43 protein-coding genes are annotated in these 50,313 nt (G+C 56.8%); 21 read left to right on the top strand and 22 right to left on the bottom strand.

The window, feature by feature from the left end:
* Positions 1–95 precede the first annotated feature (95 nt).
* The 10 genes from HQL76_13165 to HQL76_13210 form a co-directional block, all read right to left on the bottom strand.
* Positions 96–2,147 (bottom strand): PAS domain S-box protein, encoded by a 2,052-nt coding sequence (locus HQL76_13165; protein ID MBF0110113.1) that lies wholly within the window; start codon positions 2,145–2,147, stop codon positions 96–98.
* Between the two features lie 75 nt (positions 2,148–2,222).
* A complete protein-coding gene (locus tag HQL76_13170; protein MBF0110114.1) occupies positions 2,223–2,996 on the bottom strand; it encodes a response regulator in 774 nt (257 codons plus the stop codon).
* Positions 2,993–4,336, bottom strand: a complete 1,344-nt coding sequence (locus HQL76_13175) for a hypothetical protein (protein MBF0110115.1) — start codon at positions 4,334–4,336, stop codon at positions 2,993–2,995. Before HQL76_13175 ends, HQL76_13170 begins: the two co-directional genes overlap by 4 nt.
* A gap of 47 nt (positions 4,337–4,383) precedes the next feature.
* On the bottom strand, positions 4,384–6,150 hold the full coding sequence (locus HQL76_13180) for a type II/IV secretion system protein (protein MBF0110116.1): 1,767 nt from the start codon (positions 6,148–6,150) through the stop codon (positions 4,384–4,386).
* Positions 6,151–6,188: 38 nt separating this feature from the next.
* A complete protein-coding gene (locus HQL76_13185) occupies positions 6,189–8,132 on the bottom strand; it encodes a tetratricopeptide repeat protein (protein ID MBF0110117.1) in 1,944 nt (647 codons plus the stop codon).
* A gap of 36 nt (positions 8,133–8,168) precedes the next feature.
* Positions 8,169–9,968, bottom strand: a complete 1,800-nt coding sequence (locus HQL76_13190; GenBank protein ID MBF0110118.1) for a hypothetical protein — start codon at positions 9,966–9,968, stop codon at positions 8,169–8,171.
* A 522-nt stretch (positions 9,969–10,490) separates the two neighbouring features.
* Positions 10,491–10,691, bottom strand: coding sequence for a 30S ribosomal protein S21 (locus HQL76_13195; protein MBF0110119.1), 201 nt, complete (start codon positions 10,689–10,691; stop codon positions 10,491–10,493).
* Positions 10,692–10,872: 181 nt separating this feature from the next.
* Complete coding sequence (locus HQL76_13200; protein ID MBF0110120.1) at positions 10,873–11,388, bottom strand: SoxR reducing system RseC family protein; 516 nt, start codon at positions 11,386–11,388, stop codon at positions 10,873–10,875.
* Between the two features lie 25 nt (positions 11,389–11,413).
* Positions 11,414–11,725: a zf-HC2 domain-containing protein gene (locus tag HQL76_13205; protein ID MBF0110121.1), complete on the bottom strand. Its 312-nt coding sequence runs from the start codon at positions 11,723–11,725 to the stop codon at positions 11,414–11,416.
* Positions 11,726–11,825: 100 nt separating this feature from the next.
* Entirely contained in the window at positions 11,826–12,395 is a 570-nt protein-coding gene (locus HQL76_13210) for a sigma-70 family RNA polymerase sigma factor (GenBank protein MBF0110122.1), read from the bottom strand.
* Positions 12,396–12,542: 147 nt separating this feature from the next.
* On the opposite strand from HQL76_13210, the gene nadB reads away from it, so the two are divergent.
* The 4 genes from nadB to HQL76_13230 all read left to right on the top strand — a co-directional run bounded on the left by nadB (position 12,543) and on the right by HQL76_13230 (position 16,930).
* Positions 12,543–14,183 carry an L-aspartate oxidase gene (gene nadB / locus HQL76_13215; GenBank protein MBF0110123.1) on the top strand — a complete coding sequence of 547 codons (1,641 nt, stop codon included), beginning with the start codon at positions 12,543–12,545 and terminating at the stop codon, positions 14,181–14,183.
* Between the two features lie 35 nt (positions 14,184–14,218).
* Positions 14,219–14,524 (top strand): acylphosphatase, encoded by a 306-nt coding sequence (locus tag HQL76_13220; protein MBF0110124.1) that lies wholly within the window; start codon positions 14,219–14,221, stop codon positions 14,522–14,524.
* 44 nt (positions 14,525–14,568) lie between these two features.
* The gene (locus HQL76_13225; GenBank protein ID MBF0110125.1) at positions 14,569–15,696 is read left to right on the top strand and encodes a hypothetical protein; all 1,128 of its coding nucleotides are present in this window, start codon (positions 14,569–14,571) and stop codon (positions 15,694–15,696) included.
* 94 nt (positions 15,697–15,790) lie between these two features.
* Positions 15,791–16,930 (top strand): FAD-dependent oxidoreductase, encoded by a 1,140-nt coding sequence (locus HQL76_13230; GenBank protein MBF0110126.1) that lies wholly within the window; start codon positions 15,791–15,793, stop codon positions 16,928–16,930.
* Positions 16,931–17,066: 136 nt separating this feature from the next.
* On the opposite strand, the gene HQL76_13235 is transcribed toward HQL76_13230, so the two are convergent.
* Positions 17,067–17,246: a hypothetical protein gene (locus HQL76_13235; protein MBF0110127.1), complete on the bottom strand. Its 180-nt coding sequence runs from the start codon at positions 17,244–17,246 to the stop codon at positions 17,067–17,069.
* 595 nt (positions 17,247–17,841) lie between these two features.
* Here HQL76_13235 and HQL76_13240 point away from each other — a divergent pair.
* Positions 17,842–19,713, top strand: a complete 1,872-nt coding sequence (locus tag HQL76_13240) for a diguanylate cyclase (GenBank protein MBF0110128.1) — start codon at positions 17,842–17,844, stop codon at positions 19,711–19,713.
* Positions 19,714–19,795: 82 nt separating this feature from the next.
* Here HQL76_13240 and HQL76_13245 read toward each other — a convergent pair whose 3' ends face one another.
* Positions 19,796–21,289 carry a sigma 54-interacting transcriptional regulator gene (locus tag HQL76_13245; GenBank protein MBF0110129.1) on the bottom strand — a complete coding sequence of 498 codons (1,494 nt, stop codon included), beginning with the start codon at positions 21,287–21,289 and terminating at the stop codon, positions 19,796–19,798.
* Positions 21,290–21,634: 345 nt separating this feature from the next.
* Here HQL76_13245 and HQL76_13250 point away from each other — a divergent pair, with 345 nt between their 5' ends.
* A complete protein-coding gene (locus HQL76_13250) occupies positions 21,635–22,660 on the top strand; it encodes a hypothetical protein (GenBank protein ID MBF0110130.1) in 1,026 nt (341 codons plus the stop codon).
* Here HQL76_13250 and HQL76_13255 read toward each other — a convergent pair.
* From HQL76_13255 to HQL76_13280, 6 genes are all read right to left on the bottom strand, one after another.
* Positions 22,629–22,979 (bottom strand): CcdB family protein, encoded by a 351-nt coding sequence (locus tag HQL76_13255; GenBank protein MBF0110131.1) that lies wholly within the window; start codon positions 22,977–22,979, stop codon positions 22,629–22,631. The two genes, HQL76_13250 and HQL76_13255, sit on opposite strands and share 32 nt — an antisense overlap.
* A complete protein-coding gene (locus HQL76_13260) occupies positions 22,979–23,227 on the bottom strand; it encodes a type II toxin-antitoxin system CcdA family antitoxin (protein MBF0110132.1) in 249 nt (82 codons plus the stop codon). Before HQL76_13260 ends, HQL76_13255 begins: the two co-directional genes overlap by 1 nt.
* Positions 23,228–23,322: 95 nt before the next feature.
* On the bottom strand, positions 23,323–24,720 hold the full coding sequence (locus tag HQL76_13265; GenBank protein ID MBF0110133.1) for a glycosyltransferase: 1,398 nt from the start codon (positions 24,718–24,720) through the stop codon (positions 23,323–23,325).
* A gap of 9 nt (positions 24,721–24,729) precedes the next feature.
* On the bottom strand, positions 24,730–25,767 hold the full coding sequence (locus tag HQL76_13270) for an N-acetylneuraminate synthase family protein (protein MBF0110134.1): 1,038 nt from the start codon (positions 25,765–25,767) through the stop codon (positions 24,730–24,732).
* A gap of 54 nt (positions 25,768–25,821) precedes the next feature.
* Entirely contained in the window at positions 25,822–26,799 is a 978-nt protein-coding gene (locus HQL76_13275) for a hypothetical protein (GenBank protein MBF0110135.1), read from the bottom strand.
* A gap of 114 nt (positions 26,800–26,913) precedes the next feature.
* Positions 26,914–29,664 carry a tetratricopeptide repeat protein gene (locus HQL76_13280; protein ID MBF0110136.1) on the bottom strand — a complete coding sequence of 917 codons (2,751 nt, stop codon included), beginning with the start codon at positions 29,662–29,664 and terminating at the stop codon, positions 26,914–26,916.
* 341 nt (positions 29,665–30,005) lie between these two features.
* Here HQL76_13280 and HQL76_13285 point away from each other — a divergent pair, with 341 nt between their 5' ends.
* The 4 genes from HQL76_13285 to HQL76_13300 all read left to right on the top strand — a co-directional run bounded on the left by HQL76_13285 (position 30,006) and on the right by HQL76_13300 (position 34,462).
* On the top strand, positions 30,006–30,530 hold the full coding sequence (locus tag HQL76_13285) for a response regulator (protein MBF0110137.1): 525 nt from the start codon (positions 30,006–30,008) through the stop codon (positions 30,528–30,530).
* A gap of 254 nt (positions 30,531–30,784) precedes the next feature.
* Positions 30,785–31,015, top strand: a complete 231-nt coding sequence (locus HQL76_13290; GenBank protein MBF0110138.1) for an acyl carrier protein — start codon at positions 30,785–30,787, stop codon at positions 31,013–31,015.
* An 88-nt stretch (positions 31,016–31,103) separates the two neighbouring features.
* Positions 31,104–33,011 (top strand): HAD family hydrolase, encoded by a 1,908-nt coding sequence (locus HQL76_13295; GenBank protein ID MBF0110139.1) that lies wholly within the window; start codon positions 31,104–31,106, stop codon positions 33,009–33,011.
* A gap of 2 nt (positions 33,012–33,013) precedes the next feature.
* On the top strand, positions 33,014–34,462 hold the full coding sequence (locus HQL76_13300; GenBank protein ID MBF0110140.1) for a hypothetical protein: 1,449 nt from the start codon (positions 33,014–33,016) through the stop codon (positions 34,460–34,462).
* Between the two features lie 30 nt (positions 34,463–34,492).
* Here HQL76_13300 and HQL76_13305 read toward each other — a convergent pair whose 3' ends face one another.
* Both HQL76_13305 and HQL76_13310 read right to left on the bottom strand, forming a co-directional pair.
* Positions 34,493–35,527, bottom strand: a complete 1,035-nt coding sequence (locus HQL76_13305) for a hypothetical protein (GenBank protein MBF0110141.1) — start codon at positions 35,525–35,527, stop codon at positions 34,493–34,495.
* Positions 35,528–35,557: 30 nt separating this feature from the next.
* Positions 35,558–36,946 (bottom strand): MBOAT family protein, encoded by a 1,389-nt coding sequence (locus HQL76_13310; protein MBF0110142.1) that lies wholly within the window; start codon positions 36,944–36,946, stop codon positions 35,558–35,560.
* Positions 36,947–37,372: 426 nt separating this feature from the next.
* On the opposite strand from HQL76_13310, the gene HQL76_13315 reads away from it, so the two are divergent.
* From HQL76_13315 to rlmH, 7 genes are all read left to right on the top strand, one after another.
* On the top strand, positions 37,373–38,212 hold the full coding sequence (locus HQL76_13315; GenBank protein MBF0110143.1) for an endo alpha-1,4 polygalactosaminidase: 840 nt from the start codon (positions 37,373–37,375) through the stop codon (positions 38,210–38,212).
* The gene (locus HQL76_13320) at positions 38,209–38,685 is read left to right on the top strand and encodes a hypothetical protein (GenBank protein ID MBF0110144.1); all 477 of its coding nucleotides are present in this window, start codon (positions 38,209–38,211) and stop codon (positions 38,683–38,685) included. Before HQL76_13315 ends, HQL76_13320 begins: the two co-directional genes overlap by 4 nt.
* 28 nt (positions 38,686–38,713) lie before the next feature.
* Complete coding sequence (locus HQL76_13325) at positions 38,714–40,564, top strand: hypothetical protein (GenBank protein MBF0110145.1); 1,851 nt, start codon at positions 38,714–38,716, stop codon at positions 40,562–40,564.
* A 196-nt stretch (positions 40,565–40,760) separates the two neighbouring features.
* Positions 40,761–42,023 (top strand): glutamate-5-semialdehyde dehydrogenase, encoded by a 1,263-nt coding sequence (locus HQL76_13330; protein ID MBF0110146.1) that lies wholly within the window; start codon positions 40,761–40,763, stop codon positions 42,021–42,023.
* Positions 42,020–42,670: a nicotinate (nicotinamide) nucleotide adenylyltransferase gene (nadD, locus tag HQL76_13335; protein MBF0110147.1), complete on the top strand. Its 651-nt coding sequence runs from the start codon at positions 42,020–42,022 to the stop codon at positions 42,668–42,670. Before HQL76_13330 ends, nadD begins: the two co-directional genes overlap by 4 nt.
* 102 nt (positions 42,671–42,772) lie before the next feature.
* The gene (gene rsfS / locus HQL76_13340; protein MBF0110148.1) at positions 42,773–43,150 is read left to right on the top strand and encodes a ribosome silencing factor; all 378 of its coding nucleotides are present in this window, start codon (positions 42,773–42,775) and stop codon (positions 43,148–43,150) included.
* Positions 43,147–43,623 carry a 23S rRNA (pseudouridine(1915)-N(3))-methyltransferase RlmH gene (rlmH, locus tag HQL76_13345; GenBank protein ID MBF0110149.1) on the top strand — a complete coding sequence of 159 codons (477 nt, stop codon included), beginning with the start codon at positions 43,147–43,149 and terminating at the stop codon, positions 43,621–43,623. The genes rsfS and rlmH overlap by 4 nt, the downstream gene beginning before the upstream one ends.
* A gap of 21 nt (positions 43,624–43,644) precedes the next feature.
* Here rlmH and HQL76_13350 read toward each other — a convergent pair whose 3' ends face one another.
* Positions 43,645–44,637: a polyprenyl synthetase family protein gene (locus tag HQL76_13350; protein ID MBF0110150.1), complete on the bottom strand. Its 993-nt coding sequence runs from the start codon at positions 44,635–44,637 to the stop codon at positions 43,645–43,647.
* Positions 44,638–45,055: 418 nt separating this feature from the next.
* On the opposite strand from HQL76_13350, the gene maf reads away from it, so the two are divergent.
* The 4 genes from maf (at position 45,056) to HQL76_13370 (ending at position 50,024) form a co-directional block, all read left to right on the top strand.
* On the top strand, positions 45,056–45,673 hold the full coding sequence (maf, locus tag HQL76_13355) for a septum formation inhibitor Maf (protein ID MBF0110151.1): 618 nt from the start codon (positions 45,056–45,058) through the stop codon (positions 45,671–45,673).
* A 53-nt stretch (positions 45,674–45,726) separates the two neighbouring features.
* Positions 45,727–46,566 (top strand): DUF1698 domain-containing protein, encoded by an 840-nt coding sequence (locus HQL76_13360; protein ID MBF0110152.1) that lies wholly within the window; start codon positions 45,727–45,729, stop codon positions 46,564–46,566.
* Positions 46,567–46,622: 56 nt separating this feature from the next.
* Positions 46,623–48,026, top strand: a complete 1,404-nt coding sequence (locus HQL76_13365; protein ID MBF0110153.1) for a PDZ domain-containing protein — start codon at positions 46,623–46,625, stop codon at positions 48,024–48,026.
* Positions 48,027–48,212: 186 nt separating this feature from the next.
* A complete protein-coding gene (locus tag HQL76_13370) occupies positions 48,213–50,024 on the top strand; it encodes a hypothetical protein (GenBank protein MBF0110154.1) in 1,812 nt (603 codons plus the stop codon).
* A gap of 24 nt (positions 50,025–50,048) precedes the next feature.
* On the opposite strand, the gene HQL76_13375 is transcribed toward HQL76_13370, so the two are convergent.
* Complete coding sequence (locus tag HQL76_13375; protein ID MBF0110155.1) at positions 50,049–50,258, bottom strand: hypothetical protein; 210 nt, start codon at positions 50,256–50,258, stop codon at positions 50,049–50,051.
* Between the last annotated feature and the right edge of the window lie 55 nt (positions 50,259–50,313).

Consider the following 50,313-nt stretch of genomic DNA (forward strand, 5'->3'; position numbering starts at 1 on the left):
AAGGGGCGCGTGGAAAAACAAAGTCAAAAACAAAACCCTGGGGGCAATCCCCCAGACCCCTTTTTTCTTTCAATAATGCAAACCCAGGGCGCGTCTCAGGGTTCCGGCAAAGGGATGTCCATATGAACCGACATCCCTTTGCCGGGAGAACTCTGACACACAATGGTCCCCCCCAACGTCTGGGTCACCAGATTGTAAACGATATGCATCCCCAAACCACTGCCGCCAAGATCACGGCGCGTCGTGAAAAAAGGTTCGAAAATTCGATTCCTCGTCTCCTCGTCCATTCCCTTGCCATCATCACGATAAATAAAATGCAACCGCTTTTCCACAGAGGAAATCTCCATGGTGATCCGCCCAGGCCGGTCGGGATCGAAAGCATGGATCCGGGAATTGTTGACCAGATTGATCACAATCTGCGAAAACGCCCCAGGATGGCTGCGTACCTCCAGGCTGTCGTCGCAAATCACAAAAACAGTCAACTTTGAATTCTTCAGATGATGATGCAACGTCAAAACCGACGATTCCACATATTCCCGTACCTTGAAAAGCCTCGGTTTTTCACTCGACTGATCGACCGCCACCGCCTTGAAACTGCGTACCAGATCGGCGGCCCGTTCCAGATTGACGCGAATCAAACGCGCCAACCGTGTCGTGGAGGCCAAATACTCCTTCAACTCCTCTTCCGATACCCCTTCACGCTGCAACATGCGCTCGAACTCCAGGGTTCGATCCTCCAACTCGGAAGAGGCCGTCACGCCGATGCCGACCGGAGTGTTGATCTCATGCGCCACCCCGGCCACCATACCCCCAAGTCCCGCCATCCGTTCCGATTGCACCAGCTCGGAATACAGCCGCTTTTCCTCGGAAATGTCGGCGATCATTCTCACATACGAAGGTCTTCCCTCCATGACCATCGGATTGACCGCCAGACGAATCGGAAACACCGAACCATCCTTGCCTTTCCCCTCCGCTTCGAAAACCCTCCTCCCCGAGAACCGATCCCCTCCCTTTTCCAAGACATCGACGACTTCCCCCTGACGCCGCAAACGCATCCCGTCTTGTATCAGGGACCCCACCTCGCGTCCCACGATCTCCTCGCGTCGGTAGCCAAAAAGTTCTTCCGCCGCCGCATTGAAAACCCGGATGTTTTCCTGATCATCGGTGACGATGATGCCAAACGGGGCGCTTTCGATGATCGTCCGTTCCAATTGCACAACCTCCTCGAACAGACGTTTTTCCTCCGACATGTCCACGACCATGGCAATGAACATGGACCCCTCTTCACCATCCATGCGACTGAAGGCCAAACGAATGGGAAACACCTCGCCATTCTGGCGCAATCCCTCAAGATCGAAAGGAATTTGACCGATCAACTGAAGATTTTCCGCCATGGAACAACAGCGAACGACATCCTCGGAAAAGGTGCGCAGAGGAACGGGGACCAATTCGATGGCCTCCCGACCGACGATCTCCTCCTTGCGGTAGCCAAACATTTTTTCCGCCGTGGCATTGAAAAGTCGGACAACACCTTTTTTGTCCACGGTCAGAATGCCACAGGGGGTGTTTTCGACGACCATGTGCCACATCATGCAGCCGCGACGCATCCGGCGATCCAGCGCCATCCGTTTCAAGGCCCCGGCGGTCACACAGGCAATGGCTTCGAGAAAATGGAAACACTCCCGATCGCTCTCGGCCCCGTCATGGACATAAAGAACAAAAACCCCTTCGATCCGATCATCGACCCGGATCGGCACATTGTAATGTCCATGCGGTTTCATTCCGGGATAAACGATTTCATGATCATGGTCGATCCGCGAGGAAAACAGGATTGTCCCACGCATTGCCGCCTTGCCGCAAAGACAATGACCGAAAGGAACCCGGGCACACAAAGACTTCTGTTCCTCGGGCATGTTGCGCTGGGCCGTCAAAATCAGTTCCCGCCGCTCTTCATCCACCAGAAAAGCCGCACCCCGATCCATGGCCCCGAGAAAGGAAAAATGGGGAAACAGGTTCAACGCCTTTTCCAGAAGTTCCACCGGATCATGCGCGGCAAAAGATTGTTTGAGAAACGCATTGATCCCTTTCAGAATCTCAACTTCCTGACACAACCGATCCATCTCGGTGGGCGGGCTGGAACGCTTCATGGGACGACCCCCGTTCTTTTCGAAATCCTTCACATTTCATGATCCAGCGATCATCCAACATCCTGTTCCGGAACATCAAACAGACCCCACCTCCAACATGATCCACTTTTCCTGTCCCTTCGTGTCGCTGATCAACCGGCCCGATAGCAGAACGGGAAAAGATTTTCCCGAAGGAAGGTTCACTCTTTTCGGAACAGCCAACGGTTTTTCATGCGCCAGGATATCTTCCAGCAATTGTCCCACATCCCGATCCTGAAACAAGATGCCCACCGGCTGGTCGCGCAATCCCGGAGTGGGACGACCGACCAGCCGTACCGCCGCCGGATTCATGTAGCGGATCGGCCCAAGCGGCGTCGGAGCGCACAGGATCACCCCGATGCCGAGCGAGGTGACGATTTCCTGAAAGGCCCACAGGCTTTCATTCAGATTGCCCACCTGCTTTTCCAGCACCTGTTCCCGCTCGCGAAAAGCGCGTAACCGGGCCGATTCCTCCAGCCCCTTGCCGACCACGGCGATCAGTTCATCCAATACATAAGGCTTGCGCAGATAGACATCGGCGCCGGCTTCCAACCCCTCCGGCAGCCCGCCATCCCTCCCGGTCAACATGATGATGTAGGTCGCCGCAAGTTCATGCTTCCCGCGCAGTGCGCGACACGCATCGATGCCATTCATGACCGGCATCATGATGTCGAGAATGACGACCTCGGGATGGTATCGTTCGGCCATCCGGACTGCCGCCTGTCCATTGTCCGCCTCCAGGATCGCATCCTCGCCAAACATTCTTCCAAGCTGCCTTCTCAATGGAACGCGAATCTCCTGGGCATTGTCGTCGGCAATCAAAATCTTCATGATCCCTTCCCTTCCATCGACACCCGGGGGAGCCAGAAGGTGAACACGCTCCCCTTGCCCAACTCACTTTCCACCTTGATGTCACCCCCCTGCCGGCGAACCAGTTCCCGGGTGATCGGCAACCCCAGGCCGGTGCCACCCGCCCGCCGGGTGGAGGCGTTATCCACCTGCTCGAACGGTTGAAAAATCACCTCGAATTTATCCCTGGGAATGCCGATCCCCGTATCGGCAATCCTGAAACCGATCCGGGACGACTCTCCGAGAAGGGTCAACCCGATCCCCCCCTGCACGGTAAACTTGAGGGCGTTCCCCAACAGATTGAACAGAATTTGTTTGAAACGTTTTTCATCCGCCAGAATCACCGCCTCCCCGTCCCCAAGGTCCACCGTCAACGACAGGCCCCTCTTCTCCACCATCGGAGACACGATGGCAACCACATCCCCGATCACCCCGGAGACCGACAGCGGCACGGGATCGATGAGCAATTTACCGGCCTCGATCCGGGCAAAATCAAGGATGTCCTCGATCAATCCCAGAAGATGCTCCACCGACTTCAATCCCTGGGCCGCAATCTCCCCGACCTCCGCCCCGACCTCGCGCAACGCCTCGGAAAACCGGGCCGTCACAACCGAGTCATCGAGGGATTCGATCAGTGACTGAAGTTTCCGGACACCGGAAAACAAATGAAACTGGGTGGTGAATTCCTCGAACGGCCCTTTGGTCCCCTGCAACGGCGTCCGCAACTCATGGCTCATCATGTGCAAAAAATTGGTCTTGGCCTGACTTGCCGCATCGGCGGCCTGGCGCAGTTCATGCTCGCGCTGGCGCGCTTCGTCAAGGGCGCACATGTCCCGATGGGCACGAAGAGCCACCTTGATCGCCGTCTTCAAACGCCGGCTCGTCAGGTCCGATTTTTCGAGAAAATTGTTGATATCGTATTCCTCGAAGATTTTCTCTTCCGGAAACTGGCCCGCCTGCCCCGTCCGCAGCAGAATGCGCACTCTTCTGTTGCCCAGCTCCTCCCGGATGAATCGGACGACATCCAGTCCCGACGTGTTGCTCTCCATGATCACATCCAGGAGAACCGCCGCCGCGTCCCCATGGATCCGCAGCAATTGGATCGCCTCCTCCCCCGAATATCCCGAAACCAATTGCAGGGGACGCTTCTCGAAGGTAAAATCGCGCAACACCTCCTCGGTAAGAAAGTGGATGTGGCGATCGTCATCGACGACGATGATTTTCCATGGTTCCCCCAAAGGTTCCACGGGTTGCTGCCGGTGCGTGGGTTTGGTCTTGAAAACCATCCGCTTCTTGCCTGTTTCAATGTTTCCTTCTTCCATGGTCTTGACTCCCCAGGGTGTTGGATGACACCATGCCTCGGTCCTTTTCACGAACCGGAAGGTCTGACGGCCCCCGCCGCATGAATCGTCCCGCCGATCGATCCGACCCGTTGGGTCAGATCGACCACCCGTGACACCTCTCCAATATCGGTACTGCCATTCAGCACGCAGCGGATGCCGTCGTCCGCCAGCGATTGAAACCCCTTGGTCCGGGCCACCCGCTCCATATCCCGAATGGATGCTGAATGAACGATCATTTCATCCAGTTCCTCATCAAAACGCAACACCTCGATGAGCGCCAACCGCCCCCTGTACCCCTGATGATCGCACTTTTGACAACCCACGGGGGAATAAATCGTCACATCCCCGTCTTCCCGATCGTCGCGATCCAGGGCGAGCAGACGCCGTTCGACCGCGGAGGGGCGATGGAGACGGCGGCAGTGCGGGCAGAGGCGGCGGACCAGACGTTGCCCCAATACGCCGATCAGGTTGCCCGACAACAAATCCTTGGGAACCCCGATGTCGAGCAAACGGCCAATCGCCTTGATCGCGGAATTGGCGTGGACGGTCGAATAGACCTGATGACCGGTCATGGCCGCCCGCATGGCCATTTCCGCGGTTTCCCGATCCCTGATCTCCCCGACGAGAATGACATCGGGATCCTGCCGCAACATTGCCCGAACCCCATCGGCAAATCCCATCCGGGTCGCGGGATTGACCTGCGACTGCCGAATCTGCTGGAGGGGATATTCCACCGGATCCTCAAGGGTCATGATGTTGATCGATTCGCTGTTGATGGAATCCAACATCGAATAAAGGGTCGTCGTCTTGCCGCTTCCGGTCGGACCGGTGACAAGGATCATCCCCTCGGGCCGGGCCATCATCAACTTGAGGCTTCCGAGGGATTCATCGGTAAAGCCCATCGACGCCAACGGCATGATCCCCTTTTGCCGGTCAAGGATACGCAACACAATGTTTTCACCAAACGTCACTGCCATGCACGAGACACGAAAATCAATGGGACGGCCAAACAATTGCATGGAGATATGACCATCCTGCGGCGCACGGGTTTCGGCAATGTTGAGCCCCGCCATGACCTTGATGCGCACCGTGATCATCGATTGATATTTGCCATGGAGGCTGCGAGTCTGGCGCATCACGCCATCGATGCGGTAACGGATGCGTAAAAAACGTTCCTCGGGCTCGAAGTGAATGTCGGAGGCGCCCCGCTTGACGGCGTCGGACAACAGTGCATCGACCAGACGCACCAGGGGTTGGCTGTATTCGTTGCCGAATCCGGCAAGGCTCGCCTGATCCACCTCCCCCGTTTCCATCTCCCGGAGGATCCCCTCCACCGACCATTCGAACCCGAAGAACTGATCGATGGCATGATCAAGCTCGACATCGCCCGCAAGCAGAGTGGTGATGCGGACATCCTCCCCCAACAACGAACGCATCTGATCCAATGCCACAACGTTGAACGTATTGGACATGGCAACGGTCAGATGATGTTCGCTCCGATCATAGGAAATCGGCAGCATGCGCACCCGCTTGGCGAACTCCTTGTTCACCAGCCGCACTGCCTCCGCATCCACCACCACCTGCGACAAATCGACGCTCCGCTGCCCCAGGGCTTCCCCCAGAAGGTCGCGCATCATCCCTTCGGAGACAAACCCCATCTCCACCAGGACCTTGCCCAAGGGTTTTTCCTGCCGTTGCTGCTCGGTCAGGGCGATGCGCAACTGATCGGCGCTGATCACCCCCTTGCGGGTCAATAGCGTCCCGAGCATCTCCCTGGATCGTTCACCATTCATCGCCGCCCCTCCCCCCACGTCGCCGTCCCGGAAGTCGATCATCGCATGGGATTTTCCGCCGCTTCGGCCCTTGCCTCGGGAAGGTCCTCCCGCTTCATGGCCAAGGCCGCGATCCTTTTTTCCACCGCCGCCACATCAAACCCACCCGGTTGTCGCGCTGCCAGCTCCAGGGCCTTGCGGTAGTAGTTCAAGGCAGACGCCCTCTGCCCCAGGTGATCCAGACTCACGGCAAGATTGAAGACATAATCGGGATTGTCACCCCCGCCCGCCATCGCGTTGAAAAAGGCCTCCTGCGCCGCCCCCCAGCGCTTCTGACCCGCATACAACGTTCCCAGGCTGAAATGAAGATGATGGGCATCGGGTTCCCGTTGCAGGATGGCCTTGATCACCGACTCGCTTCCTGACGGATCATGGTCGGAACGGATCCCCGTCAATCCCGCCAATGCCACCGTGTTGCCAGGATCCAGACGCAACAGTTCCAGGTAATATCCCGCCGCATCCCGCAACCGTCCCCGCCGGATCATGACCGCTGCCATCCCCGCCAGGGCATCCTTGTTTTCCCCATCGCGCGCGAGAAGTTCCCGGTAGCCCCGGGCCGCCTCATCGACCTGTCCCCGCTCGAAGGTTTCACGCAGGCGCATCAGACGCAACACCTCCTTTTTCTGTTCATCCCCCGAAGACACAGACATCGATGCGCCTGGAGATTCCCGTTCCAGCCACTGCCCTCGCCGCTGGCGATCGGTATGTTCCGCCACATCCACCGCCCCAGGCATCTCGGCAACCGGAACAGAACCCATTACCTCAGTCGCCAATCCAGCTGGGGTCTCCCCGGAAATGGCCGCGATCGATGGTTGGGACACATCAAGGGGCAGCGCCGCCGGGCTTGATGATGGCGCCGGCGCAGCCCCCCCCGAAGGAGGTGGCGCAACCATGGGCGCTGAAACCACCGTCGATGCCAGTGGAAGTGCCCCTGGCGGTGACACAACCGGCAACACCCCTCCCGTCGGTCCGGATGGCGGCAGGGAAACCGATGCCCCATCCACCCTCCCCAAAGCCGGCCCCCCGACCGGTCGTACAACGAGGGTGTTCCAGTAGACCACTCCACCCAGCGCCAACCCACCGAGAATCATTGCGGAAAACCCGGCCATCGGAAGCCAGCCGCGCCGAAAGGAAACCGGTCGAAAGGAACCCGCATCCCGCAATTTTCGCGCATTTTCCGGTGATCCGCCGCGCACGGCAGGGGAGGAAAAACTTTGGCCTCCGGCCATGTCGGCGGCAACCGCGGATACAGCCAAACCCGCGGGACCGACCGATGTGGCGGAATCGACACGCGCAGAGGATGCGGCAAGACCATCAGGACCAATGGACACGGCGGGATCAACAAGACCAACGGACGCGGTCGGGCCAACAGGACCGACACCATGGCCGGCGGATCCCGTCGGGGCCGCGGAGGCGACAGGAGTGACAGGGACTGCCTGTGCAGCCATGGACGCCGCCGCGGGCCGCATGTCACGAGAGGATCCGGCCTGGGGCCCTTCTCCCGCAAACCCCATTTCCCGCCCCTCGTGGATTCCCGGATCCAGTTGAAAAACCAGTGCGGCAACGTCCCCTGTCTCCGACTCGGACCCGGGCTGGCAATTTTTTGCCATCGATGGATCCCAGGAACCCGATGTGTCGTGGCTGTCCCCGACCCAGGGTTCTTCCCGAGAACGCTTCCAGGGAATCGATTCAATCTGCCGTCCCCCCACTTCGAAGGGGATGGTTTCCAGGGGTTCGTTCCGGGCCATCGCGGGAAAGGGGACTGCCTCCGCCGACACTTCCGGTTCCCCGGCGGCATCCTGACGGGCCAGCATCGAAGGGGTTCCGGAGTTTACCCCCCCGTCCCGACGGGATGAAAACGACCCATCATGACCATCCCCCTCCAGGTCCCGTTGGCCCCGGTTGCGTTCCGCCACCTCCAGAGCCCGCAGCAACATGCTCATGGCCACCCCTCTCCCGGTTCATCCTTTTTCCCAGACTCACTCCAATGCCGGCATCGAACCTTTTCCCGCCGGCGCCTGCTCCACGGAAAACCGGATCGAATCCTGCCGTTGTCTCATGGTGTCCGGAGTCATGACGGTCGGCCTGATGAAGATGGCCATTTCCGTCTTGCTCCGCGTTCGTTCGCTGGCGCCAAACAAGGGTTCGACAAACGGCAGATCACGCAACCCCGGCAGCCCCGTCTTTCTGGACTCGGCAAAATCCTTCATCAACCCCCCGAGGACGACCACCTGGCCCGTCCCCACCCGCAACACCGAATCCATTTCCCGCACCTGGAACAGGGGATAGGCATTGCCATCGGGACCGATGAAGTCACTGATCTTCTGGGACAGAACGGGACGGACATGCAGAGAGACGATTCCGGAACGTTCGACATTCGGGGTCACCGACAGGATCAGCCCTTCCAGGGCCTCCTTTTTGACGAAGGTTGTCTTTCCCTTCTTCTTGACGGTGTTGCTTGTATCCGATTCGGTGGTTGTCTCCTCGAATTTCGTTTCGAAATAGATGTGTTGATCGCCAACCTTCATGACCGCCGTCTGATTGTTGAGCGCCATCACCTTCGGGCTTGACAGCACCGTCACATCACCGAACTCGTCGAGCATCCGGAGGGACACCCCGATGACGTTGCTCTTGTCGCCCCCGGTCTTGAACTGATGACCCACCCCCACGAACGGCTGCCGGCCACTGCCACCAAACGTCCGGGTCAATCCACCCGCATCCAGCAAATCCATCACCCGAGTCTCGCCACCGCTCACGACCGTCTCGCCCACCTCCACCCGCGTCCCCGTCTCCCCGCCCGTCACACGACTCCAGTCCACCCCATGAATATGGTACTCGTTGAGCTTGATCTCGACGACCGTGGCCTCGATCAAGACCTGCTGTTGCGCCGTGGCGACGATCATGTCGAGAAATTCCTGAATCCGCCGCTGTTGACCGCGGGTCGCGAAGACCGACACGACCCCGGTCCCCTTGTGGATCACCAACGACTCGTCCCCTTCCTTTTTCTTTTCCTCTTCCGGATCATTCCCGCCATCCTTGCTCCGCCCCCGTTCACCAGGAACCGACACCTCCGGGGTCGGATCAACCGGTGGTCGCGTCAGCGCATCGCTGGCGCCACCCTTGTTTCTCTTGGCGCGATCGGCGTTGTCCACCTGGATGATCTTGCGGATCCCCTCGGAAATCGGCTCCCAGAAATCCATTTCAAGTTTTGCCGTGATGCCGGCGCTTCCCGCGCTCGCCCCCTCCTCGCCCCCGCCCTGCTCCAGACTGAGATTCATCTCCGAGGACGATTCGCGCTTCATGTTGAGATAATCAACCTTGTAGGTATGCCAATAGGGACGATCGGGCCGGATGACAAGGTTTGTTCCCTTGAGGTCGTAAACCATATCCACCTGACGGGACAGGCGCTCCAGAACGACCGTCAATGGTTGATCGACCGCATTGAGGGTCACCCGTCCCGAAATATCGGGATGAATATCGGCGGTGATGCGGGAATTGCGCACCAGCGTGAACAGGACCTCGCGTACCGGGACATCGAAGACGACGATGGTGTAGCGTTCCTCGGGAGGAGCGGGCGGGGGAATTCGCGGGGTCGCCTGGACAATCCGGGGAATATCCGCCTCGGTCCCCTGGCGCGGGTCCGATTGCGGATGAAGATGCGCGGATGAAACCGGAAGTCCCGGATTTCGACAGCCGGTCATCATGAACAGCGCCAGAACAAAGGCAACGCGCCGGGTTCGCCTCCGAAGTCCGCCCTGGATCCCAATCCCCTCGACCATGATCATTCCAGAATCCCCGACACGTCCCATCCCCAAACCCGATTCCGGAATCCCCCCATTCGGCCCGGCAACAGGCCTCCCCCACTGCGACATGCCGTCGGTCCGCAAACAAAACCGCCATCACCCCATCATCATCACAGATCCCACCCCTGGAAATCCACGGGAAAACTTTCTGTTGGCACTCAGGTTGACCAAAGACTTTGCGTAACTCCCCAGGTGCCCCCTCCGGTTCGAGATTATTGAAAGAAAAAGGGGGCTGGGGGATTGCCCCCAGGATTTTGATTTTGTTTTGTCAGGGGAGAATGGCAATGGACTGCCTTTCCGTGTCGATTCGCGGAAAGGCAACCCCATCGCAATCCGGAGACGGTTTCAGAGCCTGGGATGGGTTGAATTTTCTTGACCGCGAAAAAAAAGCAACACAACCCGGTCCGAAAACAGACCGAAGAAAGGGTATCAATAAAAAAACGGGAAAGGGATCGATCGCCAGGAATCAAGCCTGGTTTCGGATACTCCCGACCCCTGCTACACGCCTGCGGTCACGGCGCGGCGGATCTTCTTGCGCAGACGGCGGACTGCCTCGGCCTTCTTTCTTCTTTTCTTCTCGGAGGGTTTTTCAAAAAACTTCCGCTTCTTCATCTCCCGGAACATACCTTCGCGGATCATCTTTTTCTTAAGGACTCGAATGGCTTGATCCACATTGTTTTCGTAAACATCAATCCTCACGAAACATCACTCCTTTTCATCATTGATGATTGGCTCATCCATCAGCTTATGGCAGCTTTGGCGGGATGATGGTTTGGCGGAACAAAAAGCCGGGATGCTAGCTGTTTTCCACGAGGATTTCAAGCACGATCGCACATGCGACATCCTTCCCCCCCTCCAGAAAGGGAAGGATCCCGGAACACTACCTCTGATCGTCACGGCGGGGATGAAACTGAAGAGGAACCACCCTGTTTTCCATTGCCCGCCCCGCCGGACCCGCGAGAATGGTCCGGACGACCGGCATTTCCTCCCCCCGCAGCCGCCCCTCGAATCGCTTCAACCCGAAAAAGAATGCCAGCATCAGGGCCAAGCCCATCGCCCCGCCCACCCCCTCGGCGGTGGCCAGGGGAATGCCAAACGCAAGCGCCAGGGCACGAAAGAGAATACCGCCGACGAAAAGGGCGATGACCGGAACGACATAAACCAGAAACGAGGCCCGCAGAAAATAACGTTCGGAAATTTCCAGAAGCACCCGGTCGCCGACTTCGGCGCCGGCCAGGTTTTGCGCCTCCAGACGAATCTCTTTTTTTCCGGCCCCCAGGGACAGTGTCGTGCAGGCCCCTTCTTGATGGCAGGAACCGCAACTCCCCTGACGTTGACCCACGACGACCACCCGGTCTCCCTCCGCGGCGACGACGATTACCTCTTCTCGAATCATGGGCGTTTCCTTTGCCGCCATCCCTTCAGAAAACCTGCCCACTCCAGGGAAACAAACACAACAACAAAGTAAAACCGATTTTTTTCAAAAACGCCATCATCCCTCTGGACGGCGGTCCGATCCGTTCATTGCTGATGGCGCTCATGACCGAGTTGGTCAGGTCTTCCGGATGGCATAACATGAACCGGTCGCCCACCCCCCCCTTGATCGTCGCCATCCGATCCAAGGTGCGACAACAATGATCGCAGACAAGGAGATGTTCCGTCACCGAATTGACGATAATCCCATCCAGTTCACCGTCGAGAAAAGCGGAGACAAGCTCAGGATTGCACCCCATGATCACCCTTCCGATAAACGAGTTCCGATGGTTCCGAATCGGTATCTGTTAACGATATACACGAACGGATCATGAAATGGCAAGCGATTCTTCCCTTGTTTCATGTGGAAGATGGTCCCATGTATTTTTGCATGCGATCGATGATCTCCTGCCGCGCCCGGTAGATGCGCGAGCGTACCGTACCGATGGGACAATCGAGGGACCGGGCGATTTCCTCGTAGGAGTAACCGTTGACGTCGCGCATGATGATGACCGACTTCATGGAATCGGAAAGAGTGTTCAAGGCGTTTTCCAGATTCCTGAGCATTTCGTCACGCAGGACGAGTTTTTCAGGGGTATTGTTGTCGCGCAACTGCGGCGCCACCAGTTCAACGTCGTCGATATCGTTCTCCAAAGGGGCCCTGGAGGCGGCGATCTGGTGATTCTTGGTCGTATTGACGGCGATGCGATAGAGCCAGGTGTAGAACGCGGAATCGCCGCGAAAATGATTCAGGGCACGATAGGCCTTGATGAAGGTTTCCTGGGTCAGATCCCGCACCTTGTCGGGATCACGGACCGAACGGGCGATGACGGAGGCGATTTTTCCCTGATAGCGCCGCACAAGGAGTTCAAAGGCCTTCTGATCGCCCTTGATCGTCCGCTCCACAAGAATTTTATCACCTTCGCTCACGTTGGCAGCCTGGGTCGAAACGTTGATCGATTGGACAGGATGGATGCAAAAAAATTCCGAACCATGATAATGTAAGAGGCGAATGAAAGCAAAAAACTTTTGTAAACAATTATGGCGCCACCTTCAACCACAAAGCCGCGACCTGCCATGGAATCCACCCAGAACAAACCGCACAAGCAAAACGACCGGATCATCACCGATTTCCTGGTCATCGGAGGAGGCGTCGCCGGTCTGGATCTGTCCCTGCGCCTGGCGCAACTGGGCACGGTGCAGTTGCTCACCAAGACCGAAGCGGAGGAATCCAACAGCAGCCATGCCCAGGGCGGCATCGCCGCGGTTCTGGATTCGGAGGACCGGTTCGAGCATCACATCGACGATACCCTGCTCGCAGGCGCGGGGTTGTGCCATCGGGATACCGTGCGTCTGGTGGTGGAAAACGGCGCCCGGTCCATCCATCGCCTGATCGAACTGGGTGTCCCCTTCACCCGCACCCCCGAGGGCCCCTGTCATCTGACGCGGGAAGGGGGACATTCCAATCGGCGCGTGGTTCACTTTGCCGATGCCACCGGAAAGGCGGTCGTGCAAACCCTCCTTGAACGGGTCCAGCAGCATCCCAACATACAACTGTTGCAAAATCATCTGGCCATCGATCTGATCACGTCGCACAAGACCGGGCGCTTCGCCCCCGATCAGGCCAATCGCTGCCTCGGCTGCTACAGCCTCGATCTGAACAACGACCGGGTCATCACCCAACAGGCCCGGTTCACCACTCTGGCCACCGGAGGAGCGGGAAAGGTGTACCTCTACACCTCCAACCCCGACATCGCCACCGGTGACGGAATCGCCATGGCCTATCGAGCGGGTTGCCGGGTGGCCAATATGGAATTCATCCAGTTCCACCCCACCTGCCTGTTCCACCCCAAGGCCAAATCCTTTCTCATCTCCGAAGCGGTCCGCGGCGAGGGCGGCATCCTGGTCCTGGCGGACGGCGACCGGTTCATGGAACGGCACCATCCACGCCGGGAACTGGCGCCCCGCGACATCGTCGCCCGCGCCATCGATTTTGAAATGAAAAGAACCGGCGACGATTGCGTCTTTCTCGACATCACCGCCAAGGGGGAATCCTTCATCCGCGAACATTTTCCCAACATTCACGCCAAATGCCTCGATCTGGGCATCGACATGGTGCGGGAACCGATCCCCGTCGTACCCGCGGCGCACTACACCTGCGGCGGTGTCCTGACCAACCTCGATGGCACCACCGACATCGAAAACCTGTTCGCCGTCGGCGAGGTCAGCCATACCGGACTGCATGGCGCCAACCGTCTTGCCTCCAACAGCCTTCTGGAATGCCTTGTCTTTTCCGAGGCAGTCGCGCAAACCATCAAGGGCAGACTCGATCCGGGAGATTGCGCCCATCGCATTCCCCTGCCCCCCTGGGACAACTTCGATACCCATATGTGCGAGGAGGCGGTCCTCATCTCGCACAACTGGGACGAAATCCGGCGCTTCATGAGCAACTACGTCGGCATCGTCCGTTCCGATTCCCGCCTTGCCCGAGCGCGGCGGCGCATCGAACTGTTGCAACAGGAAATCAACGAATATTACTGGAACTGCCGCATCACCCGCGATCTTCTGGAGCTGCGCAACATCGCGCTCGTGGCGTCACTCATCATCCGCAGTGCCATCCATCGCAAGGAAAGCCGTGGTCTGCACTTCAACACCAATCATCCCAAACGCGACGATGACCAGTGGGCCAAGGATTCCATCCTTCCCATTCATGAATGATGCCACCCGATCCCCCCATTCCAGGGAGTTTGCCCATGGAACATTCATCCCCGACCACGCCGTGCCGCACCCTCGTCATCTCGGGCCGCGTCCAGGGTGTCTGGTACCGCGCCTCCACCCAGAGGAAGGCCCAGGAACTGGGACTTTCCGGCTGGGTCGAAAACCAGCCCGACGGCACCGTCCTGGTCCTTGTCTCGGGCCCCCACCCCAAAGTCGAGGCCCTGATCGACTGGTGCCGCCAGGGTCCCCCCGGGGCACGGGTCGAACGGGTCGAAATCGGGGAATGCCCCGAACCCGCCGCACACCAGGCAACGGATGGATTCGTGATCCGGCGCCGATAACCTGTCATCCCGCCCGTTCGGCATTGTGTCACTTGGGACCTCCGATGATCCAGATTCTCCCCTCCGCCGATTATGAACTCTACCTCGGTCGCAACCGCCTCCCCGAGGAAGAGGTATTGATCCAACCCACCGAACGTCTCTTGGGCATGTATGAAGACCTTGGTCTGCGGACGACCTTGTTTTGCGATGTCGCCTGCATCTGGCGCTACCGCGAATGGGGACGGGAGGCGTTTGCCGCACGCATGGAACGGCAAATGATCGAGGCCGTGCAGCGAGGTCATGATGTCCAGGCGCACCTTCATCCCCATTGGTTGACGACGGAATGGAGCGATGAAGGATATCGATTTCCCCCGGAACACTATCTTCTGGGAACCCTGGAGGACGATTGGGACCGATGCCTGATTCGGGTCGAAAACCTGGCACGACGCGCGATCGATCATCTGGAACGGCTGCTGCGACCGGTCGATCCCGACTACCGGTGCATCGCCTTTCGCGCCGGCGGCTACGGGTTGCAACCGCGTGACCGGATGGTCCTCGCCGCTCTGATCCAGGCCGGTTTTGCCATCGATTCGAGCATCATACCCGGATTGATCCTCCGTTCCGCCCCCCATCAGGTCGATTTTTCCCATACCCCGCAACGGGCCAATTATTGGCTCGGCCCCCGGGATGGCATCCTCAAACCCGCCCACGACGGGGAAGGACTCCTGGAAATTCCCATCCCCTCGATTCACTTGTCCCCCTGGAAAGGATGGTTTCTCAATATTCCCGAAGCCTTGCGCCAGGGATGGAGCATCCTTGCGAAAAAAGATCCGGACACGCCCCGGGGAGACCCGTGCGGCGCCACGGGAACGACCGCCGCCACGACCACCGCCTCCCGATGGCGTCGCGCCTACTGGCGCACCCGCGCCATGGCCAACACCCGCTTTCACCGCCTGGAGGCGGGGACCAGCCTCCGCATCCTCAAGGCAACGTTCGATGGCTACCTCGACCGCTTCGCCGATGGCGAGGTCCTTCTTTCCATCAATTGTCATCCCAAGGGAATGACCCCGCGACATTACACGGTCCTGCGGCAATTCCATCAATGGACCCAACGCCACCCCACCCGCGAGGTCTCCGCCCTCACCTTCCAGGAGGCATGGAAGCGACGGATCCATGCCATCACCAAACCATGACCCACCCCTCTGTCACGAATCCGGGTCATCTCCATGGGAACGAAAACACGATTTTTCAAAATTTTCACAACATACCACAGAAAGCCCACGCCCCATGAAACCCATCATGATCATTGGTTCCGGCCTGGCCGGTTACGGACTGCTTCGGGAACTGCACAATCGCCAATGTCCGGTTCCCCGTCTTCTGATCACCGCCGATGGCGGCGAATCCTATTCCAAACCGATGCTTTCCACCGCCCTGGGCCAGAACAGAACCCCCGCCGATCTGGTCATGGACGCGGCATCGGCGATGGCCGGGGAACTTCATGCCGACATCCTGACCCACACCCGGGTCCGGGAAATCGACAGCGACGGTCATCGTGTCATTCTGGATTCGGGCGAGGAACGTTCCTACGATAAACTGGTCCTGGCCGTGGGATCGAGTCCCATTCGCCTCCCCATGACGGGTGACGGGGCCCAGGAGGTCCTGTCGATCAACACTCTGGACGATTACATCCACTTCCGCCAGCGCCTGGCCCATGCCAAAAGCGTTGCCATCATCGGTCCGGGTCTCATCGGGTCGGAGTTTGCCAACGACCTGTTGCTGTCGCAACGCAAGGTCGCCATCATCGGCCCCGACCCCTGGCCCATCAGCACCCTGGTCCCGCAAGCCGCCGGAGAAGCGGTTGCCAGGGCCCTGGCGGCACAAGGGGCGACGTGGCACCTGGGGACGTTCAACGGCCCCATCGAAAAAACCGCCTCGGGGTATCGTACCGTATTGAAGAATGGAGAAACCGTGGCGGTCGATCTCGTCGTTTCGGCGGTCGGGATCCGTCCGGAAATTCAATTGGCCCAGGCCTCGGGTTTGAAGACCAACCGGGGCATCCTGACCGACAAGACACTGCGGACCAGTCATCCCGATATTTTCGCCGTCGGCGACTGCGCCGAGGTCGATGGACGGAATCTTCCCTTCGTCCAACCCCTGATGATCGGCGTCCGCGCCCTGGCCGCGACGTTGATGGGGCACCCCCAGGAGATTCACTATCCGGCCATGCCGGTCCTGATCAAAACGACGCTCCACCCGGTCGTCACCCTGCCCCCGTCATCCAGGGAGGGATCATGGACCTTCACGGGGACTGCCGAAACAGGAATCGAGGGTCGATTCTTCGATCCCAACGGCAAGCTGGCAGGATTCGTTCTCACCGGCGACAGAACCCCCGAAAAAGCAACGCTCATGACAGCCTTGGCTTCATGAGCGCGGATCGAACTTTTTTTTCGGTAATGCACGTTTTCTTGCAGGATTCTCACGACCCGGTTCCGGGGGGCCTCCCCCGGAACCGGCATGGTCTCGCCATGATGGTCACGGACGGTCTTTCTGCTCGCCCGACCGGTCACATCATCGATATTTTTCGATCCTGACCACTGATCCGCTCCAACAACCGCTCCAACTCGCAGGCCAGTTTGGAGTTCATATCAATGTGCCGGGAATAAACCTGTTGCATCAGAAACTCCGCCTTGACCCGGTTTTCCGTGTACTCGCTGAACAATCCTTCCCTGAGATCGCTCTTCATGGGTCCTGACTCCCAAAGGTCCTTTGTGACTGCTTGATAAGTTTCGACGGCCATTTTTTTTCACCTTTTGTCTACAACTGTCCACTTGAATGGATCTTTACCCCATGCCGTAATTGTTAGCAAAAATCAGACCACGTTTTTGGCTCCAGATGTCAATCTCCGGTCACGGCAGAGGAAGGGGTTTTTCCTGGAACATCAGCGCCTCGGTGGCGTCGATGTCCCCATGGGTCCACGGGCCGCGTAAAAAGTTCCCTGAAAATAATTCATGAATACCGCCAGAAAACCATCACCTGTCGAAAATCCGTCACCCATCTTTCTCCTTGAACCCGGAGCGGGAACCCCAATCGATGACCCGTTTCAAGGCTCGATGCCTGTTTCCAAGGCAAGACGTCACACGATACGCCCCACCGGTCCCGCCAAGACCGTTTATCGACCATGAATTTTCTTTGGAAACAGAAAAGGATCAAGGTATCATCCCGATTCATCTTCCCAATTGTCATCCGACCCTGGCCATTTCGGTTCAAGTCTTGAATACATTATCCATCCGAATTCCTCTTTCAGTCTTCAACCTTTCGGATCCGGCGACACGCGCATCATGAATTCTCTTTCACTGCTGGCGATTCCCGCCATACTTGTCCCCGCCATGATTCTGTTGTGGCAGATGGTGCGCGAGCGCAACCGACTCAAGAAAAACATCCAGGATCTGCAACTCGCCCAGGAAATTGCCTTCATGGGCAACTGGGACTGGGATTTGACAACCGATTCGGTCACCGCGACCAACCGCCTGGGCCGCATTTTCGGGGTTGACCATCCCGGCACCGGCACCGGCGACGGCCTGATCACCCAGGCCATTCATCCCGGAGACCGGATCGACGTGATGCAGTGCCGTCGCCAGGCGCGACAGGACCCCCGCGGACAATGGTCCATCCGCTACCGCGTCCTCCGTCCCGATGGCGCGGTGCGCATGGTCCGGGAACATGGGCGAACCCTCACCGACAACCGCAATCAGCCGGTCCGCCTCCTGGCCACCGTCGCCGATGTCACCCACATCTACGACATGGAAAAGCGGGAGGAACGGGTCATCCAATCACAAATCGCCCTGAGTGCGTTGCTGGAAACCGGCCTCGAACCCTTGAGCCTGGAAAAACAACTTCAGGTTGCCATGCACATCATTCTGACCGTGCCATGGCTGTCGGTGAAATATCAGGGATCGATTTTTCTGTTGGATGAGGTCTCCGGGGACCTTGTTCTTTTTTCCCAGGTTGGTTTGTCCCCGGAACAGGTGGCCACCTGCACCCGGGTCAAACCCGGCTTTTGTCTGTGCGGTCGGGCCGTGCTCCAGAGGGAAATCGTCTTCGCCTCCCAAATCGATAAACGTCACGATTGCATCTATCCGGGAATGGAGCCACACGGTCATTATTGTGTCCCCATTCTGCTGCGCAGCCAGTTGCTGGGAGTGCTCAATCTGTACGTCCCCCACGGCTACGAGAAAAACCGCGAGGAAGACGCCTTTCTGACAACGATCGGCAAAACACTCGCGGGATTGATCGATCATCGCCGTACCGAGGCCAAATTGCGCAACGAACAGGAGTTCATCGCCACCGTCCTCAAAACGGCCCCTTCCCTGGTGGTGGTGCTTGACGCGGGCGGAGAGATCATACTGTTCAATCATGCCTGTCAATCATTGACCGGATACACCGAAAGGGAGGTCATTGGTCAAAAAATCTGGGATTTTCTGGTGCCGGAGAACGAGGTCGAGTCCCTGGTTGCCCTGGTTCGAGGACTGGCCCCTGGGGAACGTCCGATCGATCATGAAGGTCACTGGCTGACCCGGCAAGGCGATCCCCACCTGATCGCCTGGTCCTGTACCGCGATCGCCTCGGGAAGGGATGGCCACCTGCACATCATCGCCACCGGCGTCGATATTTCGGAAAAGCGGCAGGTGGAGCAACGCCTGCAATTTCTCGCCAGCCACGATCCATTGACGGGACTGCCCAACCGGATGCAGTTCATGGAGCACCTGACCATCGGCATTGCCCAGGCCAGAAGATCACACCGGCATCTGGCGGTGGTTTTTCTGGATCTGGACCGGTTCAAATCGGTCAACGATACCCTGGGTCACGAGGTTGGCGACCGGTTGTTGACCAGTGCGGCGCAACGCATTCGCAGCTGTGTCCGGGAGATGGATGTCGTCGCCCGCCTGGGGGGCGACGAATTCACCGTGCTCATGACCGGTCTGGCCGACATCGAACCCATTGCCGCCATCGCCCACAAAATCGTCTACCATCTTCAGCAACCTTTTGAAATCGGCCCCCATCGCTGCCAGATCGGCACCAGTATCGGCATCAGCCTGTTCCCCGACCACGGAGAGGATCCCCAGGTCCTGCTGAAAAAGGCGGATATGGCGATGTATCGGGTCAAGGACGAGGGACGGAACAATTTTAAAATTTGGGACGAGGGATGTTGATCAGAAAAGCCGTTCGCCATTGCCAAACAGACCGTCTCGTTGGATTGATCCGCCGCGAACCGGAACCCGCCTGCTGCGTCAACTATTCAAGACGAATCCCCAGTTGAGTCATCCACCGCCACAATGTAACCCGGTTGATTCCCAGGATCGCCGCGGCTTGTTTGATATGCCAATCGGTTTGATCCAGAGCCTTGATGACTCTTTCTCTTCTTCTGGTCACGGATTTTCCAGATAAACATTTTTCCATGCCGGTATCCGGAAGCACCGCAGTGACCGCACCATGCGCCCTTGCCATCATGTCCATGGGTTCTTGCTGAAACAAGGTATCAGGTATATCGGAAAGATCAATGAGTTCATTTTTTGAAAACAACACACCATATTCGATGACATGCTCCAATTCGCGCACATTTCCAGGCCAATGATATTCCAGTAACTTCCTCATTAAACCATGCGTTATTCCGATAATGTTCCTGCTGAATCTATGATTGAAATTATTTATAAAATGGTATATAAGATCGATAATATCATCTTTGCGATGACGTAATGGTGGTGTTGCAATTTCCAATATCTTGATACGATAGTAAAGGTCGGTTCGAAACGATTTATCACGGACAAGCCTGGACAAATCTTGATTGGTCGCGGCCATCACCCGTACATCAACCTTTACCAACCGAGACCCACCTACTGGAAAAAAACATCCATCCTGTAATACTCTCAACAATTGCGCTTGTGTTTCCATTGGCATCTCGGCAATTTCATCAAGAAAAAGGGTCCCATGATCTGCCTGTTTGAAAAAGCCTTGATAATTTGATATGGCCCCTGTAAAGGATCCCCTGATATGCCCAAACATTTGGCTTTCAAAGAGTCCCTGTGGAATCGCAGCGCAGTTTATGGCGATAAATTGTTGTTGATTGCGACTGCTCATTTCATGTATTGCTCTGGCAACAAGTTCCTTTCCAGTTCCAGTCTCACCAGTAATCAATACAATGGAATCAACTCCGGATGCTACCAGAATTTTATTATAAACATCCTGAATTGGTTTTGATGAACCGACCATATTAATTACACCATGTTCCTGTAATCTCACAGGTCCAATATACGGCTTCGAATATTGCGGCAGTTCGCTACTCGCAAACGCACAGGTATCCTGTTGACACGTTTCCTGCGACTCATGAAGTTCTGTCGTCCTCTGTGTGATCTCCCGCATCATAACAACTATTCCAGATGGCCTTCCAAGATAATCTTGAGCATGAATTATTCCACAGGAAACTATTCTCTGCGTGTTATCGATGAATAATCTTTCAATACTTCTTGATATTTTTTTATTCCCGATTTGCATCTTCTTTACATAATCCATCATGCGATCATATAAAACTGGCTGAATATCTCGCAATGAGATTCCGTTTTCCGCACGATCAATTTTTAGAAGTTCACAAGACAGAATATTATTCGCAATGATCATACCATCATAATTCAGTACGATCATTGCTTCCTCCACCAATTGCATCAAATCATCCAGATCAACATAAAGAGATTGTCGTTTATCAAATAGTGCATTTCCGTCAGGCATGTTCATTATTATTTCCTTTGCATTTCTTATCAAGACGATTTCTGTTACATGAAACAACGTGCAACTATTCGCAACTATTTGAAACTACTTGCAACTACCGCAACATGATTCACAAACAATCATTCGCAGAAACTGTCTTATGTAACATCATGATAATATTAAATATTTTCAATATAAATCATCTTAGAAAATAGGCCCGAAAATTGCTTACATACTCACACGAAAGCAAAATTAGTACCATTCGTCAGATGAATAACAATTCGTTTCAGAGACTCCAATAAATTGTATTAATTTATTCAACTTTCGCTGCAAATTTATATCTTTGCATCGACAAACAAGGAAAAGAAACTAATGGATTTCGTCAGGCACCAGTCAACCAAACAAAATACAGCAGCCATTCAGATGGCAAATGTTTTAACCACGACGTTGGATCCCGAGGTATCAGCGGAACGCAATGCAGAATGCCAACGTCGCGTGACTCATGACGTATCGCGGCAACATCAGGAGGTTCATCAAAAAGCCACGGAAGACACCCGATTGTCCTGCGGTATTTCCTTTGCGTTTGATGCAGCCATACAGTTGAGAAAGGCCATGGACCAGATTGCCGCAAGAGCGCAGGAGGCGGATAGCACCATCAAGCGCAGCATGGAATCCATGGAAAAGATTTCCATCAATCTCGCCAGAACAGCTGAAAAGTCATTGGCTTCCAGAAAAAAAACAGAAATGCTGCAAAACCTGATCGTAACGGCAAGTACGAATATCGCTACCATGAGCGCTAATATGGAAGCATCGGATCGTCAGTCTGAATCGGGCGAGATGATTGCAGAGATGGAAAAACACGCGGCGAATATAGGAAAAATAGTCCAGACAGTGGGCCACATTGCTGACCAGAGCAATCTTCTGGTATTGAATTCGGCGATTGAAGCTGCCTCCAGGGCATGCCTGCACGGCAGAGGCTTCGCAGTTGTAGCGGATGAAGTGCATTCTCTGGCCGAGGCCGCGGAAAAGAATGCCTCAAGTATCCAGAAGTTGGTCAAGACCACTCAGGAACAGGCCAGGTTTGTCATCACCGAGATTCTCATGGCAACAAAAGCAGCCCAAGGTGCGGTAGGAAAGGGCGGAGTAGTGGCTGATGCTACCGCCGAATGTCAGAAAACCATCGAAGCAGTGAAACAACAAAGTCTTTCCCTATGCCAAAACAAAATGGCTGCCCAGCAACTAGAAAAAATGGCGGAAACCATGAAATACAGTGCTGATGTTAGCAAAAGCGCCGAGGAATTGGCATCGGTCGCGGTCGAAGAGATCAACAAGGCCGCCAACCAGATCATTGCAGCCGTCGAACAAATCAACCGGAGTAGTGACAGACGGGAAAAATAATTCTGAAATCCAGGATACCGGTGAAAAGCAGATCCACGGCGGCAATGATCTCATGACGCATGGTACCCAATGAACCTGCCACCTGTTTCAGTTCTGAATGCCGGACAGCGGCCATTTCCGCCGTGGAAAGGAAAAATGTTCCACCACTCAATTCAACGGTTGGATTGAGAATCCGGATGAGTGGCGTATCCGGACGAACCGGATAAAGCGGAACGACCACCCGGGTTTTCAAGATCTGAAGCAGATCACTCTGTACCTCTACCAGAAAAGCCACTTGGCTGCCGGACTTGCGGTATTCGTACAAGTCGAATTGAGCCATCAGAAAAGCCGTTCGCTATCGCCAAACAGACCATCCCGTTCGATGCGTTGGTTGTAAACCTCCATTGCGGATCGATTTTCCTCCTGCCAGGCTTGCCGTTTGCGATCAGCGATGATCTGGACAAGATGCTTCTCCAACTCCTGGGAGATGTTGATCTTCAGTGCCTTGGCCTGGGTCGCCAGTGTGCTGTTGATGCGCACGTTGAGAGGACGCTTTGGCGCGAGTGGATCGAACAGCAGCATTTCCATGATCGCTGACTCCAAGATGTTTGTCTCCTATGCGTACATATTGTACGCACAATCTGCCTACAAAGCAACATCCGGGGTGATTCAGGCCCAGCATCCTACCCATTATCGACACAGGCGCCGATGACCGGTTCAGCAAAGAAATCACCCCCGTGGCGCAACAGGATTTCGATGATCCGCCGCGAACCGGAACCCGCCTGCCGCAACGTATGCATGATCTCCTGGACCGGAAGAATACCGACCCGATCTCCGACCAGATGACCCGAACGGATCACAGCCGCGGCGCTGACGCACCCCAAGCCATACAGGGCGCGATACATCGGTTCCTTTTTCTGCCGCGACATGAGCCCTTCTCCCACCTGGACATAGGCGTCGGCTTCGTTTCTTCTCCAGATATTGCTGTATTCGACAAAGGCGGGAAACACCGTGTCAAGCCCCTTGAACTGGGCGTCACGGATCAATTCGTCGAAAAGTCCTGCCGGACGGAACGGATAGAGGCAGTCGGCCAGAAGGATTGCCTCGGGATAGATCCCCTTCCGTTCAATTTCCCCCAGACAATAACGCATCACATCCTCGATGCTGCGGTCGGGCGCGGCCAGTTCCGGCGGTCTGGGGATAAAATCCAACCCACGGTTTTTGGCCCGGTCGCGTACCGAATCAGCCTCGGAGAACAGATGGACCGATTTAAGGTATTTGGACTGCTGAAATTCGTCCAACAATCGTTCCAAAAGATCGACCCCCGCCACGACCGGGGCCGGTCCCCTGAGCGGGGCGATGGCGGCAATGTGACAACGCTCCGGGAGCAGTGATTCGGGGAGGCTCCCCGCCCCCTCCCGATCCACCGAGGCAATGATGGAAACCACCCCCCGGGCACGCCTGGGGTCGTTTCCCTGGTGCAATCCATGATGATGGTAGACCGCCGCGTCCGGCTCGTAGACCAGACGGTAGCCCGCCTCGATCATCGCCTTGCCCCACACCCGGTCCTCGATGTTGGTCAAGGTTTCGTCGAAAGGGACCCGCTCCCACAAGTCCCGACGCAACATGCTGTTGGCGTTATGAAAAAAATAATCCTTGATCTGAACCCGGCGATCGAGGCCAAACACGGTCATCAGGTCGCGTTTGTCCAGATCACCCGTGAACGCCACCGGCAATTGCCGTCCATAAACCCCGGCCACCCGTTCATCATCGAAGTTTTTCAACAGGGTAGAGAGCCAACGTGAATCCCTGGGGACACAATGGGCGGACAGGCAGACGATGAAACGCCCGTTTCCCGCCCGGATCCCCTCGTTCAGAGAAAGCCCGGGAAGATATTTGGCCAAAGCGATGATTTTCGCCGGATGAAACCGTTTGGCCACGGCAACCGTATGGTCGGTGCTGGCATTGTCCACGATGATGACTTCCCAATCCCGGAACTCCTGGGCGGCGATGGCCGCCAGACAGTGGGAAATCCAGCGTTCCTCGTTGAACGTGCGGACGATGATGGAGATTTCGGCCATGAGGGCAATCTATTCGAACATGTCCGGGGTGACCAGGACATCGGCGGCAATCTCACGGGTCACCGCCCGGCCAAAATAACGCCCGGCATCCTTGGGAGGAATTCCGGTTCCCGGATTGCGCCAGGTGATCATCGCCTGGGTCAGAACCGTCCCCGGTGAAAGCGATTGTGTCGTGGCCATGGAGACATGGTATTTGTCACGGGTGATTTTCTCCTGGGCCGAGACCCTTTTGTCACCGCTGCCAAACATGGTCTCGATGGCGCGAATATCCTTCACCATGCGGATCAACCGATCAGGCTCCAGGGAAAGTTTGTGGTCGAAACCGGGCAGGCCCGCATCCAGGGTGATATGACGTTCGACGATGGCCGCCCCCATCGCAACCGCCGTCAGGGTTGGCAGCGTCCCCAATTCATGTCCCGAATAACCGACCACAAGATTGTAGCGTTGGCGCAGAATGTCCATCAGGGACAGGTTGCATTGATCCAACGGGGTCGGATAGCTCGACACACAGTGAAGCAGCGCCAGAGGGGTCTGATTCTTCTTGAAAATCGCCACCGCCCGGTCGATTTCCTCCCATTCCGCCATGCCGGTGGAAAGGATCGTCGGTTTCCCGAGCGCCGCCAGGACCTCGAGCAATCCCAGATTGGTCAGGCTGTGACTGGCAAGTTTGTACCCCGCCACTCCCAGGCGTTCAAGAAAATCGACTGCCTCCGCGTCAAACGCGGTACACAGAAAATCGATCCCCTTGCCGGCGCAGTAGTCCTTGATTTGCACGTAGTCGTCCCAACCGAATTCAAGGTGCTCGCGAATCTGGCGGTAGGTCGTGCCAAACTCGGGAAAACGGTTGTCCGGCGCGTCGAGGACTTCACGTACCGCCAGACGGTCCACGGTCCGTTTCTGAAACTTGACCGCATCGGCCCCCGCCACCACCGCCACATCGATCAGGGCCTTGGCCATGTCGAGGGAACCATTGTGATTGAGGCCTGCTTCGGCGATCACATAAACGTGCCCGGAAGCGCGGTATCGGGAAAAAACATCAGCCAGCATGGATGGGTAACCTTAAGAGAAGGAGAGAAGGCGTGTGTGGAAAAAAACATCGTATCATCGGGAATTTCTGGCCAGAAAGAAACGACGCAATAAATCCGCCGCATGACCATAGGCAATCTCCTGTCCCTCCCGGGTCATGCCACCGATATGAGGGGTGACGATCACCCTTGGACTGGTCCTGGCATAACGCAATAACCGATTGCCCTCCTTGTTGCGAACCTCATCGGCGATGACATCGGTCGCCAATCCCGCCTCGGGATGGCCCTCCAGAAAGGCAATGAGATCATCCTCGACAACCAGATCGCCACGGGCCGTGTTGACCAGAAGCACCGTCCCCTTCATGCGCGAAAACCAACGCCTGTCCACCATGCCGACGGTCTCCGGAGTGGCATGGACATGGAGGGCAATGACATCCGATTCCCGCAGGAGCACATCGAGATCGGTCTGAATCAGTTGCGAATCCGTCACCGTCTTGTAGGGATCATGAACCAACACCCGCGCCCCGAACGCCTTGCAATAGCGGGAAAACATCCCCCCGAGCCGACCATACCCCACCACCCCGATCGTCAGATGATCCACCTGCCGGCCAATGAACCGGGTATAATCCCATTCGCCACGCTTGACCGATTCGAAGGACTGCGGCACATGCCTAAGCCCCGCCAGCATCAGAGCAAACGCATGCTCGGCGGTGGAAGAAATGCGGTCGATGAACGAACGCTCCTCGGTCAACGAAATGATCGGCAGCGATCGACGGGCCGCCTCGACCTTGTCGATATGAATCGTCCCCGTGGACGCAGTGCAGATCACCTGAAGATCCCCACCCGCCGCCATCACCTCATGACCGATGAAAACATCCGACTTGTTGGGATTGGTAAAGATCGCCTGGCAGCCGGGAATCCTTGCCACCACCTCCTCCTGACTCGGATGGTCCATATAGGTGATGGCGCCGAAGGACTCCAGAATCTCCGGCACACCACGAATATGACGCACGGGGGTGATGACAAGAACCCGGGGATGAAGGGAAGCGGACATTCCGTGACAATCCTTGGTGTTGATCAGTCGGCGCATGCGGCGAATGGATCCTACCATCGTTCCCGTGATGGATCACGGTCTGGAATGGAAACACACCATTTTTTCAAATCAAGTTCATCGGACTCCGGCAAACTGCAACACGTTTTCCGCCTCGCGGGTCATCCCCCTGGCAAGCAACAGTTCCACATAATCGGCACGAAGACGGGCATCATCGGATTGTTCCCGCATCAACGCCTCGTATCCCTTCAAGGCTTCCGACCAGCGGCCAATCCGCTGATACATGCGCACCCAGGCGACGCGAACCGTATAGGGTGGATTTTCTATTTTTCCAATACGCGCCAACGCCTTGAGATAGAAAGGCTTCGCCTTTTCCACCATCCCCAGGGATCGATAGACCTCCGCCAGATAGAAGAAGGGTTCATAATTGTCGTCGAACCGTGCCAGATAACGGCCAAGGTATCCCACGACGTTCTCCCATTCCCCGGCATAGAATGCCATGTATCCCAGACGTTTCAAGGCCGTCTTGTCCTCCGGATCGATTTCGAGGATTTTCTGGTAGATCTTTCCCGCAGGTTTTGGAAGATTTTTTTCCTCGGCCAATTTGGCCAGAGAATGCAACCGTTGGATGGACATGGTGGCGTGCATCTCATCGGCCAGGAGTTCCTCCATTCGTTCACTGTTTCCCTCCCAGGCCAAAGCACGAATGATGGCATCCATCAGAGGAGGATTCTGCCCCGGTGCAGGCAAACGGGAACTGGCAATCAAAAGCCCCTGTCGCGCCGCGCCAACGCCTGTCAGGATGTCAAGCCATCCTCCAAGATTCTGGTCGCTGGCCCGTTCCGCCCGGTCAAGCAACCAACGCAACCCCTCCGGGCCGGGCCTGGGCCCCAGGACATACAAAACCTGGGCGACTTCCGGACTCTCTGGCGGGGCATCATGCACCGAATCGAGAACGGCCCGGGTCCCCATGTTGCGCTCTCCCGTTTCCAAGGCAAGCATTCCATATTCCCGCCGCGCCTCGGGGGTCATATCGCTCCAGGGAGTGTCGAGCCGGGAACGAAGGATACCCATCACCTCCTTGCGCACCGGCTGTCGGGTCCGCCAGGCAGCAATCACCACCTCCTCATAAAAACGGATGCCCACGTCATCCAACCATGGACGAATCGGTTTCAACCGCTCCAGGGCCGCCATCGGTCGTTCGCGCACCAGATCAAGCCTGGCCGAAAGGATGGTCCGGTCTCGCCATTCGCGGCCATTGACGCTCATGGGATTGTCCAGAGGTTGTCCCAGGAGCCGCGTCAACCCCGCCTCGGCCAGGCGCAATTGCCGGGTATCCAGGGCATGGTTGACGACATCGGTCAAAAACGGATTGGTCAGACTGGATTGCCCGGCCAACCAGGCCAAGCACCCCTCCTGACGATCTCCCAGGCGCACCGTCAGGATGAACCAGGACTCCTCGACCGCCCTTCCCGGACGCTCGCGGCGCAGTTGCTCGAAAAACCGTACCCCCCCCGCCACATCCCCCGACTGGATGAAATAACCCGCGATCTCCCGATAGACCCCGTCCCTGGCATTGGCATCCCGGGCCAGAGCCATCAGGATCTCCCCCCCCTCCGCGGTCCGGCCAAGGCGCAACAAGAGCGAAGCCAGACGCAAACGCCACTCCGGTTCCAAATCCCTCTTCCGCCCCCGTTCCAGCCATTCCTGAAACGTTTCCAGGGTGGAACCGGCCCGCAAATGCAGTTCCGCCGCCAGTACGGGATATCCTTCGAGAAACTTCCGTTCCAGAACCTGCAATACCCTCCGTGCGGAAAAGCCACCGCCATCAATCAGGACCGACTCCCCCATCACCAACTGCAACCAGTAGGGGCGTTCCCCTTCCGGCAACGAGGAAATGACCCGGACCGCCATGCCAAACCGGCGCAGCCGCACCGCCAACTCCGACAACAACGCCACCCCCGCGAGCGGCAATTTTCCCTTGAGGTACAAATCTTCGACGATCGGAAGCGCCAACGCACCCCGTCCCGTCGCTGCCGCCACCTGCCCCCACTGCAACAGGATCTCCATCGAATCGGGCATCAGCCGGCGCAAATCCTCGACCCACAACCACGCCAGATCCCCGCCCCCTCCCTGACGCAACAGTTCGGTCACCACGGCAATCCCTTCCCTGCCAGCGCCGACTCCCTGTCGTCCAAGCCAATCCCGCGCCTCCGCCAGGGCCTCATCCTTCCGCCCCAGATTGAGCAGGGCATACACCAGCATCTGCAAGGTTTCCGCGTCCATGCCACCGGAAGTCTTCCCCTTCAATTCAAGCAGCACCGCCACCGTCCGTTCGAATTCCCCCCCCGCCATCAACAAACGCGCCTGATCGCGATAACCCGCAACATGGCGCGGAAAACGGCGCCGCATCTCTTCGAGGATCCGGACCTGCCGGGCGATGTCGCCGGAAAAACTGTACAGATTGGCCAACTGTTGCAAAACCTCCATGGTCGGTTCCAGTCGGTGCAGAATCTCCAGATTTTCCAGATAATCCATCGGCCTTTGCGCGTATTGGTACAGTTTTCCCAGTTCCTTGCGGGCCTCCAGATGCTCGGGAACCTTGTCGAGAAACTTTTCCAGAACGAGAATTGCCTGTTCCACCTGTCCATTCTGAAGGTACAGGGTGGACAAGGGCATGATGGCCGAAACCGGCAATTCCCGTCCCCCTTCCATCTGTTGTTCGAACAATTCCAAAGCCTTGGCGTAATCCTGATCGCGCAGGTGCATCAGCGCGAGGGTCTCCACCGAGGGCAACAACAGATAGCCCAGGGAAATCCCCACCAGACTCAAAACCATCCCCATGAAATAATAACGAATCATTCCCATCCACCAATCCGGGTCGATACGACAGGACCACCGTCCTGAAAAACACCATGCAATCGCATCGGATCGTTTCGTCCCTTTCTTCACTCGATTGTTTGCTGTCGCGGCAATAAACACAATCCTGTTTGTCATTGACTTTAATTAATAAATATCATTCATAAATTGCAGACATGTTACCATCATCAAGACACGAGACTTTTATCAATTATTTTTTTAATGTTACAATGTGACATTAAATGACAGTAAACATTCAATTCTCCTCGAACTTGATGTTGCTTTTCCAGAATTCATCTTTTATTATTAATATTCGTTGGTATCAATTTAGAAAAAAAATGGACAGTTCCATGAAAACGATCCTCTGCATCGATGATGACGTCGTTCTGTTGCCGTTATACCGGAAAATACTGGAGAACAAAGGATTCCGTGTGATGACGGCGGATAACGGCGTGACCGGACTGGCGCTGCTGCATCACCAGAGGATCGATCTGTTGGTCACCGACATCCTCATGCCCGACATGGATGGAATGCAGATCATGCTCGCCATCCGCGGAATGAAACCCAGACCGCGGATTCTCGCCATCAGCGGTGGCGGTCAATACCTCGAAGGGGAAACGCTGCTCGAAATCGCCCAAACCATGGGGGCCAACGAAACCCTGGAAAAACCCTTCACGGCGGATGAACTGTTCGCCGCGATCCGGAAAATTAAATTCGACGACGATCCGGGTACGCAGGAGGTCGGAAAAACATCCGATCCCACCCATGGCACCCCCATGACCCTTCATGGCCGGGAAGATCATGAGAATACGGTGATCGGACCGCTACCCGCACGCAACCCCACCACCACATCCATGACGCCATTGCCCCGATGAGAAGAAAACATCAGGAGCCTGTCGGAATATCTTGAAGAAAATCAGGATCGCATCCATTATGAAACCGACCGTGAGGCCGGTGATCCGATCGGATGTGGTGGTTTCGAGTCTTCCCACAAGTCCGTTGGCCACACCTGCGATGAAACAGCCTGGGGCATAATGGCTGTCCGACACGGTTTGTTGACAAACGGGAAACGCTCCCGTGCAACAATGATTCTTGATGGTTGGAAGGCGCGGATATGACACGGGAAGAGATGCTGAAACGGTTGATTCCAATCATCCGGGAGGTGTTCGACGATGAAGATTTCGAGCCTACATTGGAAACCCGGCCATCGGAGGTGGAAACCTGGGATAGCCTGAGCAACATTCGGCTGTTCCTGGCCGTAGAAAAGGCATTTTCCTTCCGTTTCGATACCGCGGAAATCGGCAGCGTCGAAAACGTCGGAGAATTCGTGGACCGGGTGCTGGCAAAACGCGCCTCGTGACCGTTCGGAAGGGGCCAGACCGGAAAACCCAGCATCAATGGGCCCCATCCACGGTCGGGACGGTCCATCCAACCCCCTCAAGAATGCCATGAACCACCTTCGTCTCGAAACGCTGCCGTGGCTTCTGCCCGCACCCGGTGATTTTTCCAAACGGTGCAAGGATGCCTTGTTGGTCCCGGCAGTCGAACAGGCCGAACGATTTCGTGAACTTGCCGGTTACGCCCTGGATCTGGATGCCTTGACCCGGCTGGCCCGGAGTCTTCGCAAGGCCCGGGCTTCGCGAAACGCCGAAACCGATTCGGTCATTCGGCTCGGGCTCCTCGGCAACGCCACGACGGGCCTGTTGGTGGATGCCATCGAGTCCACCGCTTGGCGCTACGGGTTGGACCTGGAGGTGGTCGCGGCGGACTTCGGACAGGTCGAACAGGCGGTGATGGATCCAGACGCCCCCCTGATCCAGGCCCCCCCCGAGGTGGTACTCCTGGCCCTGGACCATCGTGGACTCGGATTCCCGATGGATTTCAAGGATCAGGATTCGTCCATGCACGGGGAGGATGTCTGCGGACGCGCGTTGGCGCGAATCAATGAGATACGCAGGCGCCTTCACGAGGCAGGTTCCTCCACGGTGATCGTCCAGAACGTCCCCTTTCCCGCCGAAACCCTGTTCGGCGCCCTCGACCTGCGAATCGGCACCACCCTGCGCAGCCGGATCGACCGATTCAACCGGATGCTCCTGGAAGCATTGGACGACGGGGCCGACCTGTTGCTGGACGTAGCGGGACTGGCCTCCTCCCTGGGCCTGGACCGCTGGCATGATCCAGTGCTCTGGAATCAGGGTAAAATACCCTTTTGCCTGGAATTCGTTCCGCTGTATGCGGACCATCTCCTTCGCCTGCTGGCCGCGCTCAAAGGAAAATCCCGAAAATGCCTGGTGCTGGATCTGGATCATACCCTCTGGGGCGGCGTGATCGGCGAAGACGGCATGGACGGTATCGTCCTGGGCGAGGGTACGCCCCTCGGCGAGGCCTATCTGGCGGTACAACGCATGGCCTTGAATCTCTCCAGGCGTGGCGTGGTTCTGGCAGTCTGCTCCAAGAATACCTTGGAGGTGGCCAAACAACCGTTTCAGTCCCATCCGGAAATGCTGCTCACCCTGGAGGACGTGGCGATTTTCATGGCAAACTGGCAGGAGAAGGCCGACAATCTGCAAGCCATGGCAACGCAACTGAATCTGGGTCTGGACGCCTTCGTGTTTCTGGACGACAACCCCGTGGAACGGGCAGGGATGAGAAACCGGCTTCCCATGGTAGCCGTGCCGGAATTGCCGGCGGATCCCTCCCACTATCCCAGAATCGTTCTGGGCGCCGGATATTTCGAGGCGGTACATTTTACCAGAGACGATCGGCAGAGGACCGCCCAGTACCGGGCCAATACCGAACGCGCACAACAGCAAAGCCGGTTTCAAAACCTCGATGCCTTCCTGGTATCCCTGGAGATGAAGCTCGCCTGGGGACACTTCGACCCCATCCATCGTGGCCGGATTACCCAGTTGGTCAACAAAACCAATCAATTCAATCTCACGACTAAACGTTACACAGAATCCCAGATCGAGGCCATGGCTTCCGATAAAAACAGGTTCTGTCTTCAGGCGCGGCTGACAGACCGCCATGGCGACAACGGAATAATTACCGTAGTTGTCGTCGAGAAACGGAAAAAGTGCTGGGTGGTGGATTCCTGGTTGATGAGCTGCCGCGTTATGAACCGCCGGGTGGAGGATGCGGTGTTCCACATCCTGGTGGAGCAGGCAAGGCGCTTGGGAGCTGAACTCATCGAAGGTCGGTTCGTTCCGACCGGGCGCAACCAGCCGGTGGAAAACCACTACCAGCGATTGGGATTCAAACCGGTGTCCAGGGAGGGTGAGACAAGCGTATGGCACTTTTCGGTCCATACCCATAAAGAAACCATCCTGCCCATGTCCATCACGGGGCCCGGTTGATCATGACATCCAACCGATTTGTCATCGATTCTTCGGCAAGTCGGGCGTTTGCCGTCCTGTCCGGTGATTTCAATCCCATCCATCTGGATCCTCTGTCCGCCCGCAGGATGAAATTTGGCCGGACCATCGTCCACGGCATGCATCTTTGTCTTCAGACGTTGGAGCTTGGTTTGGCAGACGGGGTGTCGTCGGTGCGACCCGTTGCCATGAAAGTGAGTTTCTCCAGGCCCGTCTACCATGGACAGACGGTATTGCTTGAAGAAAAGCCCGGGAAAGGCCGACGGCGGTGGACTCTTTCATCGGAAGAGGGAACGGCTTGCACGGTGACGCTCAAACTGTCCGGAAAGGATGCGGCTTTGCATCCGGGGACAGCCATGGACGGAATCGTGGATACCCCCTGGCCGGGAATCGACTGCACCGTGCAAAATCCTTGCGAGGTGGTTGGACTTGCCGGAATCCTCGAACCGTGCCTGGATCAAGACGGTCTTACCCGGATGTTCCCGGTCCTCGCCCGCCGTCTGCCCCATTCGATCATCGTCTCCCTGCTGGCCGCCACCCGGATTGTCGGCATGATCTGCCCTGGATACCACTCCCTGTTTTCAGGTTGTTCCCTGGATTTCTCCGACAACGCGCAAATCCGATCGGAACTGGCTTATCGCGTCGAACACTGGGATGAACGTACCGACATGGTAACCATCGCACTTTCGGGTCTGGGCGTGCAGGGAACCCTGGAGACCTTCTTCCGTTCGGCGTCCGTGAACCAGACCACGATGGATGTGGTGCGGAGGATGGTGGCGGCGGATGCTTTCGCGGACTGGAACGCCCTGGTGGCAGGAGGTTCCCGGGGATTGGGCGAGGTGACGGGAAAAATCATCGCCGCCGGAGGCGGGCGCTGCTGCCTCACCTATGGACAGGGGGCTCTGGACGCACAACATGTGTGCAAGGAAATCACTGCCGCCGGGGGGCGGTGCGGCACGCACCATCTGGACATTCTCAAGCGCGACACATGGACCTCCGTCCTGGAATGTGGTCCGTTCAGTCATCTGTTCTATTTCGCCTCGCCGCCGATTCTTTTCAACACATGGGGAAACTGGCGGGAAGATCTCTATCGGCGCTACGTCGATTTTTATCAGGATGCCTTTCGGGAAATCATCGATTTTCTGCTTGATGCCGAACCACGGAAACCAAAGCCTCTCGGTATCTTTTATCCCTCCACGGTGTTTCTCGATACCCCGGAACCCGGAGCGGACGAATACATCAAGGCCAAAGAGGGAGGCGAGCGGTTGTGCGATCAATTGAAACAAAGGCACGGAGACCTGCTTGACATCCACTGTCCGCGGCTGCCCAGGATGCTGACGGATCAAACCGCGTCGGACGCCGCACCGACCCAGGATCCCTTGAAGGTAATGCTCGGCCAACTGTCGGCCATGGCCGGGAAAATCTCGCGGTGAAAATAGTGACGAAAAAAAGGGGGCCAACCACTATTTTATACGTATCGCGGTGTCGTTGGTAACGGACTCAAGGTCTGCTCTTGTGAGGTGTCGCAGATGGGGCAGCAGCTCCCGGGCGGTGTCTCTGGAAAACCGTCGGGCTTCCTCTCCGGGCATATGGAAGCCATCCACCGAACGGTAGCCTCCGAGGTCACTGTCAAGCCAGATGCCTCCAGCCCGGATAAACGCGGAAGAAAAGGCATTCTGGTCAAATCCGGAAACCTCATCGGCAATGGCGGAGAGAGAAGGGGCCAGTGGCATGCGAATGCCGAAAACCCGGAAACCTTCTCCGCTCCAACGTCGAACGAAGGTGAAGACATCCTCCATGACCCTGGGCGAAACACGCAACGCTACAGCTTTATATTTATTGATGTAATCCTCTCTGGAAATGTCATCCGTCTCTTTCAGGGTCTGGTATTCCCACCATCCGGTATCATCATGAAGAATGACCTTGGCAGGCAGTTCCTTCGTCGTTGATTTTGGTTCATGTCGTTTGTGCCAAGCGCTGTGAAGCAGGGCAAAGGAGGTAGGCAGGAAATAATCGAATCCACCCGTATACCGAATCAGCATCAAATCGCCGAAAGAGACATTTTTGAAGGGGAGATAATAACGTTCATTGTAGACATCGGCCTCCGTCAAAGTGTTTGGTGTGAATCCCAGAAGGATGGCCCGAACTTTCGAAGTTGGATTCACCTGCTTTTCCGTGGCGCTCAGCAGGACCGGGTTCATGGAGAGGGCGGGAAAGCCGAAATTATAGATGGAAATCCCCGGCAACACGGTCTCCATGTCCCTGGGGGAAAAATCGGTGGACACTGGAGAGTTGCCGAAAATGACCAGGTCATGCAGCCTGGTGTTGTTGGCTTTGAGGGTGAAATGGCGATTGTAGCTTTCCGATTTGTTGCTGACGCCCCTGTTATTGACCGGCAGCAGGTCGGTGTCCTCCACCACCAGGATCATGGCCAGAAGATAGAAAAGGACTCTGGCGGTTGGTTCGTGCAACCAGTCGATGATCTGGTCTTTCCGCATTGACCTGCTCCAAAAGGCGCCGGATTCGGGTTAAAACTGAAAATAGATGAACTCCGCCCCGCTGCCACGCAAATAAATGGCGATAATGGCCATCAAGGCCACAACCATCGGTCCACCCAGGAAACCACCCATGGCACTGCTGCCCATCTTCCTGTCCAGACCGGTAAACATATAGAGTTCCCGCAGCAGCACCGTACCGATCAACAGGCTGATCACGCCGAAATCCCGGATGGAAAGGAACTCCCCCAACCCAAGGCTCAAGCCGTTGTGAAAGGTCAACATGCGGAACAGAATTTCGCCCAGTTGGCTCAAGGATTGCGCCCGGAAAATGGTCATGGCGACGATGACCTGGAAGAAGGTCAGCAGCCAAGCGATCCATCGCCCCAAAAACAGCTTTTTCATGCGCATGGGCCAGCGGGTAACGATTTCGATGTGCAGGTAGAGGCCGTGAAGAGCGCCCCAAAGGATGAAATGCCAGGCGGCGCCGTGCCACAGGCCAGAGAGCAACATGGTGATCCACAGATAGACGATCATCCGTTGCTGACCGAGCTGTCCGCCCGTCTCCCGCAACTGGTCGATTTTCTTTCGGACCATGCCATGAAAGATGTAATCCCGGAACCAGGAGGTCAGCGAAATGTGCCATCGATCCCAGAACTCCTGGATGGAGGTGGCGATGTAGGGATGGTTGAAGTTGATCTGCATGTCATAGCCCATCCATTTGGCCAGACCCCGGGCGATGTCGCTGTAGCCGCTGAAATCGCAATAGATTTGAATGGTGAAGGCCAGGGCGATCAACCACCAGTAGATGCCACTGCCGGAAACCACCGGATCGGCGAAGGCTGTCGCCACGAACATTGCAAGGTTGTCGGCGATGACCACCTTCTTGAAATAACCATGCACCACCAAAACCATCCCCTCCCATCGGGCCTCACGGGTGATGGGTCGCGCCGTCAGCAATTGTGGCAGCATGTCCCTGGCCCGGATGATCGGACCGGCCACCAGTTGCGGAAACAAGGAAAGGTAGGCAAAAAAGTGCAGAACGCTGCGGGTCGGTTTCAGTTGTCCGTTGTACACATCGATGGTGTAGCTCATGGACTGAAAGGTATAGAAGCTGATCCCCAAGGGAAGAATCAGCATGAACTCCGGTGTATGTACCGTCCCATCAAGCGACATTCCGAACAGGTCGGCGATCGACTCCATGTTCTCCATGAAAAATCCATAGTATTTAAAACTGAACAGAATACCCAGGTTCCCAACCAGAGAGAATGCGAGAAATGACCGCCGCGCCCTTGGATAGCGGTCCATGCCCAAGGCAGCGAAGAAGTCGATCAATCCACTGACGAGAAGGAGGGAGAGAAACCGGTAATCCCACCAGCCATAAAAAAAGAAGGAGGCGCAAACGAGGAACAGCCAGCGCATGGTGCGATATGGTCGGATGAATGGCCACAAGAGGATGAAGGCAAGGAAGAAAAGGATGAAGATTTTGGAGTTGAAAAGCATTATTGGGCGATGCTCGCTTCAAAGAGAAAAATTTTTCGTCGGCATCGCTCCATGGCCGTGGGGGACACCGGAGAATTCATGGGGACATGGCGACCATGTTTGAATATACATCAGTCGGCGAATCATCTCAAAGAGGTGATCTGGTCATCGACGCGCGGAACGGATTTTCGAGCATAACGCAACACACTCACTTGCGATCACCTTCTTCTTCCAATGGTTATCACATCGATGTCCCCTCCGGCCCTGCATTGCCTTTTTTGGTTCGGGAGGGTTTGCATTTGTCTCCCGGGCAGGGCATTCTCTGGGGAAACGTCCGCATTTCAGACACGAGCCATGAGAATCCGTTTGTTTCGATCGATCCTGTCCACAATCGCCCTGGCAATCTTTTTTCTCGGGGGGGCCGCCGTGGTCCGTGCCGAATCCTGGGTAGTCTACTATTCCGACCAGGAGCCTGATACGCGCTTCGAATCCTATTCGCTGATCGTTTTCGACAGCCTCTATCATCCGCCACTGGAACGGCTCAAGGAACGGGGAAAGATGATTCTGGGCTATCTGAGCCTGGGCGAAGTGGAAGACCATCGAGATCATTTCCAGACGGTCAAGGAGATGGACCTTCTGTTGATGGAAAACGAAGACTGGCCGGGCAGCTTCTTTGTCGATGTCCGCAAGCCGGCATGGACCGCCATGGTGATCGAATCATTGATTCCGCAACTGTTGCAGAAGGGTTTTCATGGATTGTTTCTCGACACCATGGACAATCCGGGTCATCTGGAAGACCTCGACGCCAAACGATACCGGGGCATGCGCCAGGGGGGAATCGACTTGATCAAGGCGATCCGGCGAAATTTTCCCGACATCCCGATCATGATCAATCGCTCTTTCGACCTTCTGGACCGGGTCCTTTATGATGTGGACATGGTCCTGGCCGAATCGATCCGCAGCCTTCCCGACCCCTCCACCAAAAGCCATCGCCTGACCGACAACGCCGAATACGAAGCGACCGCCACCCGCCTGCGCCGCCTCAAGGAGATCCGACCCCGGCTGGAATTGTACTCCCTGGACTATTGGGATCCCGACGACCCCAAGGGACAGGCAGCGATCTATCGCCAGCAGCGGGAACATGGATTCAATCCCTACGTTTCCACCATCGAATTGAACCGGGTCATCCCCGAACCCGCCCCATGATACGATTGCCCCTTTTGCTGCTGGCGTTGTTTCTTTTCCCCCTCGCTGGAAAATGCGCCGAGGAACCCACGGCGGTTGAAATACCCCGGGTTATCCTCTCCTTTTTCGACTCGAAAAAAACCAATGGTCAGGCCTGGTTCAGCAATACCCACAAATACGCCGAACTGCCGCTCAATCATCTGGGTCTGGTCGTCCGCTATCAGGACATCCACCAACCCCTGCCCGATCCCAATACCCTTGACGATGTCCGCGGCGTCCTCTGGTGGGAGGACAACCAGCAACTAGCCAATCCCGTCGTTTTTCTCGAATGGGCCATAACCATCATGAACGTGGGCAAACGATTTGTCCTGATGGGCCCCCCCCCCCTGGTCCGCGGATCTCAAGGGAGTTGCCACTCCTGTAACGCCCATGGAAAAATTTTGGCGAACGCTGGGATTTGGTTTTCAGGACCAATGGGTCTCCTTTACCCATGATCTGGAAATCGCTTACAAGAATCCCGAAATGATTGGTTTTGAACGTCCTTTGCCGCAACATTTTCCCGGATATCTGCAAATTCTTCCCGGTTCCCCCGATGCCACGGCCCATCTCAAGGTGCGCCACGGCATGAAGGGCGGTACGGAAAACATCCTGGTGGCAACCACTCCTCGCGGCGGTTTCGTCCCTCCTGATTTTTCGCTGTTCTTTTCCAGAAATCCCAACGAGGATCGTGATTTCGCTCAGTGGATCATCAATCCCTTCGAATTTTTCCGCCATGCGTTCGCCACCGATGATCTTCCCAAACCCGATGCCAGCACGTTGTCGAACCGGAGGATCTACTACAGCCATATCGACGGCGACGGGCTGCGCAATCTGACCGAAGTTCGCCCCTATCGCGACAAGGGATTGACCGCCGCCGAGGTTATTCTCGAAGAGGCAATCCAGGGCTACCCCGAACTTCCCGTGACGATCGCCCCGGTCGTCGGCGACATCGATCCACAATGGTTTGGATCGCGCAAATTCATGGAGATTACCGAAAAACTGCTTGCCCCACCACAGGTCGAGGCAGGCAACCATACGTTAAGCCATCCGTTGGATTGGGGGTTCTTCGAGCACTTCGATCCGGCCCGGGAGCTGCCCTACCTCAAGAATTATCCCACCCCCGCGGATGAAGGCACCTCCAATCGATTGTTGGATGCCCTCGGCTTCAAGAGGAAGAAAAAGACGGTCTCGATCGATACCTCTCTTTGGCGCAACATTCCGGTCCGTGTCGATGACCCCGAGAAAAACGATCAACCAGAGAAAAAGACACGTTACAACGATTACAAGACACCCCGTGCCTATGCCATCAAGCCTTTCAATCTTCATGATGAACTTCAGGGGGCAAACCGCACCATTGAACAGTTATTGCCTCCGGGAAAGAAGGTCAAACTGTTGCAATGGTCGGGAAATACCCTGCCCTTCGAACGGGCCCTGCGCGAATCCCGTCTTCTCGGGATGAAAAACATCAACGGCGGCGATACCCGTTTCGATTCCGAATATCCTTCGGTGGCCTGGGTGGCACCATTGGGGCGAACGGTCGGGAAGGAATGGCAATGTTACGCCTCCGCCAGCAACGAAAACACCTATACGAGCCTCTGGACCGATCATTTCTTTGGTTTCAAGCATCTGGTGCAAACCATCAAGAACACCGAATCGCCCCGACGTTTGATTCCATTCAATCTTTATTATCATTTTTATTCCGGGGAAAAACTGGCGAGCATCAACGCCCTCAAGTATAACCTTGATTACGCCCGTTCCCTGCCCTTGGCGCCGGTCGCCGCAAGTTTTTACGCCTCGGTGGCGGAAGGGGCGATCCATGCACGGTTGTTCCGGCTCCCCTCCGGGGCCGTGGAAATCCGTGATCGCGGCGATCTGCAAACGCTGCGTCTGGATCGCGCCGTGCTCAAACAGGTCGATCTGTCCCAATCGACGGGGGTCATCGGTCAACGCCATTATCAGGGGAGCCTGTATATCGCCCTGGATGGCCAGGTTGCCACTCCCAGGATCATGATCGTCCCCTACGACACCCCCGCCAGGCCCCCCCCTTCCCCACACCCCTACCTGATCGAAGGACGGTGGCGCCTTTCCGGGCTGTCCCGGGGCGACACCCAGGGATCCTTCACAGTTTACGCCCAGGGGTTCGGCAAGGGAGAGATGACCTGGCAGGTGCCGGAGGAGGGCGACTACCACATCGAAACGTTCGATCAAAATGGCAAATCCCTGGATCGGATCGAGGTTCGTACCGGGGCCGAGGATGGGCTGTTGCGTTTTGTCCTGCCAACGCCGGCGTTGGAGGAAATTCGGATCGTCGTGGCGCGAAAGACTGGAACATAGGTAACGGCCCAGACCCCTTTTTTCTTTCAATAATCCCGAACCGAGGGGGAGATACCTGGGCGACGACCGGGTTGCGCCGGTATGGAAGATGACGGATAATTCGCATGAACTGGGTCTGGAACAGGTTGCTGTCGCTCCAAATGATTGAAAACCCTGGCCCAAATCCATGCCATCCAAGCCAACGAAAGGAACGATGATGGATCCGGTCGGGGATATGATCCAAATGGGACAACAGGCGCGCCAGGCGGCACGTCTTCTGACACGGGCCTCGGGGATGGCGAAGAATGCCGCCCTGAACGCAATGGCGGAAGGATTGAGGAGCCAGTCCGGCCCGTTGAAACGGGAAAACGACCGGGACCTTCAGGCCGCTCGGGAAAAAGGACTTTCGGCGGCCATGCTCGATCGCCTCCATCTGACCGATGCCCGGATCGAGGCCATGGCCACGGGAATCACCCAGGTCGCGGCCCTTGAAGATCCGGTCGGCGAAATCACCGAAATGAAGCCACGACCCAACGGTCTGATGGTCGGACGGATGCGGGTCCCCCTGGGGGTGATCGGCGTCATCTACGAATCGCGTCCCAACGTCACTGCCGATGCCGCCGCCTTGTCGGTCAAATCGGGCAACGCCATCATCCTTCGCGGTGGATCGGAGGCGATTCATTCCAACCGGGCCATCGTAGCGCTGCTGGCTGCCGGATTGATCAAGGCCGGACTGCCGCCGCATGCGATCCAGTTCATCGATACCGCCGACCGCGCCGCCGTCGGCACCCTGCTGTCCATGAACCGGTATGTCGATGTCATCATCCCCAGAGGGGGAAAGGGATTGATCGAACGGGTCATGGCCGAATCCCGCATTCCAGTCATCAAACATCTGGATGGCATCTGCCATACCTACATCGACGAAGAGGCGGATCGCGACATGGCAATCGCCCTGACCCTCAATGGCAAAATGCAGCGAACGGGGGTCTGCAACGCCACCGAAACCCTTCTGGTTCACGCAAGCCTCGCCGATTCGTTTCTCCCCGAGGTCGGCGCGAAACTCAAGGAAGCGGGATGCGTCATGCGTTGCTGCGCCGAATCCCTGAAACGACTGGCCCCACTGGGTGGAGTCCCGGCGACGGAAGAGGATTGGGATACGGAATATCTCGATGCGATTCTTTCCATCCGGGTGGTTGAGGATCTGGAAGAGGCGATGGATCACATCGAACACCATGGTTCGCAACATACCGAGACCATCGTCACCCGCAATCATGACCGCGCCATGCGGTTTTTGCGCGAGGTCGATTCCTCGTCGGTCATGGTGAACGCCTCGACCCGATTCAGCGACGGGTTCGAATATGGCCTGGGGGCGGAGATGGGTATTTCCACCGACAAGCTTCATGTACGCGGTCCGGTGGGGCTCGAAGGGCTGACAACCTTGAAATACATCGTCCTGGGCACGGGACAGACCCGCGGATGAGTCGGCGGGTGGGAATTTTCGGCGGGGCGTTCAATCCACCGCATCTGGGTCATCTGCGGGCGGCCCTGGAAGTGCTGGAAACCCTGAACCTGGAAAAAGTGCTGCTGGTCCCTTCCGGACGGCATCCGTTCAAGGGAGAGGATCTTCTGGCACCGCCACACCATCGAATGGCGATGACCGGGCTGGCTTGCACGGGGGTCCCGGGCCTGGAAGCCTGCGACATCGAGGTGACACGGTCCGGGGTCGCCTACACCATCGACACCCTGTCCGACCTCGCACTCCGGCATCCGGGGGTGGATCCGGTGTTTCTCATGGGCAGCGATCTGATCGACGAGTTGCACCTGTGGAAGTCATGGCAGCGGCTTCTCGACATTGCCCATGTGTGCCTCATGACCCGTCCAGGAGGCTCGGGGACCCATGATGACGGTCCGGCCATGGAATGGCTGCAGCGGCACGAATGCCGCGATCTGGAACTGTTTGCCCGGGATCATCCGCGCCGATTTGGTTATGTCCGGGTTTCCATTCCGCCCCTGGCGATCAGTTCCTCGGAGATTCGTCGCCGTATTCGTTCGGGGCGATCGATCCGCTTTTTGACAACCGACCAGGTCGTGGACTATATCGACCATCACCGTTTGTACCGCGATTGATCGGGAAACCCGCATCGATCCGGCCCACATGGATCCAGCGAGCCGCGGCAATCGCCATGAACTGGCTGGCGCCATTCACCAGGCGCAATTTTGGGGAGTGACATGGACAGTGAATCGTTGATCGATGTTCTGAAACAGGGGCTGGATGAAAAAAAAGGAGATGACATTCGAATCATCGATCTGCGTACTCGTGCCTTGTTCGCCGATTTCTTCGTTCTGGTAACGGGTACCTCCAGGACCCATGTCGCCGCCTTGGCCCGGGAGGTCGATCGGCTCGCGAGCCTCCACAAGATCGATGTGTTGGGCTGCGAAGGATTGGGCGAAGCGAGCTGGGTCCTGATGGACCTGGGGGACGTGGTGGTCCATCTGTTTCAGCGTCAGACCCGCACCTTTTTCAATCTTGAAAAATTGTGGAGTCCGCAAACCATAATGATCTCCCATCCGGAAACCGCTTCCCTGGCCACCGGTACGGAAAGATGAGGGTTACGGTCGTGGCGGTGGGGCGGGGCATGGACCCGGCCATCGCCCATCTGGCCAGGGACTACCAGGGACGGTTACGGCGCATGCTGCCGGTCGAATTGTTGGAAGTGGCAGAAGAACGCCGACCACCGGGACAGCCGGGCCGCAAGGAAGAGGCCATGGCGCGAGAGGCCAAACGGATTGCAAGCCGCATTCCCGACGGGGCGATGGTGGTCCCCTTGGACAGCGGCGGCACCCCCCTCTCCTCCCTGGAATTGTCCCAGCGTCTGCAACAATCCATGGAGAACCAAGTCCGGGAACTCACCTTTGTGATCGGGGGGCCGGATGGTTTGGACCGAACGCTTCTGGAAGATCGACATTGGATCCTCTCCCTGGGACCCATGACCTATCCCCACATGCTGGTGCGGGTTTTGTTGCTGGAACAGCTCTATCGCGCCATGAGCATCCTCAAGGGAATCCCCTACCATCGGTGAACCGGTTTCCGGCGTGTCGTGTCAGTGGTGGCGTTCGACCGAAAAGGTTGCCAGTTTGACGAGGGCGTCGCGTTCCCTGGAAGGGGGAAACCGGGAGGCTGCCGTCACGGCCGCTTCGGCAAGGTCACGGGCGCGATTCATGGCATAGTCAAGGGAACCCCGCTGGCGAACCAGTTGAATGGCCCGTTCCAGGCTTCCTTCGGGTTGACTCCTGTTTTCGATGCACAGACTCCAGAAACGTCGTTCCTCTTCGGAACCATGATGGAAGGCGTGAATCAGGGGCAGGGTAATCTTTCCCTCCTGGAAATCATCGCCGATCCCCTTCCCCAGGGTTTCCCGGGTGGCGGAATAATCAAGGGTATCGTCGATGACCTGATAGGCCTGACCCAGGAGCTGACCATAGAGGGCCAGGTTTTCTTCCTCTTCGGCGGAGCGGTTGTTGAGAACGGCGCCGATACGCACGGCGGCGGCAAAAAGGGTGGCGGTCTTCCGGGCGACCACTTCCATATACTGGGCTTCGCTGGTGGCCAGGTTGTTGCTTGCCAAAAGCTGCATCACCTCTCCTTCGGAGATGATGGCGCAGGCATCGGCAATCATCTTGAGGATGCGCAGGTCGCCGTGTTCGACAAGCATCTGAAAGGCGCGAGAGAAGAGAAAATCGCCAACGAGAACCGGGGCCTTGCTGCCCCAGACGGCGTTGGCGGTCTGTTTTCCCCGGCGGGTCAGGGATTCATCCACCACGTCGTCATGGAGCAAGGTCGCGGTATGGATGAATTCGACGACCGCGGCCAGAACGTGATGTCCCTTTCCGGAATAGCCGAACATGCGGGTCGTCAGAAGGGTCAGGATGGGGCGCAGGCGTTTGCCACCGCTGTTGATCAGGTGAGACCCCAGTTCGGGAATCAGGGGAACCTGGGAATCGAGCCGGTCACGGATGACGCGGTTGGTGGCATCCAGGTCGGGGCCAATGATGCCACGAAGATGGTCGAGCACCGATTGATCTTTATTGCGCATCGAATGGCCCGACTGGTCCGATTGATCGGGATTTCGCGGGGGCACCGAGGTCTCTGGCTGGACGAAGGCATCCATCGAGGGAAAAGTCCGTGGGGCGGTTTTCATCGTTGATTGAAAGGGGACCGTTGGCGGCGATGGCCTCGCCTTATGACGGTGCGTTTGCAGCGATGACATCGCCTTCGACGGTGCATTCGCCTTGAATTGCGGCAGAATATGTCGATGTTGGCCTTGTCGTCAAGTGTTCATTCATTCATCGGAACCGGTAATCCGAAAAACGTTTTTGTCGCGGGAATCGACCGGGGATGGCGGCCCGGCAGGCAGAGAATCGGGCCTGGGCATGGATGGCATGAGCGGGGCGAAGGAGCCTTGGGCGTGGATCAATGTCTGGCGTTTGCGGGCGTGAGGTGGGATCATGGGAATGGTGGCACCGGGTTTGGCAGGAGTGGGCCATGTGCGGTTGGCTTCCGCATCCGAACGTCGGCTCATGCTGTTGCGTCAGTTGGGACTGGAACCGGAGGTCATGGCGGTGGACATCGATGAATCGCCACATCCCGGAGAGAACCCGGTCGCGTATTGCCTGAGAATGGCGCGGACGAAGGCCTCGACGGGACATGGACCCGGAATCGGTCTTTGCCTGGGGGCCGACACCGTGGTCATTCGCGATGGGGAAATCCTGGGCAAGCCACGCGACGCGGACGAGGCACGTCGGCATCTTCTCGGCTTGTCCGGGAGGGCGCATCGGGTGGCGACCGCCGTCGCGGTGGCGGCAGGAAGGGGCCCGTCGATACAAAGCGCGGTGGCGGTCACGGATGTATGGTTCAAGGTGTTGACCCTCGGGGAAATCGAAGCCTATCTGGCATCGGGGGAATCGATGGACAAGGCGGGGTCCTATGGCATTCAGGGGTTGGGCGCCTTCATGGTGACACGCATCGAGGGTTCCTATACGGGGGTTGTCGGATTGCCACTGTTCGAAACCGTGTCCCTGTTGCGCTGGGGAGCACATCTGTATCGACTGGAGGGAGACGCCGGGGGGTGATGGCGGCGTCGTGACGGGTTCATGGTTCGAGAAAAGCATGAAGGGGAGTGTTCATGGTTCGGTCCTTGAAGAAGGCCCTGCGGCCTGTTCTGGAACGGTTGGGAATGTTGACTCCTTATGATCCTCCCAACTATCGCGAGGTGATCTTCGCGGCGTTGACACGATTGCATCCCCATCTGCGGGGGCAAAGGGTCCTGGAGATCGGACCCAAGGATGGCAAGGATTCCCGACGACTGGCGGGCCTGGGACCCAAATCCCTGGTGATGATGGACATCCCCGCCGAATACACACAGAATGTCATCTCGACCCGGGTCACGCCGCGAGAACAGCTTCCTTCCTGGTTCCAGGAAATCGAGCTGGCGGACAAATCCTATATCGAAGGCAACATCCTGTACCTTCCCCGGGAAAAACTCGCCGAGTTGGGGGTGTTCGACCTGATCTGGTGTACCGGGGTTCTGTACCACAATCCGGAACCGTTGCGTTTTCTCAAACGTCTGTTTCATCTGCTTGCACCGGGGGGAACGCTGATTCTGGAAACGTCCCTGACGCGGCATCCACTGTTGCGCCATTTGAATTGCGTCGAAATCCTGTGGCCCAAGTCCCAACGGTGCCTTCGGGTCGGAGAGGACGACAACCTGTTGATTCCCAGCCGGGTCGTTCCCGATACCCGAATGTCGCTTTCGATACAAAGCAACGTCTCCCATCTTCCCTCGCGCATGGCCGTCTTGAGCTGGTTGGAAATGGTGGGTTTTACCGACATCGATGAAATTCCCATCCCGATTCCCGAGTATGCCCGGTTTGCATTGTCCGCGCGCAAGGGGGAGACGAAAGGATATACCTACAGCAACCGAGGTCCCCACCCTTCCCCCTATTGTATTGGGGATTCGTTATGATATAGGATCATTGCGCGTGCCGGTACCGGCCCTCCCCTGGCGGCGTGAGGATGATCTTGAAGACCATTGAAAAAAAGATTGTCATCAGAGCGGGGGAACGGCATTGCCCCTGGTCGTATCGTGCGGTCATCAAGCCGATCCTGATTTTTTTCCTGGGATTTGGATTGTTCGCCACGACGGCGGGATGCGGCGGCGGGGGAACGACGACGGGCGAAACGGAACAGTCCACCGGGGATACCATCACTTCCGAGGATTCTTCCTGGACGACCGTTGAAAAAAACGAGTTCGTCCTTGCCCGGATGCGGGAATGGTATCTGTGGTACGAATCCATTCCATCCCATCTCAAGGGGAGCGATTTCGATTCTCCCGAGGCGGTCCTGGAGGCGGCCCGCGACCAGGACCGGGACCCGTGGAGTTACATTACCTCCCTGGCGGACATGACGGCGCGACTTTCGACCGGGGAGTTCACCGGAATCGGCATCCGTACCCGGCAGGATGAGGCGGGGCAGTTGTGGATCACCCAGGTCTTTTCCGACTCTCCCGCCGCGACGGCAGGATTGAAACGTGGCGACCAGATCCAAAGCATCAACGGTCGGACCCCGGCACAGATCACTGCCGATGACGGCTGGGACACCGCCTTCGGCGCCGATGCCGCCGGGGTCGTCGTCGCATTGGCGATCCTGCGCCAGCCATCGGCGAATCTTTCCTTTTCCGTGACCAAGACGACCTTCATCGTCGATTCGGTGCATGATCGCAAGGTCATCGACCAGGGATCGACCCGGATCGCCTACCTCGCCTACGATTCGTTCACCAATGCCTCGTACTCCTCCCTCCTGAATGCGTTTTCCTATTTCAAGGCGATGAGCGTTTCCGAAATGGTCCTGGATCTGCGCTACAATTCGGGAGGTCTGGTCAACATGGCGGCCCTTGTCGCAAGTTTCTTGCGGGATGCCTCCAACGAAGACGTTTTTGCCATTCTGCAATACAACAATCGCCATTCCGATGACAATGGCACATTGAATTATACCCGCCTTTCGACGGACCTGAATCTTTCGCGCGTGTTCGTGATCAGTTCATCCACCACCTGTTCCGCCAGCGAAATGCTCATCCAGGGGCTCAAACCATTTTTGACCGTGGTTCAGGTCGGCACCACCACCTGCGGCAAACCGGTGGGAATGGATGTGGTTTCCTTCGATGATCAGGTCCTGGCCGCCGTGACGTTTCGCATCGTCAACGCCAATGGAGAATCGGATTATTTCGATGGCTTGACCCCCACATGCATCGCCGACGATGATCTTTCCCGCGATTTTGGCGATACCGCCGAATCCTCCCTGGCCTCGGCCCTCTCCTTCATCAAGAATGGCGCCTGTCCGGTTTCCAGCAAACGTCGCCTGCCCATGCGTCGTTTCGTAGCCCGGCCCGCAAATCTTCCCGACTCGGGGCGGGAAGGAATGTGGTGATCATTGCCACCGGGTGATTCTCCAATGAAGAAAGGGGAGAATTTTTTAATAACAAATTAAAATTGTTAAAAAAGAATCTGGACTGTCTGTCATGGTTGGGAAAAGAAAATTGTATCAATTTTTTCTATCGGCAAATGGCTGGCAAACGCAATTTGAATATGGTAAAATTCCCAACTGAATGACAAAATGGGAAAGATTACGCCATTGCCGATGAAACGAAGTGGGGATTGGGAAATGATGGGAAGATTGTTGGGTAAAATGCGGTTTCGGACGTTGATCGTCCTTGTTTTCACCATTTCCTACAGTGTTTTTATCGGGGTGATCACCTTGAATTTCATGTCCATCGGTGAGGTCCGGGACATGGGCCGTCGGTTGCTCCAGGGTCCGATCGAGCAGCGAATCTTCTGGCAGGATATTGTGTTGGGGGTGGAGAAGGGGGAAGGTTTGCGCCGTCAGTTCCGCCTGGACCCCAGGGAGGAAACGGTGCAGCGGATGGAACGGTTGCTTGACGGAATTGGCGCTTCCTTGAGCGGACAGGTGTCGTTGGGCGACGCGAGCGCCGGGACGATGTTGACGGAATTGAACGAATACCGAAAGGAATTCCTGGAACTGGTCCACACCCGGACCATGTTGGACCAGTCACGCCAGCAGTTGGTCAAACGGCGGGAGGCGGTGGAGACCATCATCTACGAGGCGGACAATCCTGGTTTGGAGAAAGCGCTGGAAGAATTCATCATCGTCGAGATGACGTTTTTTGCCGACATGGCGGCGGAAGCGAAGGTCAAGGGGGTTCGGGTGATGTTGGACCGGCTGCAACGGGATGGGGCCTCGATCAAGAGCGAGAAGGGGCGCAGCGGTCTGGTGCAGGCGATTGCGGGTTATCGAAAGGAGTTCGACGATTTTATCGACTTTCAAACCCGTATGCTGACCCGGTCGGAGAGTTTGCGATACATCGCGGAAAAAATGGTGGGCGATGTCAACCAGAGGACGGAGGTGGCGCGCGCGGGGGCGGAAACGGCGTCCCAGGCCACGGACGACAAGGCGCGGCAGGCGCGGATGACGGCGTTGATCTGGACGGGGATCGGGATTCTGGTTTCCCTTCTGATGGCGTTCGTGTTTGAACGGAGGATCAACCGTCAATTGGGCGGGGATCCGAATGAACTGGCAACCATTGTATCGCATGTCGCCGATGGCAATCTGGTGGATGCGGTACTCAATACCTGCGAGGGCAATTCGGGGGTCATGTGTGATTTGCGTGGGATGTCGGTCCATTTGCGTTCGACGGTCCAGGAAATCCGGTCCATAGCGGAGGATGTCGAATCGGGGGTGCGGGACATGACGGCCAACACGAGGATTTTGACCGATGGCGCCGTTGCCCAGGCGACGGCCATCGAGGAGACTTCCGCGGGGATGGAGGAGGTGACGACGCTCGTCCGGACCAACAGCGACAATGCCCGTCAGACGGAGGAAAAGGCCAACCATGCGGCCATCGAGGCCCAGGAGAGCGGAGCGGCGGTGGCCCGGGCGGTGGTGGCGATGCGTGACATCGCGGGACGGGTTTCGATCATCCAGGAGATTGCCCGGATGACCAATCTGTTGGCGTTGAACGCGGCGATCGAAGCGGCGCGGGCGGGTGAACATGGACGGGGGTTCGCGGTGGTTTCCGCGGAGGTGCGAAAGCTGGCGCAGCGCAGTCAGATTGCCGCCGGAGAGATCGATGCTCTGGCGACATCGAGTCTGGAAGTCGCGGAGGATGCGGGCAATCGTATTCAGCGGCTTTTGCCGACGATTCTGGCGACCGTGGAAGAAGTTCGTGGCATGGCGGCGGCGGGAAGCCATCAGGAGTCGCAAATCGGGCAGATCGATCATGGGATCAAAACGTTGGAAGGGGTGATCATGGAAAACCGGGCCGCGACCGAAAAAATTGCCGCCACGGCGGAACTCCTGGCGCAAAAGGCGGCGCAGCTTCCCGAGGAGTTGTCTTTCTTTCGGGTATGAGACAAATTCAAAATTCGGGTTTAATTATTGAAAGAAAAAAGGGGTCTGGGGGATTGCCCCCAGGGTTTTGATTTTGTTTTTGACTTTGATTTTGATTTTGTTTTTCACGCGCCATTTCACCCGAAGCGGTTTCTCGCGTGGTTTTTGCGAGAAACCGCGCAGGCGCGCGCCTTGGTCCGGATCTTTTCGCGGTTTTTGCGAAAAGATCCGGACGCATTGCAAGTTTTCATGCAAGGCGTTTGTCCTTCAGCGCCCGAAACGCGCAGAAGGACACACCAAGGCGCGCGCC

Source organism: Magnetococcales bacterium (assembly GCA_015228815.1).
Lineage (GTDB): Bacteria > Pseudomonadota > Magnetococcia > Magnetococcales > UBA8363 > UBA8363.

Coding starts and splice junctions, on each gene's coding strand:
- HQL76_13165 (MBF0110113.1), bottom strand. CDS start 2,147: ATGAAGCGTTCCAGCCCGCCCACCGAGATGGATCGGTTGTGTCAGGAA.
- HQL76_13170 (MBF0110114.1), bottom strand. CDS start 2,996: ATGAAGATTTTGATTGCCGACGACAATGCCCAGGAGATTCGCGTTCCA.
- HQL76_13175 (MBF0110115.1), bottom strand. CDS start 4,336: ATGGAAGAAGGAAACATTGAAACAGGCAAGAAGCGGATGGTTTTCAAG.
- HQL76_13180 (MBF0110116.1), bottom strand. CDS start 6,150: ATGAATGGTGAACGATCCAGGGAGATGCTCGGGACGCTATTGACCCGC.
- HQL76_13185 (MBF0110117.1), bottom strand. CDS start 8,132: ATGAGCATGTTGCTGCGGGCTCTGGAGGTGGCGGAACGCAACCGGGGC.
- HQL76_13190 (MBF0110118.1), bottom strand. CDS start 9,968: ATGGTCGAGGGGATTGGGATCCAGGGCGGACTTCGGAGGCGAACCCGG.
- HQL76_13200 (MBF0110120.1), bottom strand. CDS start 11,388: ATGATTCGAGAAGAGGTAATCGTCGTCGCCGCGGAGGGAGACCGGGTG.
- HQL76_13205 (MBF0110121.1), bottom strand. CDS start 11,725: ATGGGGTGCAATCCTGAGCTTGTCTCCGCTTTTCTCGACGGTGAACTG.
- nadB (MBF0110123.1), top strand. CDS start 12,543: ATGGAATCCACCCAGAACAAACCGCACAAGCAAAACGACCGGATCATC.
- HQL76_13220 (MBF0110124.1), top strand. CDS start 14,219: ATGGAACATTCATCCCCGACCACGCCGTGCCGCACCCTCGTCATCTCG.
- HQL76_13225 (MBF0110125.1), top strand. CDS start 14,569: ATGATCCAGATTCTCCCCTCCGCCGATTATGAACTCTACCTCGGTCGC.
- HQL76_13230 (MBF0110126.1), top strand. CDS start 15,791: ATGAAACCCATCATGATCATTGGTTCCGGCCTGGCCGGTTACGGACTG.
- HQL76_13235 (MBF0110127.1), bottom strand. CDS start 17,246: ATGAAGAGCGATCTCAGGGAAGGATTGTTCAGCGAGTACACGGAAAAC.
- HQL76_13240 (MBF0110128.1), top strand. CDS start 17,842: ATGAATTCTCTTTCACTGCTGGCGATTCCCGCCATACTTGTCCCCGCC.
- HQL76_13245 (MBF0110129.1), bottom strand. CDS start 21,289: ATGAACATGCCTGACGGAAATGCACTATTTGATAAACGACAATCTCTT.
- HQL76_13250 (MBF0110130.1), top strand. CDS start 21,635: ATGGATTTCGTCAGGCACCAGTCAACCAAACAAAATACAGCAGCCATT.
- HQL76_13255 (MBF0110131.1), bottom strand. CDS start 22,979: ATGGCTCAATTCGACTTGTACGAATACCGCAAGTCCGGCAGCCAAGTG.
- HQL76_13260 (MBF0110132.1), bottom strand. CDS start 23,227: ATGGAAATGCTGCTGTTCGATCCACTCGCGCCAAAGCGTCCTCTCAAC.
- HQL76_13265 (MBF0110133.1), bottom strand. CDS start 24,720: ATGGCCGAAATCTCCATCATCGTCCGCACGTTCAACGAGGAACGCTGG.
- HQL76_13270 (MBF0110134.1), bottom strand. CDS start 25,767: ATGCTGGCTGATGTTTTTTCCCGATACCGCGCTTCCGGGCACGTTTAT.
- HQL76_13275 (MBF0110135.1), bottom strand. CDS start 26,799: ATGTCCGCTTCCCTTCATCCCCGGGTTCTTGTCATCACCCCCGTGCGT.
- HQL76_13280 (MBF0110136.1), bottom strand. CDS start 29,664: ATGGGAATGATTCGTTATTATTTCATGGGGATGGTTTTGAGTCTGGTG.
- HQL76_13285 (MBF0110137.1), top strand. CDS start 30,006: ATGAAAACGATCCTCTGCATCGATGATGACGTCGTTCTGTTGCCGTTA.
- HQL76_13290 (MBF0110138.1), top strand. CDS start 30,785: ATGCTGAAACGGTTGATTCCAATCATCCGGGAGGTGTTCGACGATGAA.
- HQL76_13295 (MBF0110139.1), top strand. CDS start 31,104: ATGAACCACCTTCGTCTCGAAACGCTGCCGTGGCTTCTGCCCGCACCC.
- HQL76_13300 (MBF0110140.1), top strand. CDS start 33,014: ATGACATCCAACCGATTTGTCATCGATTCTTCGGCAAGTCGGGCGTTT.
- HQL76_13305 (MBF0110141.1), bottom strand. CDS start 35,527: ATGCGGAAAGACCAGATCATCGACTGGTTGCACGAACCAACCGCCAGA.
- HQL76_13310 (MBF0110142.1), bottom strand. CDS start 36,946: ATGCGCTGGCTGTTCCTCGTTTGCGCCTCCTTCTTTTTTTATGGCTGG.
- HQL76_13320 (MBF0110144.1), top strand. CDS start 38,209: ATGATACGATTGCCCCTTTTGCTGCTGGCGTTGTTTCTTTTCCCCCTC.
- HQL76_13325 (MBF0110145.1), top strand. CDS start 38,714: ATGATTGGTTTTGAACGTCCTTTGCCGCAACATTTTCCCGGATATCTG.
- HQL76_13330 (MBF0110146.1), top strand. CDS start 40,761: ATGGATCCGGTCGGGGATATGATCCAAATGGGACAACAGGCGCGCCAG.
- nadD (MBF0110147.1), top strand. CDS start 42,020: ATGAGTCGGCGGGTGGGAATTTTCGGCGGGGCGTTCAATCCACCGCAT.
- rsfS (MBF0110148.1), top strand. CDS start 42,773: ATGGACAGTGAATCGTTGATCGATGTTCTGAAACAGGGGCTGGATGAA.
- rlmH (MBF0110149.1), top strand. CDS start 43,147: ATGAGGGTTACGGTCGTGGCGGTGGGGCGGGGCATGGACCCGGCCATC.
- HQL76_13350 (MBF0110150.1), bottom strand. CDS start 44,637: ATGCGCAATAAAGATCAATCGGTGCTCGACCATCTTCGTGGCATCATT.
- maf (MBF0110151.1), top strand. CDS start 45,056: ATGGTGGCACCGGGTTTGGCAGGAGTGGGCCATGTGCGGTTGGCTTCC.
- HQL76_13360 (MBF0110152.1), top strand. CDS start 45,727: ATGGTTCGGTCCTTGAAGAAGGCCCTGCGGCCTGTTCTGGAACGGTTG.
- HQL76_13370 (MBF0110154.1), top strand. CDS start 48,213: ATGGGAAAGATTACGCCATTGCCGATGAAACGAAGTGGGGATTGGGAA.